Raw genomic sequence first — 55,550 nt, forward strand, 5'->3', positions numbered from 1 at the left:
GTTCGACGAGCAGTCCGGCATCACCGGCAACAGCGACCAGTCGCTCGCCAAGTACACCGCGTACTACTACCAGGCGGGCACCGAGCTGGGCTCGCCCACCTTCGAGGTCCCGCACCTCAAGGGCCTGCAGCACTACGACTTCAAGGAGCTTTACTCGCCGCGCACCTACGTGCCGAAGAACATCCCGATGCGCTTCGACCCGTCCGCGATGCGTGACATCGACCGCTGGGTGAAGCACTCGGCCGAGCGGATCATCTTCGTCTACGGGCAGAACGACCCGTGGGGCGCCGAGCCGTTCCGGCTGGGCTGGGGCAGTGAGGACAGCCACGTCTACACCGTGCCCGGCGGCAACCACGGTTCCAACATCGGCAAGCTGCCGGCGGCCGAGTCGGCCGAGGCCACCGCGAAGGTGCTGGAGTGGGCGGGTCTGGCCGACCCGGCGGCCGCCCGCTCGCTGGCCCAGTCGCACCAGGTCCCGCCGTTCGGTCCGCTGGACGAGGAGGGCCTGAAGCTGGAGCGCCACCGCCTGTAACGGCGACGGGCGACCACCGAGGATCCGCGAGGGGCCACCCGGCCGGCACGCCGCCGACGGGTGGCCCCTTCGCATACGCCCACGCCCACGCCTGTGCCCTGTGCCCTGCGCCCCACGCCCGCGCCCGCCCCTACCGTCCCCGCGCCCGCCCGCGACCACCCCAGCGGGGACGGCCCCGGCGGGGACGCCTCGCCGGGGGAAGCCCCCAGTGGGGAAAGCGGCGCGCGCCCCCTCCCCGAAGCAGTGAATCGGTGCTTCAATGCTTCCATGGCCTACCGACGCACGCCCGCCGTACAAGCCCGTCTGGACGCCCAGCGCGAGGCGGTGCTCCAGGCGGCGGTCGGGCTGCTCGCCGAGCGCGGCTACGGCGGCTGCTCGATGGCCGCCGTGGCGGACCGCGCCGGGATCGCCACCGGCAGTCTCTACCAGCACTTCGCCAACAAGGCCGAGCTGTCCGTCGAACTGTTCCGCCGGGTGGTCACCCGCGAGATCACCGCCGTCAACGAGGCCGTCGCCCGCCGCGAGACCCCGCAGCAGCGGATCGCCGTCGTCGTCGAGACCTTCGCCGCCCGCGCCCTGCGGGCACCGCGGCTCGCCTACGCGCTCCTGGTCGAGCCGGCCGACGCGGTCGTGGACGCCGAACGCCTGGTGTTCCGGAGGGCGTTCCGCGACGTGATCGCCACCGAGATCACCGCCGCCGTGGCGGCAGGCCAACTGCCCGGGCAGGACCCGGAGCTGACGGCGGCCGGCATCGTCGGGGCGGTCGGCGAGGCGCTGGCGGGCCCGCTCGCCGAGGCCCACACACCCGTTTCCGGGGACACCCCGCCCGAGGTGGTCCCCGCCCTGGTCTCCTTCACCCTGCGTGCCCTGGGAGGACGCGATGACAGCGACGCATGAGGTCACCAACCAGGTGCCCCTGCCGTACGGACACGACACCGCCGCCGACCCGGCGCTGATCGCCGCCCTGCACCGGGCCGGCGCCGGCTGGGCCGAGCCCGAACTGCACGAGCTGGGCCGACTGGCCGGCTCCGAACAGGCCGCCGAGTGGGGCCGGTTGGCCAACGAGAATCCGCCGGTGCTGCGTACCCACGACCGCTTCGGCCACCGGATCGACGAGGTGGAGTTCCACCCGGCCTGGCACGAGCTGATGCGCACCGCCGTCGGCCACGGCCTGCACGCCGCGCCCTGGCGCGACGACCGGCCGGGCGCACACGCCGCCCGCGCGGCCAAGTTCTTCGTCTGGGGCCAGGTCGAGGCCGGCCACACCTGCCCCGTCTCCATGACGTACGCGGCGGTCCCGGCCCTGCGCGCGACCCCGGTCCTCGCGGCCGAGTTGGAGCCGCTGCTCGCCGCCTCCGAGTACGACTTCGGGCTGCGCGAGCCGCGCGGCAAGCGCGGGCTGATCGCCGGCATGTCGATGACCGAGAAGCAGGGCGGCTCGGACGTCCGCACCAACACCACCACCGCCACCCCGCACGCGGACGGCACCTACCGCCTGACCGGTCACAAGTGGTTCACCTCGGCGCCGATGTCGGACCTCTTCCTGACACTGGCCCAGGCGCCGGGCGGGCTCAGCTGCTTCATGCTGCCGCGCGTCCTCCCGGACGGCGGTCGCAACCGCCTCCACCTCCAGCGGCTCAAGGACAAGCTCGGCAACAAGTCCAACGCCTCCGCCGAGATCGAGTACGACGGCGCGGTCGGATGGCTGGTCGGCGAGGAGGGGCGGGGAGTCCCGACCATCATCGAGATGGTCAACATGACCCGCCTCGACTGCTCCATCGGAGCCGCCTCCGGCATGCGCCTCGGCGCCACCCGGGCCGTCCACCACGCCGTCCACCGCCACGCGTTCGGCCGGGCGCTGGTCGACCAGCCGTTGATGCGCAACGTGCTCGCCGACCTGGTCGTGGAGTCCGAGGCGGCCACGGTCGTCGCGATGCGGCTCGCCCAGGCCACCGACCGGGCCCTCGCCGGGGACGAGACCGAGACGCTGGTGCGGCGGCTGGGGCTGGCCGTCACCAAGTACTGGGTCTGCAAGCGCGGGCCGGCGCACGCGGCAGAGGCCCTGGAGTGCCTGGGCGGCAACGGCTACGTCGAGGAGTCCGGCATGCCCCGGCTCTACCGGGAGGCGCCGCTGGTCTCGATCTGGGAGGGCTCCGGCAACGTCGCGGCCCTGGACGCGCTGCGCGCCATGGCCAGGCGGCCGGAGAGCGTCGAGGCCTTCCTCGGCGAGCTGGACGCGGCGGCCGGCGCGGACCGCCGGCTCGACGCGGCCGTCGCCGAACTCCGCAAGCAGCTCGCCGACCTGGGCGACGTGGAGTTCCGGACGCGCCGGCTGGTCGAGTCGATGGCGCTGGCCTTCCAGGGCTCGCTGCTGGTCCGCCACGGCGACCCGGCGGTGGCGGACGCCTTCTGCGCCTCCCGGCTCGGCGGCGACCACGGAGCGGCCTTCGGCACCCTGCCGTCCGGGACCGACGCCGGGGCGATCATCGACCGCGCCCGCCCGGTGCCCGCATGAGCGACGACGCCCGCATGAGCGACGCCACCGTCAAGGGCGACGAAGCCCGCATGGACGACGACGCCCGCATGAGCGATGCCACCGTCAAGGGCGACGACGCGGTCAGGGCCGACGACGCCCGCATGAGCGACGCCGTCGGCCCTGCCGACGAGGCGGCCGAGGTCCGCGCCTTCTGGCAGCGCCTCGGGCTGCCCGGTCTGATCGACGTGCACACCCACTTCATGCCGCAGAACGTCCTCGACAAGGTGTGGGCGTACTTCGACGCGGCGGGCCCGCTGGTCGACCGGCCGTGGCCGATCACCTACCGGCTGGCCGAGGACCAACGCGTCCAGTGCCTGCGGGACTTCGGCGTCCGGGCGTTCACCGCGATGCTCTACCCGCACAAGGCCGGCATGGCCGCCTGGCTCAATGCCTGGGCCGCCGGCTTCGCCGCCCGAACCCCGGACTGCCTGCACACCGCGACCTTCTTCCCCGAGCCCGGCGCGCCCGCGTACGTGGCCCGGGCGATCGAGGACGGCGCCCGGGTCTTCAAGGCACACGTCCAGGTCGGCGGGTACGACCCGACGGACCGGCTGCTCGACGAGGTGTGGGGCCTGCTCGCCGAGACCGGCACGCCGGTGGTCACGCACTGCGGCTCCGGGCCCGTCCCCGGCAAGTACACCGGTGCCGGCCCGATCGGCGAGGTGCTGGCCCGGCACCCGCGGTTGGCCGTGGTGGTGGCCCACCTGGGGCTGCCCGAGTACACCGACTTCCTCGACCTCGCCGAGCGGTACCCGAACGTGCGGCTCGACACCACCATCGCGTTCACCGACTTCGTCGAGCGCGACACCCCGTTCCCGCCCGCCGAACTGCCGCGCCTGGTCGGGCTCCAGGACCGGGTCCTGCTCGGCAGCGACTTCCCCAGCATCCCGTACCGCTACGTGCACCAGCTGGAGGCGCTGGACCGGCTGGGCCTGGGTGAGGAGTGGCTGCGCGCGGTCTGCCACGACAACGCGGCCCGGCTGTTCGGCCTCGCCGGCCGCTGAGGCGGGCGCGCCGTCACCCGACCGAACGCAGCACCTTCAGCACGTCCCCGTGCAGCCCGGGCGCGGCGGCGAGGAAGCCGTCGGAGCCGGCCGTCCAGGCCGCGCCGACGGCGTCCGTCACCGTCGCGCCCGCCTCGGACGCGATCAGCGCGCCGGGCAGCAGGTTGCCGGCGTCGGCGCCGTACTCCCAGAACAGCCCCAGGTGCCCGGAGCCGACCTGGGCCACCTGCAAGGAGGTCGGTCCCAGGTTGCGGACGGCCAGCACGGATCCGAGCACCGCCGTCAGCGACTCGCCCGCGCGGCGCAGTGCCACCGTGTCCGCGGCCGCCGACGGCGGCTGGCTGGTCCCGGCCACGGCCACCGCCAGCTCGCGCTCCAGCGGCGCGACCGCCCGCCCGTCCAGCTCGGCGCCGCCGCCCCGCACCGCGCGGTACGTCCGCCCGCCGAGCTGCGGCGCGTGCACCACGGCCAGCACCGCGACGCCGTCCCGGACCAGGGTCGCGGTGACCGCCCAGTGCGGCAGACCGAGCAGGTACTGCACGGCGCCGTCGGTGGCGTCGCAGAGCCACCACTCGCCCTCGGCCGGCACCGACCCCTCCAGTTCGTCCGTCACCCAGCCGGCCTGCGGCCGCAGTTCGCCCAGCCGGGCCCGCAGGCGGGCGGCGGCGGGGCCGTCCAGCTCGGCGAAGTGCGCCATCGCCTCCGCGACCGTCCGCCCGGGGGTGGGCTCGGTCGGGCGCACCTCGGCCAGCCGGGCGCCGACCTCCCGCACCGCCGCCTCCACCCCCGGCAGCAGCTCCTTCAGCTCCTGGACCTCGTCGTTCATCGCCGTCCTCCTGTCGTGTCAGCGTCCTGTCCGCCGCGGCCCGGAAGCCGGATCCGCCGGCCGCACAGGACAAGGAGTACCGTCCGTACTGCTGGACAGGACGTGAATCGATCAAGAAATGACGGAGATCGGACTCGATGGACCTCTCGACTGCTGATCCGGACACGGTGCTGGACACACTGGATCGCCGTCTGGTCTGCGCCCTCCAGGTCGACGGTCGGGCCGGGACCGGCCGGATCGCCGAGGTGCTCGGCGTCTCCGCCCGGACCGTGACCCGCCGCCTGGCCCGGATGCAGCAGGCGGGGCTGCTGTGCGTCGTCCGGATGCCCGACGTCGAGGACGCCGCCGTCGGCGCGCTGCTGCTGCGGGTCCGGGTACTGCGGGGCAAGGTCGACACCATCGCCCAGGCCCTCGCCGACCGTCCCGACGTGCCCTTCGTCGACGTCATGCTCGGCGGCCAGGAGGTCGGTGCGGTGATGCTGAGCGACGCGGGCGCCCGGGACCGGCTGCTGTACGGGCAACTGCCCGCCACCGCGGCGGTCACCGAGACCACCACCCACGCGGTGCTGCACGCCTTCTCGGACGCGGGCCAGTGGCAGGCCGGCTACCTGGACGAGGCCGAAGTGGCAGCCCTGACCCCGGCCGCCCCCGTCCCGCCGCCAGCCCTGACCCCGGCCGCCCCCGTCCCGCCGCCAGCCCTGACCCCGGTCGCCCCCGTCCCGCCGTCAGCCCCCGTCCCGCCGTCAGCCCCCGTCCCGTCGGCCGCCCCTGTCCCGGCGACCCTCACCCACCCGGCCGCGGACCGGCCCCGGGAGAAGCCCCCGCTCGACGAGCTCGACCGCGCCCTGCTCGCCCGCCTGTCCGTCGACGCCCGGCAGTCCCACGCCGCCCTGGCGGTGGCCGTCGGTACGCCCGAGTCGACCGTCCGCCGCCGGCTGCACCGGCTCTCCGCCGCCGGGCTGCTCCGCACCCATGTCACCGTCGACCCGCGGCTGCTGGGCATGGCCGTGGACGCCAACCTCTGGCTGGACGTCCCCCCGGGCCGGCTCGCCGAGGTCGGCACGGCCCTGGCCCGCCACCCCCAGGTGCACGGGGTCTTCGCCACCAGCGGCCCGGCCAACCTGATGGCCACCCTGTTCTGCCCGGACCACGGCGGCCTCTACCGCTTCCTCACCGGGACGCTCGGCCCGCTCGGTGTCGACCGCGCCGAGACCGCGATCGTGGCCCGCGCGGTCAAGCGGGCGGGCGTCGCCTTGCAGCGACCGCGAACCCGCCCCTGAGCCGCCGGCCGGCCGCCGCCGAGCAGCCTCCGACCCGCCTGCGACCCGCCCCCCGCCCCGCCCCCGACCCGCCTGCGATCAGCCCCCGAGCCGCCTCCGACCAGCCCCCGACCTGGGCCATTACCCCGGAGGTAATCGACGCCCCGGAACCGGCCGGGCAGAGTGTGGAGCACCCGGTCGCGCCGACCGCACCGGGGCCCGAACCCACCTCCGGAGGCTGATCCGCCATGTCCGCGAACGCCCTCACCGCCGCCCGCACGTCCGCCTCCGGCCAGAAGGCCCAGCAGAACCTTCGCCGCTTCCTCGCCCTCGACGCGGTGGTCAGCGGCGGAAACGGCCTCGCCTACCTGGCCTTCTCCGGTCCGCTCGGCGACCTGCTCGGCGTCGGCGGCTCCACCCTGGTCGAACTCGGCGCAGTCCTCGCGGTGTTCGGTCTCGCCGTCGGCCTCCTGGCCGCCCGCCGCCGCCCGGCCCGCCTCGCGGTGCAGGCGGTGATCGACGTCAACGTGGTCTGGGCGGTGCTCAGCCTGGTCGCGATGGAGTTCTGGCTGGAGCCGAGCACCGCCGGGCTGGTCTGGATCCCGGCGCAGGCCGGCACCGTGGCGCTGTTCGCCGTCCTCCAGTTCACCGCCCTGCGCGGGCTCGACCGCAGCGACCGCTAACGGTCGGCGGGCACCGCCGCCTGCAGGAACGCGACCGTCTCCGCGTCGGCCGGGAGGAACGTCTCCATGGCCAGCTCGGAGACGGTCACGTCCATGGGCGTGTTGAAGGTCGCGATGGTGGAGAGGAAGGACAGCACCCGTCCCTCGAACGCCACCCGCATGGGCAGGGCGAACGGGAACAGCTCGGTGATGTCCTCCTCCGGCTCGTCGACGGCCGTCGACGGCTCGGGGTAGGCCCGGACCTCGTCGAACAGCTCCCGCAGCGGCTCCGAGCGGACCAGCGAGATCTGGTGCTCCATCCGCTCCAGCAGGTGCCGCCGCCACTGCCGGAAGTTGACGATGCGCGGTGCCAGCCCGTCGGGGTGCAGGGTGATCCGCATCGCGTTGAGCGGCGGCGCCAGCAGGTGCGGGGCGACGCCGGAGAGCAGCAGGCCGAGCGAGCGGTTGGCCGCCAGCACCCGGAAGGTGCCGTCGACCACCAGCGCGGGGTACGGGTCGTGCGAGGCCAGCAGTCGTTCCATGCCCGCCCGCAGCGCGTCCATCGCCGGGTCGTCCAGCGGCGTCTCGGGGTAGTGCGGGGCGTAACCGGCGGCCAGCAGCAGGGAGTTGCGCTCCCGTACGGGGATGTCCAACTGGTCGGCGAGCCGCAGCAGCATCTCCTGGCTGGGGCGGGAGCGCCCGGTCTCGATGAAGCTGACGTGCCGGGCCGAGGAGTCGGCCCGCAGCGCCAGTTGCAGCTGGCTGAGCTGCCGCCGCTCGCGCCAGCCCCGCAGCAGCGCGCCCACACCCGTCCCGGTACTGGTCTCTGTCCCCGCCGTCGTCATGACAGGACCGTACCGGGCGCGCCGGGCCGGCGGCTCAGGCGCCCGTGGTCGAGCCCGGGCGGATGATCATCAGCACCACGACCACGGCCCAGAGCAGGTTGAAGACACCGGCGGTCATCGGCAGCAGCCGCAGGCCCTGGACGGCCTTGCCGTGCTCGGGCGCCCCGCCGTCGAGGTCGAGCGCGTCCACCGCCGCCTGCTGCGCGGGCAGCACGAAGAGCAGCAGGGAGAGGGCGGCGAGCGCGGTGAGCACCATCGAGACGATCAGCCAGGACTGCCCGAGCACGTCCATCACCTGGGCGACGCCGATGCCCATCACCGGGACGGCTATCCCCAGCAGCGCGTAGACCTGGGTGATCCGGTGCAGCAGCCGCAGCATGCCGGCGTCGGCGGCCCGGTCCGGCCCGCCGGCCAGCGCGGCCTTCGCCCGGCGCGGGAACATGCTGACGGCCACCGCCACCGGGCCGATGAACAGCACCGAGGCGAGGACGTGCAGGCTCAGCAGGAACTTGGCCATGGCGGGGGCATCCCTTGATCCAACGGGGGCTGCGCGCCGGGAGTGCGGCGCGGGCAGCCGGGGCGTCCGGTTCCGCGCCCTGAGCAGGCACGCTAACACCGCTTATCCGGGGCCCCGCCGGTCGGGTCGCACCGCCCGCCCGCCGCGCGGCCGGGTCGTCCCGACCGCGCCGTCCCGTCCTTGCCGTCGCACCCTCGCCGCCCGCCGCGGCCCGCCCGTCGCGGCCCGCCCGCCGTGGGGCCCGCCCTCAGGTGCCCGGACGCTCAGGCGGCCGGCGGCGTCAGCAGGACGACCTGCGGCGCGGCGGTGCTCACCGCGGAGACGGCCGCCCCGTGCGCGGCGTCGGTCCAGTCGAGCAGGTGCAGGTCCTGGTAGCGGCTGAGCAGCGGACGGCCCGCCGGGACGTCGAGCGGCAGGGCGGAGAGGTCGACGGCGGCGAGCCCGTCGAGGCTGGTCCGCCCGAGCTTGATCAGCGATTCCTTCCGCACCCACTGCCGCAGGAACGCCGTCCCCGGCTCCGGGTGTGCCTCGACCAGTCGCAGCTCAGCGGCGCCGAGCACCCGCCCGGCGACGTCGAGGAGCGCGCCGCTGCGCGCGGTGAGCTCCACGTCGACGCCGATCGGCCGGTGTCCGGCGGCGGCCGCGACGACGCCGTTGGTGTGGGAGAGGCTGACGTGGACGTCCGGGTGGTCCGGCAGGTACGGGCGGCCGTGGTCGGCCTTTCCGCAGTCGGGGCAGTTCTGGGCCAGCGTCAGCGCGGCGGCCGGGACGCCGAGCAGCCGGCCGGCGCAGAGCCGGACCAGGATGTGCGCGGCGATGTAGTCGGCCCGGCCGGCGTCGTGCCGGAACCGGGCGGCGCGTTCGCGCTCCAGCGGGGTGAGCAGGTGCTCGCCGGCCTCGGGGTGCCGCAGGACGTCCGCGCTGGCCGCGACGGCGGCGAGCGGGGCGTGCGGGTCCTGGTCCTCGGAAGTCATGGTCCCCAACCTAGCCGTGGCGGGCGGACACGCGGCGGCTGGCCCGTCCGGATGATGCTCGGATCGGCTCTGATGATCTCTAGGTATGGATAGTCCGATTTAGTGTTGGATGTCCTGGATTCGGTGGAATCAACACGGGATCAAATGAACCGCGGCAGGTTGTCCGACCTGCCCTTTTCTCTGTGCGGAGGAATGTGTCGATGGGTCAGGACACCGGTACGCCGGATCACAGAACAACCGTCATGGCGAGGACGCCGGAGGTCCGCCGACGCCGGGCCCTCCGGGTGGCGGTGGCCACCGTCGTCGCGGCGCTGCCGTTGGCCGCCGTGCTGACGGTCGGTTCGGCCGCGCCGCTGGCGCCGCCGCTGGGGGCCTGCACCGGGCCCGACTGTCCGGCCACCTGGCCGTCGCCGCCGCACAACGGCGACTTCGCGGGCCGGGACGCCTCGATCAACATCTTCACGGGCGGCGACTACACCGTGAACGGCCGCGCCGCCGAGGCCGAGGGCAAGATCGTCACGCTCGGCAGTCTCACCGTCGACAAGAGCCAGGGCGGCGGCGCCTTCAACATGGGTGTGGTGGGCGTCGGTTCGCGCGTCGTGCCGCCCGACGGGAGCGACTTCGTCACCGTCGGCGGCAACGTGGACGTGAAGACCGACAACCGGATCCTGATCGGCGGCAGCGACTCCAAGGGCCAGGCCTTCGGGAACCTGCGGTACGCGGGCACGCTCTCCGGCACCGTCAACATCGACCCGACCGGCCAGGCGATCAAGGATCCGGACGCCGCCGCGCCCTACCGGTCGGTGCTCACCCAGATCGAGGAGGTCTCCGCCTGCGTCGGCAGGGCGACCGCCACCGGCACGGTCGTGGTGACCGCCAGCGAGGCGACCTTCACCGGTGACGGCACCAGCATGAAGCAGGTCTTCAACCTCAACCGGAACCTGGGCTCGGCCGGCCAGCAGATCGGTCTGGTCTTCGCCGGCATCCCGTCCGGCGCCACCGTGGTCGTCAACGTCCTGCCGGACGACGCGATCATCAACACCTACACCGGTACCGGCCTGCCCGGTGACCAGACCACCGGGATGCGCTCCAAGCTGATGTGGAACTTCCCCACCTCCACCAGCGCGCGGATCCTCGGCAGCGCGCAGTTCCAGGGCTCGGTCATGGCGGGCAACGCGGGCGGTACCACCACCATCGCCCAGGCCGGTTTCAACGGGCGGGTCTACCTGGCGGGCAACCTGATCCAGACCGGCACCGGCGGATACGAGATCCACAGCTACCCGTTCGACGGGGACCTCCCGGACTGCGACGTGACGCCGAGTCCGTCCCCGACGTCCCCGAGCCCCTCTCCGACGTCGCCCTCTCCGACGTCCCCGTCGCCGACCAGCCCGACGTCGCATCCGACGAGCCCGCATCCGACGAGCCCGCATCCGACTTCGCCGACGTCGCATCCGACCAGCCCCCGCCCGACCAGTCCTCACCCGACGAGCCCGCACCCGACGACACCGCCGCCGACTTCGCCGACGTCGCATCCGACCAGCCCCCACCCGACGAGCCCGCATCCGACCAGCCCCCACCCGACCAGCCCCCACCCGACGAGCCCGCACCCGACGAGCCCGACGTCGCACCCGACCGGCCCGACCTCGCCCGCGCCGACGAGCCCGACCACGCACCCGACCGGGCACTGGCCCACCAGTCACCGGCCGACCGGCAGCACGTCGCCCGGCGGCGGCGCTGAGCTGCCGTCGACCGGTGCGGGCAACGGCCCGGTCGTCCTCGGCCTGGCCGGCGTCGGCCTGCTGGGCCTCGGCGGTCTCGCCGTTCTGGCCGCCCGCCGTCGCGGACGCCACAGCTAGCCGCTGATGTCCGGCTGCGCGCCCCGGCCGCGCGCCGCTGCTGGACGCCGTCAGGCCGCCCGGTCACCCGACCGGGCGGCCTGACGCGTCCTCCCGGGGTCCCGCAATGCCGGAATGCCGCAGCGCCCGAGTGCCGGGTGCGGGGCGGGGTCCTCATCGTGCGGGGTAGTCCGCCAGGCCGGTCCGCAGCAGGCCGAAGGCCGCCCCGGCCGCCGCCTCGGCCCGGACCCGGACGCTCTCGGCCGGCTCGCCGGCCACGATTCCGCGCCGGATCTCCGCCAGCACCGCCCGGTGCGCCCCCGCGACGGCGCCCGCGAGCACGCGCGGCAGGGGGTCGTCCGGCGCCGCCCCCGACTCCTCGGCCAGTACCGCCGCGAGTGCCGCCTCGGAGCGTTCGCCCAGTTCCAGCAGCCGGGCCCGCAGCGCCGGGCTCTCCGTGACCACCCGCCAGAACACCGCGGCCTCGGCGCTGAGCCCGTACGTCGGTTCGCCCGCCGCCAGTCCGGCCAGCAGGTCGGCCCGGACGGCGTCGACGGCGGACGTGCCGGCCGGCCGCTGCCGCACCACGGTGGCCAGGTGGGCGGTCACCTCCTCCTGCCGGTCGAAGAAGAGGTCCTCCTTGGTCGGGAAGTAGTTGAAGACGGTGTTGGCGGAGACCCCGGCCGCCCGGGCCACCTCGACCACGGTGACCCGGTCGAACCCGCGCTCGACGAACAGGCCCATCGCCGTGTCGGCCAGCAGGGCCCGGGTCTGCTGCTTCTTGCGTTCGCGAAGTCCCATGCCCGAATCATAGTGTCACGCTAAATTTGCAGCGACACCAAAAATATCGGCTACGGTGGCGGCATGACCTTCACCTTCGGCATCTACCCCGGCGGCCTGATCGGCGACGAAACCGGCCTGATCGAACCCGTCCACCCCGACGATCCCGCCCTGATCACCGCCGCCCTGCGCGAACTCCACGGCGCGGCGCCCTCCTTCCTGGTGCGCGCCTACCGTCAGCACCCCGAGGGGCGGGCCACCCCGGCCGAGCCGGAGCGCTACGCGGTCGAGGGCCGCCGCCTCGACCTCGTCCTCCAGTTCCGGGAGCCGGACGGGCGGCTGGACGGCTGGCTGGACTTCGTCCGGCACACCGTCCGGACCGAGGGCCACCGGATCGCCCTCCTGCAGATCTGCGAGGAGCCCAACGTCGCTCTGCCCGTGCTCGACGGCAGCGTCCCCAACGTCCGCCAGGCGCTGGTGCAGGGCGTGATCGCGGCCAAGGAGGAGGCGCTCGCCTGCGGTCACGACCTCAGGGTCGGCTTCAACGCGGCGCTGAACCTCGATCCGGCGGACACCTTCTGGACGGAGCTCGGCGCCCTCGCCGACGAGCGCTTCCACCGTGCGCTCGACTACGTCGGCCTGGACTTCTTCCCTGACGTCTTCCGGCCGTTGCCGCCGGAGCGGCTGGCGGAGATGGTCACCGCGGTGCTCACGGACTTCCGGCACGGCTCGGTCGCCAAGGCCGGCATCGGCCCGTCGGTGCCGCTGCGGATCTGTGAGCACGGCTGGCCCACCGGTCCGGACCGGACCGAGCGGCGGCAGGCCGAGGTGGTGGCGGAGGTGGTCCGGACGGTTGCCGGCCTCGCCTCCGAACTCGCCATCGAGGGCTATGCGTTCTTCAGCCTGCGGGACGCGGACAGTGCGGGTGCCGGGGCCTTCGACCGGTTCGGCCTGCTCCGGGACGACTACACCCGCAAGCCGGCCTTCGACGTCTACCGGCGGCTGGTCGCGGAGCTGACCTCGTCGTGACGGCGGTGCCGGACGGCCCCGCCCCCGGGCCGAGTCCTCGACCGCCTGACGGGCGGGGCCGTCCGGCGCCCCGGTTCAGCGTTCGTCGAAGAAGCGGTCGACCGTGCCGCGCCCGGCGGCGACGGCGGACACGGACTCGCCGACCACCCGTCCCGCCAGGTCGACGGCCAGCTCGCCGACGTCCCGGCGGAGCATGACAGCCGCAAGCGCCTGGTCGACGGCGATCTGCGCGTTCGCCTCGGCGACCAGCCGGTCGCGCTCCCGGACGCCCTCCTCGCGGGCCGCCGCGATGATCGCCGCACCCTGCTCGGCGGCCTCCTGCCGTATCAGCGCGGCCTGGTGCCGGGCCGTCGCCAGCTCCTGCCGGTACGCCTCGTACGTCCGTTCCGCCTCGGTGCGGATCTCCTCCGCCCGCTCCAGCCTGCCCTCGGTCGCCTCCCGCCGCTCGGCCTGCACCTGCTCGATCCGCGGCAGCACCTTGCGGCCCAGCAGCCAGGTCATCACGAAGAAGCAGGCCAGGCCGACGAGAAGTTGGGTGGGCTCGGGGCTCAGTGGCCCGGATGCCAGGTTCATGCGCCACTCCTATGATCTGACGATCGGTCATAGGAGTACCTGCCCGGCATGGTTGTGGTCGAACCGCCGCCGGTTGCGGGCCCGGCGGCGAAGCGGGCCCGGCGGCGAAGCGGGCCCGGCGGCACAACGGCTCGGCGTCGAGTCCGGGCAGAAGCGGCGCGAGGGCCTGCTCGGTGCGTTCCTGGCGGGCGGCCATGATCGCGTCGAGCAGGCCCTCGCGGGAGCCGAAGTGGTACTGCACGGCGGAGGGGTTGCTCTGCCCGGCGAGCCGGGTGATGTCCCTGGTCAGAGCCGCTTCCACGCCTCGGGTGGCGAAGAGTTCCTCCGCGGCCCGCAGCAGCTTCTCGCGGGTCTCGTGGCCCGCCGACGTCCTTGCCATGCCGACGACTTCAATGCTGGGCATTATCAACGGCAAGGCGGGAGGGGCGGACGCCCGTCAGGTCACCTCGCCGCGCCGGGAGAAGCGTTCCTCCCGCCACTCGCCGCTCTCCAGGACCTCGGCCAGCTGCTGCGCCGCGTCCCAGACCTCGGTGTACGACAGGTAGAGCGGGGTGAAGCCGAACCGCATGAGGTCCGGGGCGCGGAAGTCCCCGATCACTCCGCGTGCGATCAGCGCCTGCACCACGGGGTAGCCGTCGGCGTGCCGCAGCGCGACCTGGCTGCCGCGCCGGGCGTGCTCGCGCGGGGTGGCCACCTCGACCCCGTCCAGGCCCTCCGTCAGGGCGATGAACAGATCGGTCAGCGCCAGGCTCTTCGCCCGCACCGCGGCCAGGTCGGCCCGCTCCCAGACGTCCAGCGAGGACTCCAGCGCCGCCTGGCCGAGCAGCGAGGGCGAGCTGGTCAGGAAGCGGCCGATGCCCGCCTTCGGGTCGTACCCGGGCTCGAAGGCGAACGGGCGGGCGTGCCCGAACCAGCCGCTCAGCGGCTGCTCCGGCCCGGCCGCGAGGTGACGCTCGGCCACGTACAGGAAGGCCGGTGAACCGGGGCCGCCGTTCAGGTACTTGTAGGTGCAGCCGACGGCGAAGTCGGCACCGCTCGCTCCGAGTTCGACCGGGAGCGCGCCCACCGAGTGGCAGACGTCCCAGATCATCAGCGCGCCCGCGGCCTGCACCCGGGCGGTGATCCCGGGCATGTCCAGCAGCTCGCCGGTGCGGTAGTCGACGTGTGAGAGGACGACGACCGCGACGTCCCCGTCGAGGTGCCGGTCCAGCTCCTCCGGTGCGACCAGGACGCTGCGCGCGCCCTCGAACAGCCCGGTCACGCCCTCGGCGATGTAGAGGTCGGTCGGGAACGCCGCGCCGTCGCCGAGCACCGTGCGACGGCCGGGGCGCAGCCGCAGCGCGGCCGTCAGCACCTTGAACAGGTTGACCGAGGTGGTGTCGCAGACGACCACCTCCGCCGGCCCGGCCCCGATCAGCGGGGCGATCCGGCGGCCCAGCCGGTAGGGCTGCTCGAACCAGCCGGCCTCGTTCCAGCTGCGGATCAGCTCCCGGCCCCACTCCTCCTCGACCACCTGCCGCACCCGCCCGGGGGTGCGGGCCGGCAGCGCGCCGAGCGAGTTCCCGTCCAGGTAGACGACCCCCTCCGGCAGCGCGAACTCCTTGCGGAACGCCGCCAGCGGGTCGGCGGCGTCCAGCGCCTCGCACTCCTCGCGCGTGATCATGCCCGTCCTCTCGCCCACGTTCCCGTCCTGTCCCTCGGTGGCGGACCGCTCGTTCACAGCTCGTCCCGGACGGTCCACAGCTCCGGGAAGACGTCCTGCTCGGCGGCCTTGCGCAGCCAGGTCAGACCGCTGGAGCCGCCCGAGCCGGGCTTGGCCCCCATCGCACGCCTGACCGACGCCAGGTGCCGCTGGCGCCAGCGGGTCACCCGCTCGGCGACGTCCAGCAGTGCCTCGGCGAGCGGCTGCAGCGCCGCGTGGCCGGGGTCGGTGTAGACCTGCCGCCAGGCCGCCTCCACCGCCGGGTCGGCGCGGTGCCGCTGCTCGGACGGCTCGTGCGGCACGGCCAGCCCGCGCCGGGCGAGCAGGGCCAGCGCGTCGTCGTACAGGCCGGGGGAGCGCAGGGCCTCCCGCAGTTCGGCCTGGGTCTGCGGCACCTCGTCGTACATCCGCAGCAGGGCGGCGTTCTTGTTGCCGAGCAGGAACTCCAGGTGCAGGAAGGCCGAGGACTGGAAGCCCGAGGCCTCGCCGAACACCGAGCGGAAGGCGTTGAACTCCTGCGGCGTCATGGTCGCCAGCAGGTCCCAGGACTCCACCAGCACGTCCTGGACGTGGGTGCCGCGGCGCAGCGCCGCCAGCGCCGCCGGCAGGTCGTCCTCGCGCAGCGCCTGCTGGGCGAGCGTCCACTCGTGCCGCAGCAGGCCGAAGAGCAGCTCCATCACCTGGGTGGTGACGATGAACGACAGCTCGGCCGGCACCTTGCTGCGCGGGTTCTGCAGGCTGTGCAGCTCGGCCAGCCGCACGTACCGGGCGTACGGGGTGCCGTGACCCGGTTCGCCGTCCCGACCGAACGACAGGTTGGGCTTCTCCACCGCGTCGTGCCCCATCCCGATCCCTCCTGATGACCCGCACCGTTGCGGGGCCCCAATTGTGCGGTCGCCACCACCGGCTCTTGAATGGGCTCCGGGTATCGCAACGGCCTCCTGACCTGTCATTCGAGAGGTCTTTGTGCCGATCTGCTTTACGATCGCGAAACGGCGGAATCCGGCCGTCCGCGGGCCCGCCCTCCCGGGCTCGCCGCCCACCGCCCGATGCCCGCCACACCACCACCTCCCGGGAGCCGCCGTGGACGCCGTCGACCGCCGCCTGTTGGCCGAACTGCAGGAGGACGCCCGGCTCTCGTACAACGAACTCTCCCGCCGGGTGAGCCTCTCCGCACCCGCCGTGGCCGAACGGGTGCGCCGGCTGGAGGCGGACGGGGTGATCAGTGGCTACCACGCCCACGTCGACCCCGTCCGGGCCGGGCTGCCGATCACCGCGCTCGTGCAGCTCCAGTGCTACGGTCCGCGCTGCGTGCTGCGCGACCCCGAGGTGGCCCGCTGGCCCGAGGTGCTCCAGCTGCACCGGGTGACCGGCGGGGCCTGCTGCGTGCTGCTGGTCGCGGTGCCCACGATGGCCGACTTCGAGGCCCTGACCGACCGGCTCGGCGCGTACGGGCAGCCGTCCAGTTCGATGATCCTCTCCAGCCCGGTGCCCTGGCGCCCGGTGGTCGTTCCCTGAGCCGGCCCGCCGGGCGGGCGGAGCCCCGGACCCGGTGGAGCCCCGGGCCCGGCGGAACCCCGGGATCCGACGGAACGTCAGACCCGGCGGAGCGGCAGGCCCGGCGGAGCGGTAGGTTCCTCGCCATGCCGAACGACGAGTGTCACATCCTGCTGCTCTCCGGCAGCCTGCGCGCCGGCTCCACCAACGAGACGGTGCTGCGCACCGCCGCCGCGGTCGCGCAGACCACCGAGGGCGTCACCGCCACCTACTACACCGGCCTGGCCGCGCTGCCGCACTTCAACCCCGACGACGACACCGACCCGCTGCCCGGGCCGGTCATCGAGCTGCGGGCCGCCATCGAGGCCGCCGACGCCCTGCTGATCTGCACCCCGGAGTACGCGGGCACGCTGCCCGGAGCCTTCAAGAACCTGCTGGACTGGACGGTCGGCGGCACCGAGATCTCGGACAAGCCGTCCGCCTGGATCAACGCCGCCGCCCCCGGCCGCGGCCAGGGAGCCGAGGCGACGCTGCGCACCGTGCTCGGCTACACCGGCGCGGCCGTGCTGGAGGAGGCCTGCGTGCGGATCCCGCTGGACCGCGCGGCCGTGGGCCCGGACGGTCTGGCCACCGACCCGCTGGTCCGGGACCGGATCGGCGAGGTGCTGGCCCGGCTGGCGGCCGGCTGACCCGCAGCGCCTCCTGCCGGCCGGGCTCAGTGCCCGTCCGGCAGGTGGACGCCGAGCCCCGCCAGGCCGTTCAGGAACAGCTCGACGCCGACCGCCGCCAGCAGCAGGCCGAGCAGCCGGGAGAGCACCTCCAGCGAGGTCCGGTGGGTGCGCCGCATCAGCGGGGCCAGCGCCGCCACGCAGAAGTAGTTGATCACCACGACCGCGAGGTAGGCCCCGACGATGGTGGTCCGCCAGCCCCAGTCGTCCTTGCTGAGGGAGGCCACCAGCACCGCGGTGACCGCCAGCGGGCTGGCGATGTACGGCAGCAGCAGCTCGCGGATGCCGTCCACCATCGGGTTCGGCAGGTGCTCGTCGGCCTCGTCGGGGCCGACGCCCAGGTGGATGCCGAGGACCAGCGCGACGGCGTAGACGAAGAAGATCGTCCCGCCGGCCAGCTGCAGCGACTGGTCGCTGATGTGGAACAGCGAGGTGACGGCGTCGGCGGTGTAGGCGAGCACCACCGCGATGACGGCGGAGATCAGCGTGGACCAGGCCGCGAGCTGCCGCAGCTCCGCGGTGCTGCGGGTGGCCGCCAGCCGGGCGAACGACAGCAGGACCTTCGGCGGGCCGACGACGGCGAAGAAGGCGATGAAGGCGCCGCTCAGGTTGAAGACGAACATGGGCCAAGCATGACCGGGATGATCATCGCAGTTCGACCGCCACGCCCTCGGCGCGCAGGGTGACGAGGATCGCGTCGAAGTAGCCGACCCGCCGCTCGCCGAGGAGGACCGTGCCGGTCAGGTGCCGGCGGGCGGTGTCGGCGTCCTTCCAGAGCAGGGTGAACGGGGGAGTGGGGCCGAACCCGCCGTGCAGGCAGTCGGCCAGCGCGTCGAGGTTGGAGCCGTAGTAGCCGCCGGGGCCGTTCAGGGCGGCGCCGAGGGCCGTGTAGAAGGCGCCGCGGTCGGTGATCCCGCGGCCGTCCAGCACGTACGTGGGCCGCTCCGGCCGGGTGACGGTCATCTGCCCTCCACTCCTGCTCGCCCCGTATTCCCCTCCTCCTCGATATTCCCCCGGATGGCGGTCCCAGGTCGATCAGGCCCGCCCTTTCGGCTGCTATGGAAGCGGGACCACCCTGCGCTGGAACGAGGATGCGACATGTGTCTGAACCGTAAGGACCTGGGCCTGCTGGCCCTGCGCGGCGCCGTCGGCGGGGTACTGATCGCGCACGGCACCCAGAAGCTGTTCGGCTGGTTCGGTGGCGGCGGCCTGGAGGGCACCGCCCAGGCGATGGAGCACATGGGCTTCCATCCGGGTCGGCAGAGCGCCATCGCGGCGGGCCTCGGCGAGGCCGGCGGCGGTGCCATGCTGGTGGCCGGCCTGGCCACGCCGGTGGCCGGCGCGGTGGTGGCGGGAACCATGGCGGGCGCGGTCGCGGTGCACGCGCCGGCCGGCTTCTTCGTCACCGCGGGGGGCTACGAGTACCCGGCCTTCCTCGGCGCGACCGGCCTGGCGCTGGGCCTGGCCGGGCCTGGCCGGTACTCGCTGGACCACCTGACCGGGCACGCCTTCGACCGCCCGTGGGTGGGGATGCTCGCCTTCATGGCCAGCGCGGCCTCGGCGTACGGCGTGGTGGCCCGCCGCCGGCACGCGGTCCGGCTGAGCGAGGAGCGGGCCGCGGTGGAGGCCGAGGAGCAGGAGGGCTCGGGCCTGTCCTGAAACCGCCCGTCCTGAAACCGCTTGTCCTGCAAGCCGCCTGTTCCGGGGGAACCGGTGCACGGGAAGTCGGGCCGGCCGACTTCCCGTGCACCGTGCCGTCACCCGGGCGCGGCGCCCCACGGCCGCGCTCACCCGGACGCACCAGCCCCGCTGGCGGCCGCGACCACGGCCTCGGAGGGTGGGCGGGAGGTGTGCCGGGTACCCCGGCGCCGGGCAGAATCGAGGACCCCGATGGATCGTCAGCCGGACCACCGGCCCGAGCGCCGGCCCGAGTGCCGGTCTGAGAACCGGCCTGAGAACCGGGCCGAGAACCGGCCCGTGCACCGGTCCGACCGCGGGCCGGAACAGCGGCCCGGGTGTCGGACGGCGGCCCCCTTCCGGCCGACCGCGCAGGACCCGGACGCTCCCGTCGTCCACCGCCCCCGCCGTGCGCTGGCCGGCGCGCTGGCCGCGGTCGTGCTCGGCGCGACGGCGCTGGCCGGCTGCTCCTCGAACGGCAAGGCCAGCAGCGCCGTCTCCTCGGTCGCGGGCGCGGTGGAGTCCGGGCTCTCCGCGGCCGCCTCCGCCGCGGCCTCGGCGGCGGCTTCGGCGGCCGCCTCGGCCGCGGGCGGGATCTCCTCGGCCGTCGCGTCGGCGGCCGCGTCGGCCGAGGCGGCGGCCTCCTCGGCTGTCGCGGGCATCAAGGGCGGGCTGGACGCCAAGGGCGACGTCGCCGCCGGAGCGGTCACGATCGGCTCGGACGGCAAGGCCGAGGTGCCGCTCACCATCACCAACCACGGGCAGCAGTCGGGCCGCTACGTGATCCAGGTCAACTTCACCGACGGCTCCGGCAACGTGCTGGACGCGACGGCGGTGACCGTTCCGGACGTCGCCCCCGGGCAGAGCGCCCAGGCCACCGCGCGCAGCAACCGGGACCTGACCGGCACGGTCAAGGCCGAAGTGGCAAATGCCGTCCGCTACTGACCCGCAGGTCAGCGGGGGTGACGAGGAAATCGGCCAACCTTAAGGGCGGCTCAAGGCTCAACATCACCCCTTGACGGGGGATTTGGTCTAGTCCATTTTATTCCCAGGTGCAGGGAGCCCCTGAACCGGCGTCAGCGGTCTTGGCCGCGGGCGCCGGTTCGGCATATCCCGGTGTCCGTCAAGGCATGTTCCCGCTCGATTCCCTTCCCTCGTTCTGTCATGCCCTGGTCGTGCGGCCCCACCCCGTACGGACCCGCCGGGGCGGCGGAATCCCCCACAACCAGGAGTCACGCACCCATGCTCCGTTCACGTATCGAAAGGGCCGGGACCCCGGCCCAGGAGGGCGGCCGCCGCCGGCGCCCGAAGAGCCTGGCCGCCGTCGCGGCCGGGACGACCGCCTCCCTGCTGCTCGGCGCGGGCCTCGCCCTCTCCGGCGGCGCCCCGGCCAACGCGGCCGTCACCAACTCCACCGGCGCACCGGCCACCAGCGGCGGCATCAAGGTCGCCTACTTCGACCAGTGGTCGATCTACGCGAACGCGTACTACCCCAAGACGATCCAGGACACCGGCGTGGCCGGGAAGCTGGACTACCTGATCTACTCGTTCGCCAACATCAACCCGACCGACCTGGGCTGTTTCGAGGCCACCAAGGCCGCCAACCAGGACGACAACAACCCGAACGCCGGTGACGGCGCGGGCGACGCCTTCGCGGACTACCAGAAGAGCTTCGGGCCGGACATCTCGGTCGACGGCGTCGGTGACGTCTGGGGCCAGCCGATCGCGGGCAACTTCAACCAGCTGAAGAAGCTGAAGGCGAAGAACCCCAACCTCAAGATCCTGATCTCGCTGGGCGGCTGGACCTACTCCAAGTACTTCTCGGCGGCGGCCGCCACGGACGCCTCGCGCAAGCACCTGGTCTCGTCCTGCATCGACATGTTCATCAAGGGCAACCTGCCGGTCGACGCCGGCTACGGCGGCCAGGGTGCGGCGGCCGGCGTCTTCGACGGCATCGACATCGACTGGGAGTACCCGGGCGGCGGCGGCCACACCGGCAACCTCTCCAGCCCGAACGACAAGCAGAACTTCACCCTGCTGCTGAAGGAGCTGCGCGAGCAGCTCGACGCCCAGGGCAAGGCCGACGGCAAGACCTACGCCACCGCGGCGGCGGTCGGCGCCGGCCAGGACAAGATCCGGAACGTCGAGACCGACAAGATCGGCCAGTACCTGACGTTCCTGGACATCATGACCTACGACATGCACGGTGCGTGGGACGCCAAGGGCCCGACCAACCACCAGGCCCCGCTCTACTCCGGCCCGGACGACCCGATGACCCCGGCCGCACCGGGCCACGGCAAGTACTCGGTCGACGCCGCGATCAAGGCGTACACCGCCGGCGACGCCGACTACGGCATCCCGGGCGGCTTCCCCGCGAAGAAGATCAACGTGGGCGTCCCGTTCTACTACCGCGGCTGGACCGGCGTCCAGAACAACGGCAAGAACGGCCTCTTCCAGCCCGCCACCGGCCCGGCCGCCGGTGCCTCGATGTCCGGCAGCGTGCCCGGCATCCAGATGTACAAGGAGCTCGCGGGCTTCGTCGACAACCCGGCCAAGACCTTCTGGGACGACACGGCGAAGACCACGTACTTCTACGACGGCTCCACCTTCTGGTCCGGTGAGGACGCCCGGTCGATCCAGGCCAAGGTCGACTACGCCCACTGCAACGGCCTCGGCGGCTCCTTCGCCTTCTCGCTGTACGACCTGGGCACCAAGACCGCGCTGTTCGACAAGATGGTCGAGGCCACCAACGGCTCCGCCGCCGGCTGCCCGGCCGCGCCGACGCCCACCCCGACCGCGACTCCGACGGTGACCCCCACGCCGACCGCCACCGCGACTGCCACGGCCACCCCGACCGCCACCGCGACCCCGACCACCCCGGCCGGCTGCTCCGCCGCCCCGGGCTGGGACTCGGCCGCCACCTACGCCAACCCGACCAAGGTCTCCTGGAAGGGCCACTACTACACCAACAAGTGGTGGACCAAGGGCGAGGACCCCAGCACCACCGGTCAGTGGGGCGTCTGGACCGACAACGGCCCCTGCTGAACCGCCCGAGCGACTGAGCACATGAGGGCCTGACGGACCCTCGCACGACCAGGAACGGTCCGGCCCGCCGGGGGAGCCCCCCGGCGGGCCGGATTTCGTGCTGTCCGGGCCGGCGCCGACCTGACTCGCCCGGGCTCCGTGCCGGCCTGATCCGTCCGTCGGGGGCGGCGTCCGGGGCGGCGGGCCGGTGCTCAGGCCAGGTCGTCGGTGCGCCCGAGGGCGTCGGGCTGGGTCTCCTCGATCCGCCGCAGCATCCGCGCGAGCATGCCGGAGAGCACGATGCGCTCCTCGCCGACGAGGTCCTGGAGCAGCACCTCCTCGAAGACGGCGGCCATCCGCATCGACTCCAGCCACTTGTCGCGGCCGTTGTCGGTCAGCTCGATGATCACCCGGACCCGGTTGGTCTCGTCGCGCTCCCGGGTGACGAGGTCCTCGGCGACCATCCGGTCGATCCGGTGGGTCATCGCGGCGGGGGTGAGTCCGAGCCGCTTGGCCAGCTCGCCCGGGCCCAGCCGGTAGGGGCTCCCGGCGACCACCAGGGCCTTGAGCACCTCCCACTCGGCGGAGGTGATTCCGAGCACAGTCAGCTGCCGGTCGTAGGCGACGCTCATCCGCCGGGCGACCCGGGAGAGGGTCTGCACGATGGTCTCCACCTGGGGGTCCACATCGGGGAATTCCCGCTGGTAGACGGCCACCTGCTCGGCGATGCCCAGCTCGCGGGCGGTGGCCGGCGCGGGCTTCTCTGCAGTCATGCGCAACAGTGTCGCACGCGGGGTGCACCCCTTAAGCCTTTGACTCCTCACTCTTCTGGTGCTAAGACTTTATGACGTCAGACTTTAGCTCTTAAATCTTACGGACTTAAGAGTATCCAGTGAAAGCCGGCTCCTGGGCCGGCAGGGACCTCATGAAGGGGTGTGCACGGTGACCGGCACGGTGAAGCAGCAGAGGCAGCAGACGCGCGGGGCGGGCGGCCCGCTGCGCCGCGTCCAGATCGGCAACGCGCTCAGTGCGTTCGGCAGCGGGTTCACGATGCCGTACATGTTCGTGTACGTGGACCAGGTGCGGGGGCTGGGCTCGCTGGCCGCCGGGATGGTGTTCACCGTCTTCGCGCTGGCCGCGCTCGCCGTTCTCCCGTTCACCGGCCGCGGCATCGACCGGTACGGCCCGCGCCCGGTGCTGCTGGCCGGCGCCGCGCTCGCCGCCACCGGCGCGTTCGCCTTCGGCCACGCCACCGGCACCCCGGCCCTGCTGGTCTCCTCCTTCCTCTTCGGCGCGGGTGTCACCACCTGCCAGCCGGCGCTGGCCACGATGATCGTCCGCTGCTCGACCGCCGCGACCCGCTCGCACGCCTTCGCGCTGCAGTTCACCCTGGTCAACCTGGGCATGGGCATCGGCGCGCTGGTCGGCGGCCAGATCGTCGATGTCGCCGACCCGGCCAGCCTGACCAGGCTGTTCACCATCGAGGCGGCGACCTTCCTGGGCCTCGCCCTGGTCACCGGCACGGCGCGGATCCCGAACGCCGCACCCGTCCTCGTCCAGGACCAGAAGGGCGGGCCGCAGGGCCTGCGCGCGCTGGTCGCCGACAAGGCGATGCTGCGGCTCTGCGTGCTCGCCGGGCTGATCTTCTTCACCTGCTACGGCCAGTTCGAGTCCGGCGTCGCGGCCTTCGCCACCGACACCGTCGGCACCGCGCCCTCCACCCTGGGCATCGCCATCGGCGCCAACGCGCTGACCATCGTGGTGCTCCAGATGTTCGTGGTGCGGATCACCGCGCGCCGCCGGCGCACCACCGCGATGGCCGCGGCCGGCGTGGTCTGGCTGGGCGCCTGGGCGATGGCCCTGGTCGCCGGCCTGATCCGGACCGAGACCATGGCCGCCACGGTCGCGATCGTCTCGATCTACGCCCTGTTCGGGGTCGGCGAGTCGCTGCTCGCCCCCACCATGGGCCCGATCGTCGCCGATCTCGCCCCGGCCCGGCTGCTCGGCACCTACAACTCCGGGTACGCCCTGGTGAAGCAGATCGCGATCGCGGTCGGCCCGGCCGTCGGCGTGCTGCTGGTCGGCTCCGGCACCTGGCCGCTCTACCTGGCGGCGATGGCCGGCTCCACCCTGCTGATCGTCGTCCTGGCGCTGAAGCTGCGCCCGTACCTCACCGCGGCCCAGGACAACGTGGCCCCGGTCGTGGTCCGCACCACCCTGCCCGTCCGGGAGCTGCAGACCGCGGCGTGACCGCGCTGAGCAGCCGTGCGACTGCGCCGTCCGGGTCACCTGGACGGCGCCCGTCGCGCTTGGATTCGCGACCAACGGCACATAGTGTCAGTTGCTGTTGACCGCCCGGCCCCGGCCGGCACAGGCGAGACAGGCGAATCGGCGAGGCTATGACGCAAGCGGCGCTCACGCACCCACCCGCACCACCAGCCCCCGCGGCCCCGACACCGGCGCCGCGGGGGCTGCTGCGCTGGGCGGCCGACCGGTCCGGCTGGCTCGGGCCGATCGGCGTGGCGCTCTTCGCCGGACTCCTCCGGTTCTGGAACCTCGGCTACCCCAACGCCTTCGTCTTCGACGAGACGTACTACCCCAAGGACGCCTGGTCGCTGCTCAAGCAGGGCTACGAGGGCACCTGGTCGGACAGCGCCAACGCCGACATCCTGGCCGTGCCGCAGAACGTCCCGCTCACCTCCGCGCCCGAGTTCATCGCCCACCCGCCGCTCGGCAAGTGGGTGATCTCGCTGGGCGAGGCGGCCTTCGGGCTGCACCCCTTCGGCTGGCGGTTCATGACCGCCCTGCTGGGCACCGTCACCGTGCTGATGCTGGCCCGGATCGGCCGCCGGCTCTTCGGGTCCACCCTGATCGGCTGCACCGCCGCCCTGCTGATGTCCGTCGACGGCCTCCAGCTGGTGATGAGCCGGGTCGGCCTGCTCGACGGCGTCCAGATGTTCTTCGTCCTCGCCGCCTTCGGCAGTCTGCTGATCGACCGCGACCACACCCGGGCCCGCCTGGCCGCCGTCCGCGACGCCTACGGCGGCGACACCGTCCGCCTCGGCTGGCGCCCCTGGCGGATCGCCGCCGGCGTGTGCCTCGGCGCCGCCTGCGCGGTCAAGTGGAACGGCTCCATGATCCTCGCCGCCTTCGGCCTGCTCACCGTGCTCTGGGACCAGTCCGGCCGGCGCTGGGCCGGCGCCCGGCGCCCGTGGCGCTCGATGCTGCGCCGCGACGCCGTTCCCGCCTTCCTCGCCGTGGTCGGCTCGGCCCTGGTGGTGTACGTGGGCGCCTGGACCGGCTGGCTCGTCGCCGGCGGCAGGACCGGCGGCGGGTACGACCGGCACTGGGCCGACAGCCGGGCCGGCCTCTCCCCGGACAGCTTCCTGGGCGTCCCGCTGCCGCAGATCCCCATGACCTGGGTGCCCGCGCCGCTGCGCAGCCTCTGGCACTACCACTCGCAGATGTACGACTTCAACACCGGGCTGAGCACCCCGCACACGTACCAGTCCAACCCCTTCAGCTGGCTGGTCCAGGGCCGCCCGGTCTCCATGTACTGGGAACAGGTGCCGAACGGGCAGCACGGCTGCACCGCTTCCGGCGGCTGCGCGGCGCAGATCCTCGGCCTCGGCACCCCCGTGCTCTGGTGGGCGGCCTGCTTCGCCCTGGTCTACCTGCTCTGGCGCTGGTTCTTCCGCCGCGACTGGCGCTCCGGCGCCGTGCTCTGCGGCGTCGCCGGGATCTACCTGCCGTGGTTCCAGTACCAGGAGCGGACGGTCTTCTCCTTCTACATGGTCGTGCTGGTGCCGTTCCTCTGCCTGGCCGTCGCCCAGATGCTCGGCGCGATGCTCGGGCCGGAGGGCTGCACGCCCGAACGGCGCCGCTACGGAGCCGTGGGGGCAGGGCTGATCGTGCTGGCCGTCGTCGGCTGCTTCGCCTTCTTCTACCCGCTCTACACGGCGGAGGTGATCCCGATGACGTCCTGGCAGGACCGGATGTGGTTCACCAGCTGGATCTGACGCCGGTGCCGCTCGCGGCCGCGGGCGGCGGCCAGCTGCTGCCGGTCACCCCGGTGCTCGGGGTGGTCACCGCCGTCCTGCTGGCCGCCGCCGTGGCCGTGGCCGGGTGGGGCCTGCTGGGCCACGGGCACGCGGTGCTCCGGGCCGGGCTGCGCGCGGTCGTGCAGTTGGCGGTCGTCGCGCTGGTGATCACCTGGGTGGTCGGCTCGCTCTGGTGGTCGGCGCTCTTCGTGCTGCTGATGTTCACGGTCGCGGTCCGGACGGCCGGCCGGCGGATCACCCCCGGTCCGGAGTGGACCAGGGCGGCCGCGCCGATCGGCGCCGGGGTGCTGCCGGTGCTCGCCCTGCTGCTCGGCGTCGGGCTGCTGCCGCTCAAGGGCCTCTCGGTCATCCCGGTCGCCGGCATCCTGATCGGCGGCGCGCTCACCGCCACCTCGCTGGCCGGCCGCCGGGCCCTGGACGAGCTGCGGCAGCGCCACGGCGAGGTGGAGGCGGCGCTCGCCCTGGGCTTCGAGCCGCGCGCCGCCCGGCTGGAGATCTGCCGTACCGCTGCCGCCACCTCGCTCGTTCCCGCGCTCGACCAGACCCGGACGGTGGGCCTGGTCACGCTGCCCGGGGCCTTCGTCGGCATGCTGCTCGGCGGCGCCACCCCCGTGCAGGCGGGGGCGGTGCAGCTGTTCGTGCTGGTCGCGCTGCTGGCGGTGGAGTCGGTGGCGATCGTGGTGGTGCTGGAGCTGGTCGCCCGCGGCCTGGTGGGCGCGGAGCCCGTGCCCGACGGCGTCCGGTAGGCTGGACGGCGTTGAAGGGGAGTAGCCCTCCACCGGACCGTCGACATACTGGCCCCCCGGGGCCCGGCGCCCGGGGCAGTCCGCGCGGTCGCGTGCGGGTGCCGGCGAGACCTTCGGCCGCAGTGCTGTGACCATGACCAGTGCTGTCGGGCCGAAGCGACCCCTTGCGGAGCTGCCGAGGCCGGACAGCCCGACCGAGGGAATCCAACCTCCGATGAGCGCGCGAAGCGAGCGAACCGTCCGAAGGTGCGTACGGGCGAATGCCCCTGTCGAGCGAAGCGGGGCGGGCGCATGAGCCTGACCGTGCTCGCCATCACCTTCGGCATCATCTTCCTGGCCGAACTGCCGGACAAGACCGCCCTGGCCAGCCTGATGCTCGGCACCAAGTACCGGGCGGGCTACGTCTTCGCCGGTGTCGCCGCCGCCATGGCCGTCCAGGTCGGCCTCGCCCTGGTCGCCGGGCACCTGCTCTCGCTGCTGCCGCACCGCTGGGTGGAGGGCGTCACCGGCCTGCTGTTCCTGGCCGGCGCCGCCATGCTGCTCTTCCACGGCGGGGAGGACGAGGACGGGCACGCCGCCAAGGAGCCGTCCGCCAACAGCTTCTGGAAGGTGGCCGGGGCCAGCTTCGCGGTCGTCGCGATCGCGGAGTTCGGCGACCTCACCCAGATCATGACCGCCAACCTGGCCGCCAAGTACGCCGATCCGCTGGCCGTGGGCCTCGGGGCCTGGCTGGCGCTGTGCGCCGTCGCGGGGATCGCCATCGCGGGCGGCCAGAAGCTGCTGAAGTACGTGCCGATGAAGGTGATCATCCGGGTCGCGGCCGGTGTGATGATCCTGATGGCCGGGGTCAGCATCTTCCAGGCGGTCACCGGCTGACGAAGGGTCAGCAGCCCGGGTCGGCCTCCAGTGCGGCCCGGGTCTTCGGCCCGTAGACGTTGTTCTCGCCCTTGATCCGGTTGTAGCGCTGGAAGTCGTTCAGCACCGTCTGGGTCCAGTAGTCGAACGTGCCGGTGATGATCGACTTGTCGACGATGCCGCACTCGGCGGCCCACAGGCGCTGCTGCATGTCCTTGACGTCCGGGCCGGTCATGTTCAGCTGGAGCACCCGGATCGTCGGGGACGCGGTGGGCGTCGGGGTGGTCGCCGTGGGCGTCGGCGTCGGGCTGGCCGTCGGGCTCGGCGCCGCGGGCGGCGGGGTGGTGGGTGCCGGGGGAGCGGCCGCAGGCGGCGGGGTCGCGGCCGTGGGGGCGGGCGCCGCCGTCCTGGTCGGGCTCGGCCGGGCCGTCCTGGTCGCCGTCGGGCTCGGGGCGTCGCTGGTGGACGGCGGGGCGCTCGGGCTCGGCTCCGGCGGCTTGGTCGGGTCGACCGGCGGGGGCGCCAGGGTCGTCGAGGGCGCCGGCTGCGCCTGGTGGCTCGGCTCGTCGGAGGGCGTCACCGCGTACGCCAGGCCGACGGTGACCGCCAGCAGTCCGGCGCCGGCGGCCACCAGCAGCCCCTTGCGCCGGGCCGACACGCCCCCCTCCGCCTGCTCCGCCGCGCGCCGGGCGGCCCGGCCGCCGGTGCCCGCCGCGGCCCCGGGGGCGGCGGGCGCGGAGTGGGTGAAGGGGAAGAGGCCGATCTCGTCGCCGTCGGTGGGGGGCAGGTGCTGGTCGTCCTGGGGCGCCGCCATGACCGGGGGCAGCACGGTGGTCGCGTAGGCACCGGCGTCCGGCCCGGCCGGCGGGACCTGCGGGAGGACGGTCGTCGCCTGCACCGAGGGCGGCGCCATCGGGCCCGGCGGCGCCATGGGTGCGGTCGGTGGCATCGGCGCCACAGGTGACATCGGCGCCTGGAGCGGCTGCTGCTGGAACGGCTGTTGCTGGACGGGCTGCTGGAACGGTGCTTGCTGGACCTGCTGCTGGAACGGCGGCTGCTGGAGCGGCGGTTGCTGGACGGGTGGCAGCACGGTGGTGGCGAACGGGTCCGCCGCAACGCCGCCGGCCTGAGCGTCACCGGCCTGGACGCCGCCGGCCTGAGCGCCGTTCGGCGGGGCGTCCGCGACCTGTCCGGCGGTCTGCGCCACGTACGGCCGGACCAGAGGCGGGCCTTCGAGGTGGGGCAGGACGGTGGTCTCGGTCAGGCTCGGGTCCGGGAGGCACCGGCACCCGGCGGAGCGTGCGGTGCCGCACGTCGGGCAGTGCTGGTCCGGCATCGGCCGGTCCTCCTCGGTCTCGGATCAGTTCTCGCGTTGCTCCCCCTGCGCGTTCCCGGGCGTCTGCTCCCGGACGCCTGCTCGGACGTTCTCTCGGACGCAGGTGCCCGGACGCGTGTTCCCGGGGGCGAACGCGCCTGATTATGCAGGACGTCCCGGACGGTGGGACAGGGGCGTCCGGCCCGCTCTGGGGGTGTTGTGCCGGTTGGTGGCGGTTGGGACTTGATGAACGGTCGGCGGGGCCGGACTGTCACCCGGATGGCCGCCGCTCTTGCGTTCGGCTCAACTGAACGGCGCAAACCAGGGCATTTCTGACAGCATGGTGAACCGGGAGTGATCGACCGCACGGACCCCGGCCGGCCGGGGCCGGCAACCCCGGGCCGGCGCCCCGCCCCAGGCTCGCGACCCCTACGGAGACCCCATGACGGATCCGATCGCCGCGTCCGACCGGAGCCCCGCGAGCGAGCCGGGCCCGCCGGAGGCCACCGTCCCCAGGCTCTGGGTCCCGATCAGCGCCCTGCTGCTGGCGATGCTGCTCGCCGCGCTCGACCAGACCATCGTCTCCACGGCACTGCCCACCATCGTCAGCGACCTGGGCGGCCTGGAGCACCTCTCCTGGGTGGTCACCGCCTACATGCTCGCCTCGACCGCGGCCACCCCGCTCTGGGGCAAGCTCGGCGACATGTACGGCCGGAAGCGGTTCTTCCAGGCCTCGATCGTGATCTTCCTGCTGGGCTCGGTGCTCTGCGGCATCGCCCAGAACATGGGCGAACTGATCGCCTTCCGCGCCCTGCAGGGCCTCGGCGGCGGCGGGCTGATGGTGCTTTCGCAGGCCATCGTCGGTGACCTGGTCTCACCCCGGGACCGCGGGAAGTACCAGGGCCTCTTCGGCGCCGTCTTCGGCGTCACCAGCGTGCTCGGCCCGCTGCTCGGCGGCCTCTTCGTGGACAACCTCAGCTGGCGCTGGGTCTTCTACATCAACCTGCCGATCGGCGTGGTCGCCCTGGTGGTGATCGCCGCCGTGCTGCACGGGACGGAGGTGAAGCGGCGGCACCGGATCGACTACCTGGGCACCGTGCTGATCGCCTCGGTGGCCACCTGCCTGGTGCTGATGACCTCCCTCGGCGGTACGACGTGGGCGTGGAACTCCTGGCAGATCGTCGGCCTCGGCGTGCTGGGCCTCGTCCTGCTGGTCGCGTTCGTGCTGGTCGAACGGGCCGCCGCCGAGCCGGTGCTGCCGTTGCGGCTGTTCCGCTCGCGGACGTTCAGCCTGGTCGCCGTCATCTCCTTCGTCGTCGGCTTCGCCATGTTCGGCGCGCTCACCTACCTGCCGACCTTCCTCCAGGTGGTCATGCAGGTCTCGCCGACCATGTCCGGCATCCACATGCTGCCGATGGTGCTCGGCATGCTGGTCACCTCGATCGGCTCCGGCCAGATCGTCGCCCGCACCGGCCACTACCGGATCTTCCCGATCGCCGGAACGGCCGTCACCACCGTGGGCCTGCTGCTGCTCTCCCGGCTGGACGAGCACAGCAGCACCTTCGAGATGAGCTGCTACTTCCTCGTCTTCGGCCTCGGCCTGGGCCTGGTGATGCAGGTGCTGGTGCTGATCGTGCAGAACTCCGTCGGCTACCAGGACCTCGGCGTCGCCACCGCCGGCGCCACCTTCTTCCGCTCCATCGGGGCGTCCTTCGGCGTCTCCGTGTTCGGCACCGTCTTCGCGTCCGGGCTGAACGACCGGCTCCGGGACGCCCTCGCCGGGGTGCCGCTGCCGCCCGGCTTCAGCCCCGGGGCGGTCACCTCCGACCCGCGCGTCATCGCCGGGCTCCCGACCGACGTGCAGGACGCGATCTACCACGCGTACGCCGAGTCGATCACCCGGGTCTTCCTGTACGCGGTGCCGGTCGCCGTCGTCGCCTTCGTGCTCTCGCTCTTCCTGCGCGAGCAGAAGCTCCGCTCGACGGTCACCGCCCCCGACCTCAGCGAGTCCATCGGCCTCAACCCGGTCGAGCGGTCCTCGTTGGACGAGATCGCCCGCGCCCTCTCGGTGCTGAGTACCCGGGAGGCCCGCCGCGACCTCTTCCGGCGGATCACCGAGGGTGCCGGACTGGACCTCAAACCGGCCTCCAGCTGGCTGTTGTTGCAGATGTACCACCACGGCTCGGTCGAGCCCGCCGAACTGGCCGAGCGGCGGATCGTCCCGATGGCGGTGATCGAGGAGGCCGTCCGCGAGGTCGAGGGCGGGGGGCTCGCCTCGCGCACCGGCGGTCTCCCGCTGCGGCTCACCGAACCGGGCGAGGAGGTGGCGCTGAGGCTGGTGGCCGCCCGGCGGGAGCAGCTCTCCGAACTCCTCGGCGACTGGGACGAGAAGCAGTACGCGGACCTCGCCGACCTGCTGACCCGGCTCTCCTCCGCCCTCTGCGCCGACGAGCGCGACCGGCCGGACCGGCCGGACCTGGTCGGACCGGAGCACCCGTACCACGCGGAGGGGCGTTCGTTCTGAGTGCGGCCGCCTCATCCCTGAGGGTGAACCGCCCTCAGGGCGAACCGTGTTCAGGGCGAACCGCCCTCAGGGCGAACCGAACCAGCGCGGGGTGTCGAGGCGGAACGGGTCGCCGGGGGCGAGTGCGCGCAGGTCCGACTCCAGGGCGCGCAGCCGCTCCTCGCCGAGCGTCTCGGACCACTGGGTGCGCAGCTCGTCGAAGATCCGGGCGGAGCGGACGAGGCAGTCGGTGCCGCGTGCGGTGAGCCGGACCACCTTGCGGCGGGCGTCGTCCGGGTCGCTGCCGCGCTCGACGTAACCGAGCTGTTCGAGCTGCTCGACGGTCTTGCCGGCGGCCTGCTTGGAGACGCCCAGCCGGCGGCCGAGCTCGACGGCGGTCGTGCCGCCGGGACCGATCGCCTGGAAGACGAACCCGTGCATCGGGCGCAGGTCCGGGTGGCCCTCGCGGGCGATGCGCTCGTGCAGCTCGTCGATGATCAGGCGGAAGGCGAGGAGGAGGCGGAGCGGCAGCTCGAAACCCGGGGGCGCGGAGTCGCTTGACAAGATGGACAACCTCATTGACTATATAGACAACTTGATTGTCCATTGTAGGGGGTTCACGCATGACCGTCATCCGCAGCACCGAAGCCCGTCGCACCGAGACGCCCAACGCCGTGATGACCACCCTCGCCTCGCCCACCCAGGGCGGCGCCACCAACTCCCTGTGGCGGGTCGAGATGAAGGAGGGCGGGCAGGGCCCGCTGCACGTCTTCGACGCCGAGCAGATCTGGACGGTCGTGTCCGGCGGCGCGACCGTCGAACTCGGTGACGACACACTCACCGTGGCAGCCGGTGACACCGTCGTCCTGCCGGCCGGGGTGGCGCGCCGGATCACCGCCGAGGCCGCTTTCAGTGCCGTCGTCACCGCGCCGGGCGGCGCCCGGGTGTTCAAGGTGGGCGACCCGGAGGAGGACCGCTTCACCCCGGGGTGGATCGCCTGACCTTCGCCTGACCTTCGCCGGCCTCCGTCCGACCTCCACGGATCTCCGCCCGGCCTTGGTCCGGCCGGTGGTGTGTGGTGTAGCAGACTGCTGCTGACACACATCAGAACCGGGGCCTGCACGGGCCGCGGTGAACGAGGAGGTGCGGCGTGTCCGTCGTGAAGATCAACGTGCTGACCGTTCCGGCCGAACAGCGTGAGGTGCTGGAGAAGCGCTTCGCCTCCCGGGCCGGGGCCGTCGAGAACTCGGACGGCTTCGAGTGGTTCGAGCTGCTCCGCCCGGTCGAGGGCACCGACAGCTACCTCGTCTACACCCGCTGGCGCAGCGAGGAGGACTTCAAGGCCTGGATGGAGGGCCCCATGCAGGCCGCCCACCGCCAGGGCCCGCCGCCTGCCGAGGGCGAGGCCCCGCAGCGCCCCGCGGCGACCGGCTCCACCCTGTGGTCCTTCGAGGTCGTCCAGTCGGCCGGCCCGAAGGCCTAGTCCGGCCCGAAGGTCTGGTCCGGCCCGAAGGCATGGTCCAGCCCAATGGCTTGGTCGGGCCCGAGCCTTGGTTCGGCCCCAGGGCCTGGTCCGGCCCGTTCTCCGAGGGCCCCGGCCGGACGTACCGGTCGGGGCCGCGGAGGTCACCACACCGCGGCCGCCGCATCCGGCGCCGCGCCTGCTCGTCCTTCGGTCCCCTCCCTGGCGGGGTGGGGGCCGAAGTGTTTTCGATTCCGCTTGGCGTGATGCCTCACAGCCTCCGGACGCGCAGCACGCCGGTCAGCATCGGGAGGGTGAACTCGCCGTGGGCGGTGTCCGGTTGCCCCGCGAGGTAGGCGAGGACCCGGCCGAGCGCGGCCTCCCGCTCCTGCTCCGGCATGACCAGCATTCCCGCCCTCGTCGCGAGGGTCGCCACGAGGGACTCGGCGGTGCGGCGCTGCCCGTGCGGGAACTCGGCCTGCTCCGGTGAGCCGAACCGGGCGGCCGCGTCCGTCTTGGGAAGGTGCATCCCGGCCGTCTCGGCGCGCCAACTGGCGGGCGTGTCGCGGGGACCGATGGCCTCGACCGGGCTGACCCGCGTGAGCCCGGCGACCCACTCGACCCGGTCGTCCAGGAGGTTCCACAGGCCGGCCAGGACGCCGCCGGGTGCCAGGACCCTGGCGATCTCCGGTCCCGCGACCGCCATGTCGAACCAGTGCATGGCGTTGCCGGCCAGCACGACGTCGACGGAGGCGTCCGGCAGCGGGATCGCCTCGGCGCTGCCCTGCAGGGCGCGGACCGTCGGCAGTCCACGGCGCAGTTCGGCCAGCATCGCCGGGTCGGGCTCGACCGCCGTGACCTCGGCACCCGCCGCGACCAGCGTGGCGGTGAGCTTGCCGGTTCCGGCGCCGAGGTCGAGCACCCGGAGGCCGGGCGCGGGTTCGATCGCCCAACGCACCGCGGCCTGCGCGTAGTCCGGGCGGTGTTCGGCGTACGCGCCCGCCGCCGTGCCGAACGACGAACTGAGGAGTAACTGATCGTCCTGTTTCATGCGATCACCGTATCCGTGCCACTCCCGGCCGACCACCCCTCCTCGTCACCTCCTCGCCGCCTCCTCGCCACTTCGACGGCGGCTGTCCGGCGGCGCAACGACGCGCCTCCGGGCCCGGGTTGACGGATGGTTCCGGGGCTCCGGGGGGTCGGACGGGTCACCGGCCGGCGACGTACGGGCGGTCGCGGCGGGCGTCGTGAAGGACTGCGGCCCACCAGTGCAGTTGGTCGAGCAGGACCTTGGCCGAGCCCTCCGGCTCCTCCGGGGCGATGAGGGTGCCGTCCGGCGAGAAGAGCAGGTAGTAGCGGGGGAAGGAGACGTACTCCCGGACGGTGTGGGCGTGCAACTCGTTGAACACCTGGCGCAGTTGCTCGATCGCCAGCAGGCCGCCGCTGGCGCCGCTGTAGCCGACGAAGCCGATCGGCTTGGCCTGCCACTCGGTGTAGTGCCAGTCGATGGCGGCCTTCAGGGCGGCCGGGAAGCTGCGGTTGTAGTCGGGCGTCACCACGACGACCGCGTCGGCGGCCCTGAGTCGCCGGGTCAGCTCGGCCATCCCGGCGGGGCGGGGCAGGTCGGGCTGCATCGCCGGTGGCACGGAGGGCAGTTCGAGCGGGATGTCGAAGTCCGCCAGGTCGATCAGGTCGACGGCGAACTCGCCGTGCCGTCCGGCCTGTTCGGCGAACCAGTTCGCCACGACCGGGCCGAAGCGGCCGTTCCGGACACTGCCGACCAGCACTGCGAGGTTGAGTCGTTCATTGGACATGGGGGTGCTCCGTGGGTTGTCGGGTGGCCCGGGGCGGGCCTGACGACTCCAATCTGCCGGGCGGGACGATGCGGGAGGGAGACCGGCTGGAGAGTGGTAGTGGCAGGGCCACGATCCGCTCCGGGGCCGGGTGTTACGTTCGGCGGGTGAGCGACAACGAGCTGGGCCTCTTCCTCCGCCTCCGCCGTGAGGCCGTCACGCCGGCCGAGGCCGGGCTGCCCGTCGGACCGCGGCGGCGCACGCCCGGACTGCGCCGCGCGGAGCTGGCGACGATCGCCGGGGTCAGTGTCGAGTACGTCACCAGGCTGGAGCAGGGGCGGGACCGGCGGCCGTCACCTCCGGTGCTGTCGGCGCTGGCGGACGCGCTGCGGCTCACCGCCGCCGAGCGGGTCCACCTGCACCGGCTCGTCAAGGGCGCCGATCCGGGCTTCAGTTGTACGGGAGGCGCCGGGCCGAACCGGGCGGTCCGGCCGACCGTGCAGGCCCTGCTGGACCGCCTGGAGCCGGCGCCCGCCCTGCTGTTGAACAGGCTGAGCGAGATCCTGGCCTGCACGGAAGGCTACCGGCGGCTGGCCGGGCCGGTCGGACTGCTGGACGGCAGGCGGCCGAGCCTCCCGCGGTTCGTCTTCACCGATCCGCGGGCGCGCGCGGCCTATCCGGACTGGGACCGGGTCGCCGACGAGCAGGTCGCCGCCATCAAGCAGGGACCGGGGCGGTCGGACGCCCATGTCGGCGCGCTGATGGACGAGTTGACCGTCGCGTGCGGAGCGGAGTTCTCCGGCCGGCTGGAGTCCGTGCCCGGGCTGCCGCAGGCGAACGGGCTCACCCGGGTCGTCCACCCGGAGGCGGGGGAGCTGCGGCTCGCCTACGAGACGCTCGAACTGCCCGCCGACGACGACCAGCGGCTCGTCGTCCACCTCCCGGCCGACGAGGCGACCGCCACCGCGCTCGACCGCCTCACCGGCCGCCGCCCGGGTGCCCTGCGGGCGGTCTGAAGGCTGCGGCGGAGCCGGACGGTTGCCACGGACTGCTGCTGCCACGGACTGTGGTGGCGACGGACTGCGGTGGCTTCCGCCGGTACTGCGGCGGCTCCTGCTGTCTCAGAGCCCTGCACGGCGTGGCGGCCCGGTCGCACCCTCGCCCGGGCCGTCGGTCCGGGAACGCCGCCATTCCGAGCGCAGTTCGCCGAACACCTCGACCTCCGGGACCAGCGAACGCGGCAACGTCGAGCGCCGCGATGGCCTTGGTCCCCGCGCAGAGAAGGGCGGCCACAGCCGACACCACGGTGACGGCGGCCAAGGACAACGGCTCGATGCTCAACACGGACCCGTCGCCTTCGCGGGTCGGATCGGTGACCCGGTGCAATCCTGGCCGGCTCACTGCCGGTCCAGTCCCCTTCCCGTCGGTCCCCGTGCCGGGCCGGTCCCCGTTCCCGGCCGGTCCCCCTATCGGCGGTGCCGCCGCCCCCTGGACCGGCCGCCCCCGGCCGGGCGGTCACGTTCCTACGGTGCCTCCCCGGCCGGGCGGTTACGTCCCTACGGTGCCTTCCCGGGCGGGCGGAACTCCACCGGGGCGGCGAACGCGGCGCGGCGGCTGGCCCGGCGCAGGGCGCGCAGGAGGGGGGTGCCGAGGCTGAGGCAGAGGACGACGGTGAGGGCGGCGCGGGGGAGGTCCCAGCCGAGCGAGGTGGTCAGGCAGTAGGCGGCGAAGCGGACCAGGTTGGCGGAGACCGGGTCGCCGGGGACGAAGGAGATCGAGCTCGCCAGGCCGGCGATGTAGGGCCAGCCCTGGAGGTTCATGACCGTGCCGTAGAGGACGGAGGCCACCGCCCCGTACCCGGCCAGCAGGGCGAGTTCGCGGCGGCCGCGCAGGGTGGCGGGGCCCGGGAGCAGACCGGCGCCGAGGCAGACCCAGCCCATGGCGAGCATCTGGAACGGCAGCCAGGGGCCCACCCCGCCGGTCAGCAGGGCGGAGGCGAACATCGAGAGCGAGCCGAGCACGAAGCCGAAGCCCGGGCCGAGCACCCGTCCGGACAGCACCATGAGGAAGAACATCGGCTCCAGCCCGGCCGTGCCGGCGCCGAGCGGGCGCAGGGCCGCCCCCGCGGCGGCCAGCACGCCGAGCAGGGCGACCGACTTGGCGTCCAGTCCCGGAGCGCCGCCGCCCGCCGTGCGGCCCTCGGAGATCTGGGCGACCACGACGGCGAGCAGCAGCGGCAGGAGCAGGGCGAACAGCCAAGGGGCGTCGGTCGCGTGGCCGACCAGCGCGGAGTCGGTCGCGGCGAGCAGCGGCCAGCCGAAGGCGGCCACGCCGACCAGCGAGGTGAGGAGCAGCGTCGCGACCGAGCGGCGGCCCAGGGGGACGGGGCGACCGAGGGGGAGGGCGCTGGGGGGAGGGGCCGGGCTGCCGGGTGGGGCCGGGTTGCCGGGAGGGACGGGGCCGTCGGGAGGGGTCGGGCGGCTCATCCGGCGCTCCCGTCGAGGGCCCGCTCGACCTGGTGGACGGTGAGCCAGGGAGAGGGGGTGAGGATCTTGGCGACCTGCGGGGCGAACGCGGGCGAGGAGACCACCACTTCGGGCGTCGGACCGTCCGCGACGATCTCGCCCTCGGCCAGGATCACCGTGCGGTGGGCGAGTTCGGCGGCCAGTTCCACGTCATGGGTGGCGAGCAGGACGGCGTGGCCGTCGGCGGCGAGCGCGCGCAGGATCGCGACCAGGCGGGACTTGGCGGCGTAGTCGAGGCCGCGGGTCGGCTCGTCGAGCAGCAGGAGCGGGGGCCGGGCGGTGAGGACGACGGCCAGGGCCAGGGTGAGCCGCTGGCCCTCGGAGAGGTCGCGGGGGTGGGTGGTGTCGGCGATGCCGGGCAGCAGCCGTTCGACCAGGGCGCGGCAGGTGCCGGGGGCGGCGCCCGCGTCGGCGTCGGCGGCGGCGCACTCGGCGGTGACGCTCTCCCCGTAGAGCAGGTCGCGCGGGTCCTGGGGGACGAGCCCGACCTGGCGGATCAGGTCGGCGGGCCGGCTGCGGTGCGGGGTGAGCCCGCCGACCCGGGCACTGCCGGCGGCAGGCGCGTGCAGGCCGACCAGGGCGCCGAGCAGGGTCGACTTCCCGGCGCCGTTGCGGCCCATGAGCGCGGTGATCTCGCCGGGGTGGAGGGCGAGGTCCACGCCACGGAGGGCGGGGACGGGGCCGCGCCTGACGGCGAGGCGCCCCGTCTCGGCGACGGGCGTGCCGGTGGGCGCGGGAGCGGCGTCCGGGTGCAGGCCGTCGAGCCGGGCGCGGAGGCCGGCCGCCTTGCGGCGGGCGTCGCGGACGGAGAGCGGCAGCGGGTCCCAGCCGGCGAGCCGGCCGAGGCCCACCACGGGCGGGTGGACGGGCGAGTGCGCCATCACCGCGGCGGGTTCGCCGAGGACGGGTGGCGCGCCGGGGGTGAGCAACAGGACCTGGTCGGCGTACTGGACGACCCGCTCCAGCCGGTGCTCGGCCATCAGCACGGTGGTGCCGAGGTCGTGGACCAGCCGCTGCAGCACGGCCAGCACCTCCTCGGCGGCGCCCGGGTCGAGCGCGGAGGTGGGCTCGTCCAGGACCAGCACGCGCGGGTGGACGGTGAGCACCGAGCCGATCGCGACGCGCTGCTGCTGGCCGCCGGAGAGGGAGCCGAGGGCGCGGTCACGGAGGTCGGCGAGGCCGAGCAGGTCGAGCGTCTCCTCGACCCGGCGGCGCATCACGTCCGGGGCCAGGCCCAACGACTCCATGCCGTAGGCGAGTTCGTCCTCGACCGTGTCGGTGACGAAGTGTGCCAGCGGGTCCTGGCCCACCGTGCCGACCAGATCGGCGAGTTCACGCGGCCGGTGCTCGCGGGTGTCGCGCCCGCCGACGGTGACCCGGCCGTGCAGCACGCCGCCGGTGAAGTGCGGGACGAGGCCGCTGACCGTGCCCAGGAGGGTGGACTTGCCGGAGCCCGACGGGCCGACCAGCAGGCAGAGTTCGCCCTCGGGGATCGTCAGGTCGACACCGCTCAGCGCGGGGGCCGCGGCGTCGGAGTACTGGACGGAGACCTGGTCGAAGGTGATCACGAGGCCCTCCGGGGCTGGTGCGGGGTGGTGGCCCGGGTGGTGGGCCGGTGCGGGGCGGTGGGCCGGGCGGTGGGCCGGGTGGGGGTGGCCATGAGGTCCTCCGGGGTGGTCACGAAGCCCTCCGGGGTGGTGGCGGCGCGGCGAACGCCGGGACCAGGCCGATCAGGACGGCGACCACGGCGGCCAGTGGCAGGGTGGGGGCGGTCGGCGGGACGACGGTGGGGGCGAAGGCGGCCGGGGCGCGCGCGGACAGCCAGATCGTCAGCCCGGCCACGGCCACGCCCGAACCGGCGGTCAGCCACTCCGGCAGCGCCCACGGGTCGGGCCGGTAGCGCGTCCTGGTGGAACGGCGTCCGCCGAGCAGCAGTCCGGTGAAGGCCGCGGCCAGGCCGAGCAGCAGCACGGGCAGGGCCCAGCCGGTGCCGCCGGCGGTCAGCAGCCCGTACGTGGCGAGGCAGACGCCGAGCAGGCCGGCCAGGGTGAGCGCGGCGGTGGTGCGGGCGAGACGCGGAGGGATGTCGGTGGTGCGGCCGAAGCCGCGGGTGTCCATTGCGGCGGCGAGCGCCACCGAGCGCTCCAACGCGCCCTCCAGGACGGGAATCCCGACGCTCAGTACGGCGGCGATGCCCCGGTCGGTGCGCCCGCGCAGACGGCGGGCGGCCCGCAGCCGCCGGACGTCGGCGACCAGGTTCGGCGCGAAGGTCATCGCCACGACGACGGCCACGCCCGCCTCGTAGAGCGCGCCGGGAAGCGTGCGCAGCAGGCGGGCCGGGCTGGCGAGGGCGTTCGCGGCGCCGACGCAGACCAGCAGGGTGGCCAGGCGCAGGCCGTCGTAGAGCGCGGCGAGCAGACCCTCGACGGTGACCCGGCCACCGATCCGCACGCCCTGTGCCCAGGTGGGCAGCGGCACCTCGGGGAGGGTGAAGAGGACGTGCGTCCCCGGGACCGGCGAACCGAGCAGTACGGCGAACACCAGGCGGATGCCCAGCACCATCAGTCCGAGCCGGAGGAACGCGCCGTACGAGCGCGACCACGGCGCATCGCCGCGGCGGGCGGCCACGACGTAGCCGGCCACGGCGGCGAGGAGCAGGAGGATGAGCGGATTGGTGGTGCGGGTCGCCGCCGCGCCCAGGCTCAGCGCCCACAGCCACCAGGCCCCGGGATGCAGTTGGCGGGGGCCGATGGGCGGGCGGCGGGAGCGGGCGGCGCGGGGCGGGCCGGCGGCGCGGGGTGTGGTCACGGCGGAGGGGGTCCAGGTCGGCGCGGGTGGGCTGGGGGAGGGAGCGGTTGGCGGGTTGAGGGGTGATGGGCGGTGGGCGGTGGGTGGTCGGCGAGCGGGTCGGCGGATGGGGTGGCGGGGCGGCGGCTGGTGGGCTGGGGGCGTTCGCGGGGCGGGCGCCGGGGGCCGGGCGCGCCGGGTTGGTGTGAGCTGGGCCCGGAGTGGGAAGTCGGCTGGGCCGACTTCCCACTCTGGCGCGTTCGCGGTGGGGCCGTTATCTGTAGACCGGTCGGTATATATGGACCGGTCTATATATGTAGACCGATCGGTATATTCGATTCATGCCGGCCGGGTTGGCCGGGTTGGCGGGGTTGGCCGGGTCGACTGAGCCAGCCAGGTTGGCCGCGTCGGCATCTATGGACCGGTCTACATATTCGCTCCGGGTTCACCGTCGTCGGCGCACCTGCCAGACGGCGCCCGCGGCGAGGGCGGTGACGAGGACGGCGCCGCCGATCACTCCGAGGTCCGGGCCGTCGGAACCGGGCGCGGGATCGTCGCGGACGGCGACGAGGGTGGCCTCGGACGAGGGCTGCCCGGCTGCGCCGAGCTGGTCGGCGCAGCCGGACCTCGGGTAGCCGGCGATGGCGCACAGCAGTCCGCTGCTGTCGTACCGCAGCGGCGGGGCGACGGTGGCCAGCACCTCCGCCGAGCTGGCGTTGCCGGGCACGACGGCGCAGGCGGTGCGGCGTCCGGGCGGGGTTTCGCCGGCGGAGTCGGCGGCGGTGCCGAAGTCCAGGACCACGCCCACCCGCTTGCGCCCCTGCTGTTCGGGCGTGGCCCCGCAGATGGTGGCGAAGTCCGCGTCGGTGCCGGGACGGGCGGCGTCCCGGCCGCCGTCCGGACTGACGGCGAAGCGCCACCCGTCCACGCCGCCGTCCTGCGGCACGTAGACCGTGGGCCCCTGCTGCTGGTACGCCCAGGCGCTGCCGGACCACTTCCAGAATGACCAGTACCGGTACCCGGCGGCCTGGGCCGGGGCCGCCCCGAGCACCAGCAGGATCAGCACCCCGGCCACCACCCCGGCGACGAACCGGACGACCGCAGGCGTCACCCGCCGGCCACAGCGGACAGCCGCCCCGGCCGACCCGCTCAGGCCGGCCGAGTCCGACCGGTCCCCCGAGCACCCGCTCGAGCCGGCCGTCCCGTTCGCGCGGGCCGTCCCGCCAGCGCCGGTCGACCCGTCCGGGCCGGCCGGCTCGCCGGGGCTGGTCACAGCTTCGGGCCGCGCTTGCGCTGGAGGCTCAGGACCAGGCCGCCGCCGATGCCGATGAGGAGGCCGACGCCGATCAGCCACCACTGGCTGATGCCGCCGTCCTTCTTCTCCTCCTTCGCCGGAGCAGAGGCCGAACCCGATGCCGCCGGGGCGGCCGCCTTCGGCGCGGGGCCGAGGGCGGTCAGCTGCGCGACCAGGTCGCCGCCGAACGAGGCCGGGTCGCGGTGGGCGGCCTGGGCGACGAGCAGCAGGCTGGCCGTGGCGGCGGCGTCGGTGCCGCCCTTGGTCCAGGTGGTGCCCTCCTTGGCCAGCCAGTCGACCGCGCCGGCGGCCTGCTGCGGGTGGCCGCCCTGGATCAGGCCGAGCGCGGCCCACGCGGTGGCCGTGTGGTCGGGGGTGGGAGCGGCACCGGGGGTGGTGAGGGTGAGGTGCTGCCCGCCCGCCGCGAGCTGCGCGGTGACGTAGGCGCCGGCGGCCTCGCCGGAGTCGGCGCGCGGCACGGCCGTCGACGTGGCGCCGGTGGATCCGGTGGAGCCGTCCGCACAGACGAGCGCCTTGGGAGCGGCGTCGGTCCGGTTGGTGTTGGTGACCGGCAGCTTCCCGCCGGCCGCGGCCAGCGAGGCCTGGCCGGTGGCGAGGGCGTTCGGCTCGAACGTGCCGTCCGGCTTGGGCTGGTAGGCGAAGGCTCCGCGCTGGTCGGCCGGGGCGGCACAGCCGAGTTGGAAGAGCGCCAGCCCGTCGAAGGCGTTCTTTCCGGCCTTGGCGACGCCGGCCGGGTCCACCTTGGCGGCGAACAGGGCGCTGACGGCGAGACCGGTGGAGTCGGCGTCGCCCGGGCTGCCGGGGTTGTAGGCCCAGCTGCCGTCCGCGTTCTGGTTGGTCTTCAGCCACTGGACGCCCTTGTCGACGGCGTCCTGGTGTCCACCGAGCGCGACCAGCGCCTGGATGGCGAGGGTGGTCGCGTTGCTGTCCTCGGTGGTGGCGTCGCAGGCCGCGGTGGTGTCCGCGCGGAACGAGGGCCAGCCGCCGTCCGCGCACTGCTGGCCGGTGAGCCAGGAGACGGCGGAGTCGGCGGGCGTCACCTTGGCGTCGGCCAGCGCGGTGAGGGCGAGCGACTGCCGCCACACCCCGTCGAACGTCGGGTCGCTCTTGCCGTACAGGCCCTCGGGGACGGTGACGGCGCCGGGCGAGGGGCTGTCGGCGAGGGCCGGTGCGGCGGCGGTGCCGGTGAGCAGCGCGGCGGACAGGGCGGCGGCGCCCAGACGGGCGGCGGTGTGCATGGTGGAGATGAGCCTTTCGGTGAGCGGTGGTGGCCCGGGGGCCCTCCGTAGTCCTCGACGGTGCCGGGCACGGGTGTGCCCGGTCCGGCCGCTCGCCCCTCCCCGGGCACTCCGACTCGCCCGGCTGTCCACCGGGCTCACGGTTGCGGGTCAGTGCCGGATTCGCACCGGCTTTCCCCGGAGGAGAAGCGGGATGGAGTTGTCCTGCGGGTCGACTCTAGCCGCCGTTCGGCGCCCGTCCGACCCGCCCTGACGAGAACAGGTTCCACTTGGGCGGGGTGCGTGGCGGCACGGCGGTGGGACGCCGGCGGCGGAGCGGCGCCTCGGTGCTGACACGGCACCGGCACGGCGTCCGCCGGGCACCGGCGGTGCGGCCGCCGGGGCGGTGGCGGGCGGGCGGCGGGCCGGTGTCAGGGCGGCGGCCGGCCGGCGGAGCGGCAGCCGCCGGGGCCGGGCGGTCAGGGCAGCGTGAGCAGTCGGGCGGCGGTGTTCAGGTCGGCGCGGACCTCGGCGATCGAGGACCGGCCGGAGAGCCAGGACACCAGCGCCGAGTGCCAGGTGTGCTCCATCACCCGGACGGCGGCACGCTGGCTCTCGGTGGGCGGTCCGGACTGGCCGATCGCGTCCAGGATCAGCTGCCCGGTGGCCGTGCTCACGAGGTCCACCTCGGTGCTGACCGAGCGGTCGGCGAAGGAGAGCGCCCGGACCATCGCCTCCGCGAGCAGCGGTTCGCGCTGGAGCGCGTGGAACGCCCGGGTGAGCGTCTCGGCGACCCGCGGCGCCGGTTCGCGCTCGGCCGGCGGGTGCCGCCGGACCTGCTCCTGGAGGCCCTGCAACTGCTCCAGCATCACCGCGACCAGCAGATGTACCTTCGACGGGAAGTAGCGGTACAGGGTGCCGAGCGCCACCTGCGCGCCCTCCGCGACCTCCCGCATCTGCACCGCCTCGTACCCGCCGCGGGCCGCCAGCACGGTCGCGGACCGCAGGATCCGGTGGCGCCGCTCGGCCTGTCGGGCGGTCAGCGGCGGGCCGTCGGGGGGCGGTACGGCGGAGGGTGCGGTGGCCGGTGCGGGGTGCGTCGCGGGGGCCGGCGCCGGGTGCGCGTCGGCGGGCGCCGCGGGGTTCGGCACGGGGCCCGGTGCGGTGCGGGGAGCGGATGGTGCGTCGGCGGGCGGTGCGGCATTCGGTGCGGCTGGCGAGTGCAAGGGTGCTCCCGGTGCGCGAGAGTGGCGGGGTGCTCCTGGAGTGCCGGAGCAGGTCCGGAACAGCTCCGGAGCATGCCGGGCCGACCGGTCCCGCGAGGTGGGTCCGGCAGGTCGGTCGGGTGCTCCGGCGTGGCGTGAATCACCAGCCCTGGCTCCTGACGGGAAGCTACGGGCCGGTATCTTCGAGGTCTCTCATTGTTCACATGGTCACTGGTGAACTCCACACCACACTGAAACCTGATCTACTTTAGCGACCGGCAGCACACCTAGTAGCAGAGATGGGGGCCGAGGATGACCGCGCAACCGCTGCGGATTGCCCTGCTGTCGTACCGCGGCGACCCGTTCTGCGGCGGCCAGGGCGTCTACGTACGACACCTCTCCCGTGAACTGGCCCGGCTCGGCCACCACGTGGACGTGATCGGTGCTCAGCCCTACCCCGTACTGGACGAGGTCGAGGGCCCCGGCTCGGTCCGGCTGGTGGAGCTGCCCAGCCTGGACCTCTACCGCGCCGACGACCCGTTCCGCACCCCGGGCCTCGCCGAGTACCGGGGGCCGGTGGACGTGCTGGAGGTCGCCACCATGCGCACCGGCGGCTTCCCCGAGCCGCTGACCTTCTCGCTGCGCGCCCGCCGCCACCTCGCCCTGCACAGGGGCCGCTACGACGTGGTGCACGACAACCAGACCCTCGGCTACGGCCTGCTCGGCCTGGGACGGCACGGCTTCCCGCTGGTCACCACGATCCATCACCCGATCACCGTGGACCGGCAGCTGGAGCTGGACGCGGCCCCCACCCGGCTGCGGCGGCTGTCGCTGCGCCGCTGGTACGCCTTCACCCGGATGCAGCGCCGGGTGGCCGCCCGGCTGGACCACATCATCACCGTCTCCGGCAGTTCGAAGCGGGAGATCGTCGAGCACCTGGGCGCCGCGCCCGGCGCGGTCTCGGTGGTGCCGATCGGCGCCGACACGCGGCTCTGGTCCCCGTCGGAGACGGTGCGCCGGGTGCCCGGCCGGATCGTCACCACCTCCAGCGCGGACGTCCCGCTCAAGGGCCTGGTGTACCTGGTGGAGGCGCTGGCCAAGGTCCGCACCGAGCGGGACGCGCACCTGGTCGTGGTCGGCAAGCCGCAGAAGGAGCGCGGGCCGGTCGCCGACGCGGTGCGCCGGTTCGGCCTGGAGGAGCACATCGAGTTCCGCAGCGGCCTGACCGACCAGGAGCTGGTCGACCTCTACCGTTCGGCCGAGGTGGCCTGCGTCCCGTCCCTGTACGAGGGCTTCTCGTTGCCCGCCGCCGAGGCGATGGCCACCGCGACGCCGCTGGTCGCCACCACCGGCGGGGCGATCCCGGAGGTGGCCGGGCCGGACGGCGAGAGCTGTCTCGCCGTTCCGCCGGGCGACGCGGGCGCGCTGGCGGCCGCACTCGGCCGGCTGCTGGACGATCCGGAGCTGCGCGTCGCGCTCGGCGGGGCCGGGCGCGAGCGGGTGCTCGAACGGTTCACCTGGCAGCGGGCCGCCGAACTGACCGTCGAGGGCTACCGGGCGGCGATCGCCACCGGCGTCGGGCAGCGGGCCCGCTCCGGTCCGGGCTGGCGCTACGTGGCCTGACGGGCCGCCGGGCCGGACCGGCCGCCCGGCCGGGACGGTACCCGGCGCGTCGCCCCGCCGGCCGTCCGGCAGGTCACCCTGTTCTCACGCTGTCCCCCACAGTTCTGACGTGGCGTCAGAAACGCTTGGTACCAAAGGAATGGGAGCCCCGCAGTGCTGACCGTTGATTTCTCGCGCTTCCCGCTCGCCCCCGGCGACCGGGTGCTCGACCTGGGCTGCGGCGGGGGGCGGCACGCGTTCGAGTGCTACCGGCGCGGGGCCAACGTGATCGCCCTCGACCAGAACACCGAGGAGATCGCCGAGGTCAGGAAATGGTTCGCGGCCATGGAGCAGGCGGGCGAGGCCCCCGAGGGCGCGTCGGCGGTCGCCATGGAGGGCAACGCGCTGGCCCTGCCGTTCGAGGACGAGTACTTCGACAAGATCATCATCTCCGAGGTGATGGAGCACATCCCCGACGACAAGGGCGTGCTCAACGAGATGTTCCGCGTCCTCAAGCCCGGCGGCCTGCTGGCCGTCACCGTGCCGCGCTGGCTGCCGGAGAAGATCTGCTGGGCGCTCTCCGACGAGTACCACGAGGTCGAGGGCGGCCACATCCGCATCTACCGCGGTGACGAACTGCTCGGCAAGCTCAAGGACGCCGGCCTGGAGCCGTACGGCACCCACCACGCGCACGCGCTGCACGCGCCGTACTGGTGGATCAAGTGCGCGGTCGGCGTGGACAACGACAAGGCGCTGCCGGTCAAGGCCTACCACCAGCTGCTGGTCTGGGACATCGTCGGCACCCCGGTGATCAGCACCCTCACCAAGGCCGCCGAGAAGGCGCTCAACCCGGTCATCGGCAAGAGCTTCGTCGCCTACGCCTCCAAGCCCAACCGCGCCGAGCCCAACCGCGCCGAGCAGGTCGGTGCCGAGGCGGACCGGGCCGAGGCGGACCGGGCCGAGACCGGGCGGGCCGGCGAGTGACCGCCGCCGTTCCCGAGGTGCTGCTGCTGGACGGGGTGCTCGACGCCGAGCAGGCCGCCCGCACCGTCGGCAGCATCCTCGCCGAGCAGCAGGCCGATGGCGCCATACCGTGGTTCACCGGCCACCACCTCGACCCGTGGGACCACACCGAGGCCGCGATGGCCCTCGACACCGCGGGCGAGCACGCCGCCGCCGAGGCCGCCTACCGCTGGCTGGCGGCCCGCCAGAACCCCGACGGCTCCTGGTACGCGGCCTACGCCTACGGGCAGGGCGGCACCGACGGCGAGGTCTCCAACCCGGCCAAGGAGACCAACTTCTGCGCCTACATCGCGGTCGGGGTCTGGCACCACCACCTCAGCACCGGCGACGACGCCTTCCTGGACTGGATCTGGCCCGTGGTCAGGCGCGCCCTGGACTTCATCGTCGGCCTGCGGCTGCCCGGCGGGCCGATCTCCTGGCGGGTCGACGAGAACGGCGAGGCGCCCGACGAGGCGCTGCTCACCGGCTCGTCCTCGATCCTGCACGCGCTCCGCTGCGGCCTGGCCATCGCCGACTACCTGGAGGAGCCGCAGCCCGACTGGGAGCTGGCGGCCGGCCGGCTGCGGCACGCCATCGCCCACCACCCCGAGCGGTTCCTCGACAAGGACCGCTTCTCGATGGACTGGTACTACCCGGTGCTCGGCACCGCGCTGCGCGGAACGGCCGCACTGGAGCGGATCGAACGGGACTGGGACCGCTTCGTCGTCCCCGGCCTCGGCGTGCGCTGCGTCAGCGACCGGCCCTGGGTGACCGGCGGGGAGAGCGCCGAACTGGCCCTCGCGCTCTGGGCGGTCGGCGAGTCCGACCGCGCGGTGGACATCCTGCGCTGGATCCAGAAGCACCTGCGGCACACCGACGGCTCGTACTGGACCGGGTACGTGTTCGAGGACGACGCCATCTGGCCCGAGGAGCGCACCACCTGGACGGCGGGCGCGCTGCTGCTGGCCGTCGCCGCGCTCGGCGGCGACCCGGCCACGGTCGCGGTCTTCGGCGGTGACCAGCTGCCCGCGGGACTGGTGGTGCAGGACTGCTGCTGAGGCGCGCACCCGCCCGCGCACGCCGCCGCTGAGGCGGGCGTCGGCGGCCGCCACGGGGGAGCCAACGGCCTCGGCGGCCGCCACGGGGAACGAACGCCGAAGGGCGGGACCGGATCGATCCGGTCCCGCCCTTCGGCGTTGCGTGCGACCGCCGTGCGGCGGTGGCGACGGGTCAGCCGCGCTGGATGCCCGTGGTGTCGGTCAGCAGGCCCTGCGAGCCGTCCTGGAGCTGGGCGACCAGCGCGGCGCCGCGCTGCTCGACCGCCAGGTACCAGGTGCCCGGGACCAGCTCGCCGACAGGGGCCCCGGCCGGGTTGTCCTTCGGGGCCAGCTGACGCGGCGCCGGGACGGCGAACCAGAACGGCGCGAAGTCGGCAGCCGGAGCCGCCGGAGCCGCCGGGGCGGGCTGGGCCTGGGCGGCCGGAGCCTGCTGGGCGGCGTGCTGGGCCGCGGCGTCCTGCGGCTGGCCGGCCTGGGGCTGACCGCCCTGCGGGGCCGGGTAGCCGTAACCGCCGGGCTGGCCACCGAACGCCGGCGGCTGCGCCTGGAGCGGGTCCTGGCCGGGGGCCGGGTAACCGTACTGGCCGGGCTGGCCCGGCTGGCCCGGCTGGCCGGCCTGCGGGCCCGGGTAGCCGCCAGGGTAGCCCTGCGGGACGGCCGGCTTGTCGGTGACCAGGGGCGCCTTGAGCGCGGGGATCAGCGGGCTCGCCGCGGCGGCACCGGCCAGCACGATCAGCGAGATGACGGCGAGCCAGGCGCCGAAGCCGTGGTCCAGGCCCTTCGGGCCGCCGCCCAGGGACCAGATCGAGGTCCAGAGCGCGGCGACGGCGAAGGCGATGCCCCACTGGTCCAGCCGCAGGCCGAGCACCTGGCGGTTGGCGGCGGCCTCACCCTGGAAGCGCTGCACCAGGATCAGCACGGCGGCGAGGATGCCGAGCAGGAAGACCGAGGGCAGGACGGGGAACAGGACGCTGTCCCAGGCGTTCTGCGACGTGTCGCCGCAGTACCTGCCACTGCAGTCGACGGTCCAGTACGGCAGGAAGGAGGCGATGAAGAGCAGGACGGCCGCACCTGCGACGGCGGCGTCTCCCCTGGTGAGAGCGCGCAGATTCACTAACGTTCCCCTCGTTGGTGTGTCGTGGACGGCGGTGGTGCTCGGTCGGCTTGACCGGTCCGGAAAACTCCGAACGGACCAGAAGCCTAGGGCCAACCGCCTCGCGGGTGCACAGCGGGCTCGGGAATGGGGCGAAGTCGTTGCAAACTGCGCGGGCCCGACTCCTGCCGTCCACCTGATGGTCGGGCAGGCCCCTCGGCCGCAGGCGCCTACCGCGTGGTCAGAAACGTCGTCAGCGCGTCGGCGATCCCCTGGGCCGCCTGCTGGCGCCACTGAGGGTCCGTCATCCGCCTGGCGTCGACCGAGTTGCGCATGTTACCGCACTCGATGAAGACCTTGGGCACGGTGGAGAGGTTCAACCCGCCGAGGTCGGAGCGGGTGTCGAGCCCCTGACTCGCCGTGTAGTCGGCGTACTGCTCGCCGCTGGCCGCGCGGAAGCCGTCGCGCAGGAGCAGGCCGAGCCGGTGGGAGGGGGCGACGATCGCGGAGTTGTCCGCCTTCCCCGCGACCACCTTGGCGGGCGTGATCACGTGGAACCCGCTGCCGCCGGCCGGGCCGCCGTCCCCGTGCACCGAGACCGCCACGTCGGCGTGCGCCTCCGCGCCCGCCCGGGCGCGCTCGTCGATGCACGGTCCCCAGGGCCGGTCGCCGTCCTGGACCAGCACCACCGTGGCGCCGCGGGCGGTGAGGATCGCGCGGGCCCGGCGGGAGACGTCCAGGGAGAACTCGGCCTCGGTGTAGCCGGCGTTGGTGGAGGTGCCGGTGGTGTCGCACTCCTTGCGGGCGTTGCCGATGTCGACCAGGCGGTTGATCTCGGTGGCGTGGGCGAAGTTGCCGGGGTTGTGGCCGGGGTCGAGCAGCACCGTCCGGCCGGCGAGGCCGGTGGACGCGGGGGCGGAGGCGCCGGGAGTGGTGGCCGGGCCGGAGGCGGGAGTGGTGGCGCCGGCCTCGGGGGTGGCCGGCGCGGCACTCGTCGGCTCCGGTCCGGTCGGGGTGGAGGTGGCGGTGGGGGTGGCGGTGGCGTCCGGGGAGGCCGGGGCCGTCCCGGCGGCCGTCGTGGCCGAGGGCGCGGGCGGGGCGGCCGCCTCCGCCGCGTGGACCGACGGCGCCGCGTCGTCCGCCTTGCCGGGGTCGCCGACGGCCTGCCAGAGCAGCCAGCCGGCCAGGCCGAGCGGCACCAGCGCGCCGGCCACCGTGGTGGTGAGCAACAGGCGGGAGCGGCGCGGTGGTTCGTCGTGCGGGTTGCCCTGGGTGGTGCGGGTCACGGGTGGTTCAGATCCTGTCCTGGGTGCGCGCGGTCAGGCCGTACGTGTCGGCGATGGCCTTCCACTTCGTCACGAAGTCCTTCTTCGCCTGGGTGGCCTGCGGATTGAGCTCGTCCGCGTGCTTCTTGTCCGTGGTGTTCGGCGCGGAACCGGAGCAGCCCTGCGCGGACACCGCACGGGCCCAGCTCGCGTACGCGCGGTCGATGTCGGCGGACAGCTGCCAGGCCGACTTCAGCGACGCCACCGCGTCCGCACCGCCGGGCAGGTCCGTGACGGCCAGGGTGGCGAGCTTGGTGAGCAGCTGGTCGCGCTGCTTGGCGCCGGAGTCGAAGACCTGGGCCGCGCTGTCGATGTCCGCCTTGGACGGGCAGCTGCTCACCTTGGCGACCGCACTGCCGATCGGCGCCTTCGCGCTCTCGCCCTGGGTCAGCAGGTCGTCCAGCGCCTTGGCCTGGGTCGGCGCGTTGGGACCGGCCGCACCGGCGGTCGGGCTCGCGGAGGCGGAGGCGGAGGCGGTGTCGGTGGCGGCCGGGGTCGGCGCACCGGTCGAACCGGTGGGTGCCGGGGCGGGCTGCGCGTTGCCGGAGGCCGGCGCGTCGGTGGGCGCGGCCGTGGCGGACGGACCGGGGGCGGCGGCCTTCTCGGCCGGGTCGCCGTCGCCCTTCACCGCCCAGAGGATGCCACCGCCGAGTGCCAGCACGAAGAGCAGGGCGAAGCCGATCAGCACGGGCGCGCGCTTGCTGCCGGGGCGGTCCTCGTCCTCGGGGTCCTCGTAGCCGGTGGCGTAGTCCGGCTGTCCGTACGGCGGCTGCCCGTACGGCTGCTGGGGGTAGGGCTGCTGCCCGTACGACTGCTGGGGGTAGGGGGGCTGCTGCGGGGCGGCCGGGGGGCCGTAGCCGCCGGGCGGGCCCTGGTGCGCGCCCGGGCCCGGGTTCTGCGGGGTGGCGTGGCCCGGGAAGCCGCCGGAGGGCGGGGCGGCCGGGGGCGGGGTGACCGGCTGCGGGGCGGTCGCCGGGAAGGCGGGCGCGGTCGGGGCGTCGTAGCCGGGGGCGCCCGACAGGTACGGGCGCGCCCCCAGCGGCGGTCCCTGGTCGCCGACGGCGCCCGGCGCGGGCGGCTGCTGCATCGGCGGCCGCTGTCCCGGCGCCGGCTGGGCCGGCGGTTGCGGCGCGGGCGGCTGGAACGCGGGCGGCTGGGGTGACCCGGCGGGTGGCGCCGCCGCGGGCGTGGCGGGCGCGGGTGCGGCGGGGTTCTGTGCGGCGCCCGGGGCAGGCTGCTGCTGCGGCCCGCGGACCCAGCCGCCGGCGCCGCCGCGCGCGGTGGGGTCCCAGACCGCCGGAGCGGTGTTCTGCTGGTCGGTCATTGCGCTCTAGCCCCCACCGTCTGCCCGGATGCTCTGCCTGGTGCCGTGCCGGGGTACCACTGTGCCCCGGTACCGCCGTGTCGCCCGGTTGCCGCCCGGTCGCCGTTCCGTCGCGTGCGGCACCCGTCGGCGCCGCGCGGACACCGTACCGTTCGAACCCCCGCCCGACAGCCCCGGCTCGACGTTAGAGCATCCGTGATCGCCCGTGGGGCGGGTCCGCGGATCTCGCTTCGGCCGGATCAGGCGGCGGTACGGCGCAGCACCCGCAGCGAACCGGTCACCGAGACCTCCTCGAACCCCTCGGCGAGCGCGCGCAGGTAGACCCGGTACGGAGCCTGCCCGCCGTCCGCCGGGTCGGGGAAGACGTCGTGCACCACCAGCAGGCCCTCGGGCGCCAGGTGCGGCGCCCAGCCCTCGTAGTCGCCGGTGGCGTGCTCGTCGGTGTGGCCGCCGTCGATGAAGACCAGGCCGAGGCGGCCGCCCCAGAGCGCGGCGATCTGCGGCGAACGGCCGACCAGCGCCACCACGTGCTCCTCCAGCCCGGCCGCGTGCAGCGTGCGGCGGAAGCGCGGGAGGGTGTCCATCTGGCCGACTTCCTGGTCCACCAGCGTCGGGTCGTGGTACTCCCAGCCGGGCTGCTGCTCCTCCGACCCGCGGTGGTGGTCGACGGTGAGCGCCACCGTCCCGGCCTCCCGGGCCGCCGCCGCCAGCAGGATCGCCGAGCGCCCGCAGTAGGTGCCGATCTCCAGCACCGGAAGTCCGGTCCGCCGGGCGGCGGTCATCGCCGCCGCGTACAGCGCCAGCCCCTCGTCCACCGGCATGAACCCGGTCGCGGCCTCGAACGCCGCCAGCACCTCGGCCCCGGGTCGCGTGTTCTCCAGGAGGTCGGACATGCTGCAGCTCCTTGCCGGGGGTGGTCGGTACTCCGTACTCGCCGTCGGACCCTACTCGACGGTACGTCCCGTCGTCCCGCCCGCCCCGACCGGCGCGGAGCGGCACGGAGCGGCGCGGAGCGGCGGGCCCGGCGCCGTCGGCCTTCCCGCGCCGGGCGGCGTCAGCGGGTCCGCCGGCCGGCGCCGTCAGCCGGCGCCGTCAGCCGGCGAGGAGCGTGCGGGCGATGCGGGTGCGGTGGGGGGCCAGCTCGGCGTTGATGGCGGCGGCCTCGGCGGCAGTCGTGGTGACGGCGGCCGGGAGGTCCGGCCTCCGGTCCAGGAGGGCCAGCCGCAGGTGGGTCGGCGGGTGGGTGGAGTCCACGGCACCCCGGTCCAGGGCGGAGCGGCGCAGCAGGCGCTCGTGCTCCAGCGGCGGGACGGCGGCGAGGTGGTCGCGCAGCTTCTCCCAGAGCTCCTCGGTGGCCGTGGCCTGCGGGGCCGGCCCCGTCGCCGAAGGGTCCGCGCCGCGGCGGGGCGCACGGGGGCGGCCCTGCAGCTCCGCGCGCACGCGGGTCACCACGGTGTCGACGGTCCCGAGCAGCAGCAGCGTCCGCAGCAGGCGGCGGGTCGCCCCGGTGGACGCGACCCGGGTGGCCAGCGTGTCCGCGTGGTACTCGGCCTGCTGTCCGGCCCGCGCGGTGAGCCGGTCGAGCAGCCCGAACACCCGCCGCAGCATCCAGGCGACGACGCCGAGCACGGCGTTGGTGACGAGGTCGGTGAAGTGGAGCAGCAGGTGCATCAGGCCCACCCCGCCGCCGGCGTGGGTGCGCGGCCGGGCGAGCTCGTGCCAGTGCGCGATCGCGTGGATCGCCGAGCCGAGCCAGAGGCCCCGCCGGTGGTCGCCGTTGACCCGGTGGCCGAACTCGTGGCCGAGCAGGGCCACCCGCTCCTGCTCGCCGAGCGCCTCCCAGAGCGGCAGGCCGAGGGTGAGCACGCTCCGCCGGCGCAGCCCGACCGCCTCCACGCTCGCGTTGAACTCTCCGTCGACCCGGATCACCCCGACCGGCCCGGCCCCCACCTCGGCGGCGACCCGGTCCGCCAGCCCGTACAGGGCGGGTGCCTGGGCCCGGTCCAGCACGCCCTCGTCGCGCGGGGGGCGGCCGAGCCGCGGCCGCAGCAGGACCACGACCGCGAGCACGATCGCGCCGAGGCAGCGCAGCGGGGTGTTGCCGGTGACGAGCAGCCAGAGACCCCAGGAGAACAGGGAGGCGGTGGCGAGGTGGACGACGGTGGCGATGGCGGACGCGGCCAGCCAGTCCCGCCGCCCGGCGGTGGCCGTACGGCCGGTTGCGACGTCCTCGTAGAGCCGGTCGGTCCGGGCGGCTGCGGCCGCCTCCTGCCGGGTGGCCGCGGCGCGCTCCGGCCCCGGGGTGAGGTTCCAGTCGCAGTGCGGGCACCAGACGGTGAACCGCGGGTCGGCGTCCAGCGCGGCGGCGCAGCGCGGGCAGGTCTGCGGGGCGGCGGCGGGGGCCGCGGCAGAAGTGGCCGCGGCGGGAGTGGGCACGGGGGGAGTGGGCACGGCGGACGATCATGCCAGCGGGGGCCCTTCGCCGACACCCCGATTCCCGGTGGGCCGCTTCCGTCTTCGTCCGGGCCGGGCCCCAACCGGTGAAACGTGTTCTACTCCGGGCGGGCGGGGCGTGCCAGAATCGGCCCGACCACCGATCCGAGGGGAATCCGGGAGCAGCCCCATGCGCGCAGCCATCCTGCACAAGACCGGCCAGGACACGCTCGACGTCCGCGACGACGTGGTGGCGGTCGGTTTCGGCCCCGGCAAGGTGAGAGTCCGCCTGAGGGCGGCCAGCCTCTGTCACTCCGACCTCTCGGCGATGAGCGGCGTCCTGCCGCAGCCCGCGCCGTTCGTCCCCGGCCACGAGGGAGCCGGTGACGTGGTGGAGGTCGGCGAGGGCGTGACCGGCGTCGGGGCGGGCGACCGGGTGGTGCTCTGCTGGATGGCGCCCTGCGGTCGCTGCGCCCACTGCGAGCGGGGCCGCGGGCACCTCTGCGTCTCCAGCCTGCGCCGGCTCGGCGCCCCGGGCTTCCGGTTCGACGGCGGCGGTGCTCCGGTGGACGCCTCCGGCTTCTACGGCACCGGTGCGTTCGCCGAGGAGGTGGTGGTCGAGCGCGACGCCGTGATCAAGGTCCCGGCCGACCTGCCGTACGAGCTGGCCGCCCTGATCGGCTGCGGGGTGACCACCGGCATCGGTGCCGCCGTCCACACCGCGCAGGTCGAGCCGGGGTCCTCCGTCGCGGTCATCGGCGCGGGCGGGGTGGGCGTCGCGACCGTGCAGGGGGCCCGGGTCTGCGGCGCGGGCCGGATCGCCGTGGTCGACCCGGTCGTGTCGAGGCGGGAGCGGGCGCTGGCCTTCGGGGCCACCGACGCGCTCGCCCCGGAGGAGCTGAAGGCCGTCGCGAAGGGCCTGCCGGGCGGCGGCTTCGACTACGTCTTCGAGGCGGTCGGCCGTGCGGCCACCGTCCGGGCCGGGTACGACGCGGCGAGGCGCGGGGGCGCGGTGGTGGTGATCGGCGCCGGGGCGCAGGACGACCTCGCGCAGTTCACCATGGGCGAGCTGTTCTTCAACGAGAAGCGTCTGCTGCCCTCGCTGTACGGCGGGACGTCGGTGCCCCGCACCATCGCGCTGGTGGTGGACCTCTGGCGGGCCGGGCGGATCGACCTCGCGGGGATGATCACGCACCGGGTCGGGCTGACGGACGTCAACGAGGCCGTCGCGCAGATGCGGGGCGGCGAGGCGCTGCGCACGGTCGTGACGCTGGACTGAGTTCCCGGCGCCGGAACGCGGCAGGGCCCGCCGGTCGACACATCGTGCGACCGGCGGGCCCTGCCGCGTACTGCGGGAGCGGCTCAGCGCTGGTCGGCCCCGGCGCCGAGCCGGTGCCGGCCGTGCGGGTCGGCCTCGGGGCTGTCGTCGGCGGCGGTGCGGCCGCGGTGGCGGCCGTGCGACGCGGTGTCCTCGGCCGTGGTCTCGTCGGCGTCGGTCCCGTTGGCCGCGGGTCCGGTGGTGTCGGTGAGGGTGTCGGACATCAGAATCGTCTTCCGTGCGAGGGTGCAGGTGTGTCGGCGCCCGACGGGCGCCGCGGGCGGCGGGCGGGCGTGTGGCCGGCCTGACCGGGCGCGCGAACAGCGCCGGAGCCGGTGATCACGGCCCGCGCCCCGGCCACCATAACGGCCGGAACGGGCGAGATCCTATCGAGATCACGTCGGGTGGCCTGCGAACGGCGCGGCGCCGCGCTGCCCGGCCGATCCCAACCAGTGGCCCACCAGTTCGCGGTAGAGCGGCGACAGCACCTGGAGATCGCCGTGCCGGGCGAGCACGCCGCGGCCGCCGTCCAGCAGCAGGACGCGGTCGGCCCGGAGCGCCGAACTGATCCGGTGCGCCACCACGACCAGGACTCCGGGGCGGGCGGCGAA

The 55,550-nt window shown here is 74.2% G+C and carries 53 protein-coding genes, 1 pseudogene and 1 riboswitch (2 of these 55 cut by a window edge); of the genes and pseudogenes, 25 read left to right on the forward strand and 29 right to left on the reverse strand.

The window, feature by feature from the left end:
* The 4 genes from J5Y04_RS19925 to J5Y04_RS19940 form a co-directional block, all read left to right on the forward strand.
* On the forward strand, nt 1-532 hold the end of the coding sequence (locus tag J5Y04_RS19925; protein ID WP_209413423.1) for a S28 family serine protease. Its footprint begins 956 nt before the window's first position; the window shows 532 of its 1,488 coding nt (coding positions 957-1,488); its start codon lies off the left edge, out of view; its stop codon occupies nt 530-532.
* 267 nt (nt 533-799) lie between these two features.
* Entirely contained in the window at nt 800-1,429 is a 630-nt protein-coding gene (locus J5Y04_RS19930; RefSeq protein ID WP_209413424.1) for a TetR/AcrR family transcriptional regulator, read from the forward strand.
* Nucleotides 1,413-3,047, forward strand: coding sequence for an acyl-CoA dehydrogenase family protein (locus tag J5Y04_RS19935; protein ID WP_209413425.1), 1,635 nt, complete (start codon nt 1,413-1,415; stop codon nt 3,045-3,047). Before J5Y04_RS19930 ends, J5Y04_RS19935 begins: the two co-directional genes overlap by 17 nt.
* A gap of 122 nt (nt 3,048-3,169) precedes the next feature.
* Nucleotides 3,170-4,072: an amidohydrolase family protein gene (locus tag J5Y04_RS19940; protein WP_209413482.1), complete on the forward strand. Its 903-nt coding sequence runs from the start codon at nt 3,170-3,172 to the stop codon at nt 4,070-4,072.
* A gap of 13 nt (nt 4,073-4,085) precedes the next feature.
* Here the strand turns inward: J5Y04_RS19940 and J5Y04_RS19945 are convergent, their stop codons facing one another.
* Complete coding sequence (locus J5Y04_RS19945) at nt 4,086-4,898, reverse strand: inositol monophosphatase family protein (RefSeq protein WP_209413426.1); 813 nt, start codon at nt 4,896-4,898, stop codon at nt 4,086-4,088.
* Between the two features lie 137 nt (nt 4,899-5,035).
* On the opposite strand from J5Y04_RS19945, the gene J5Y04_RS19950 reads away from it, so the two are divergent.
* Together J5Y04_RS19950 and J5Y04_RS19955 are read left to right on the forward strand one after the other, a co-directional pair.
* Nucleotides 5,036-6,178 (forward strand): Lrp/AsnC family transcriptional regulator, encoded by a 1,143-nt coding sequence (locus tag J5Y04_RS19950; RefSeq protein WP_209413427.1) that lies wholly within the window; start codon nt 5,036-5,038, stop codon nt 6,176-6,178.
* Between the two features lie 227 nt (nt 6,179-6,405).
* Nucleotides 6,406-6,840 carry a hypothetical protein gene (locus J5Y04_RS19955; protein WP_209413428.1) on the forward strand — a complete coding sequence of 145 codons (435 nt, stop codon included), beginning with the start codon at nt 6,406-6,408 and terminating at the stop codon, nt 6,838-6,840.
* Here J5Y04_RS19955 and J5Y04_RS19960 read toward each other — a convergent pair.
* The 3 genes from J5Y04_RS19960 to J5Y04_RS19970 all read right to left on the reverse strand — a co-directional run bounded on the left by J5Y04_RS19960 (nt 6,837) and on the right by J5Y04_RS19970 (nt 9,155).
* The gene (locus J5Y04_RS19960; RefSeq protein WP_209413429.1) at nt 6,837-7,664 is read right to left on the reverse strand and encodes a helix-turn-helix domain-containing protein; all 828 of its coding nucleotides are present in this window, start codon (nt 7,662-7,664) and stop codon (nt 6,837-6,839) included. The two genes, J5Y04_RS19955 and J5Y04_RS19960, sit on opposite strands and share 4 nt — an antisense overlap.
* 34 nt (nt 7,665-7,698) lie before the next feature.
* On the reverse strand, nt 7,699-8,181 hold the full coding sequence (locus tag J5Y04_RS19965; protein ID WP_209413430.1) for a DUF2269 family protein: 483 nt from the start codon (nt 8,179-8,181) through the stop codon (nt 7,699-7,701).
* 263 nt (nt 8,182-8,444) lie between these two features.
* A complete protein-coding gene (locus J5Y04_RS19970) occupies nt 8,445-9,155 on the reverse strand; it encodes a 4'-phosphopantetheinyl transferase superfamily protein (protein ID WP_209413431.1) in 711 nt (236 codons plus the stop codon).
* 242 nt (nt 9,156-9,397) lie between these two features.
* Here J5Y04_RS19970 and J5Y04_RS19975 point away from each other — a divergent pair, with 242 nt between their 5' ends.
* The gene (locus J5Y04_RS19975; RefSeq protein WP_209413432.1) at nt 9,398-11,011 is read left to right on the forward strand and encodes a choice-of-anchor A family protein; all 1,614 of its coding nucleotides are present in this window, start codon (nt 9,398-9,400) and stop codon (nt 11,009-11,011) included.
* A 153-nt stretch (nt 11,012-11,164) separates the two neighbouring features.
* On the opposite strand, the gene J5Y04_RS19980 is transcribed toward J5Y04_RS19975, so the two are convergent.
* The gene (locus J5Y04_RS19980) at nt 11,165-11,791 is read right to left on the reverse strand and encodes a TetR/AcrR family transcriptional regulator (protein ID WP_209413433.1); all 627 of its coding nucleotides are present in this window, start codon (nt 11,789-11,791) and stop codon (nt 11,165-11,167) included.
* A 63-nt stretch (nt 11,792-11,854) separates the two neighbouring features.
* Here J5Y04_RS19980 and J5Y04_RS19985 point away from each other — a divergent pair, with 63 nt between their 5' ends.
* Entirely contained in the window at nt 11,855-12,799 is a 945-nt protein-coding gene (locus J5Y04_RS19985) for a hypothetical protein (protein ID WP_209413434.1), read from the forward strand.
* 75 nt (nt 12,800-12,874) lie between these two features.
* On the opposite strand, the gene atpF is transcribed toward J5Y04_RS19985, so the two are convergent.
* The 4 genes and pseudogenes from atpF to J5Y04_RS20005 all read right to left on the reverse strand — a co-directional run bounded on the left by atpF (nt 12,875) and on the right by J5Y04_RS20005 (nt 15,919).
* Nucleotides 12,875-13,372: a F0F1 ATP synthase subunit B gene (atpF, locus tag J5Y04_RS19990; protein WP_209413435.1), complete on the reverse strand. Its 498-nt coding sequence runs from the start codon at nt 13,370-13,372 to the stop codon at nt 12,875-12,877.
* 208 nt (nt 13,373-13,580) lie between these two features.
* Nucleotides 13,581-13,775, reverse strand: a pseudogene (locus J5Y04_RS19995) (TetR family transcriptional regulator); the annotation flags it as partial.
* 33 nt (nt 13,776-13,808) lie between these two features.
* The gene (gene kynU / locus J5Y04_RS20000) at nt 13,809-15,035 is read right to left on the reverse strand and encodes a kynureninase (RefSeq protein WP_209413483.1); all 1,227 of its coding nucleotides are present in this window, start codon (nt 15,033-15,035) and stop codon (nt 13,809-13,811) included.
* A 53-nt stretch (nt 15,036-15,088) separates the two neighbouring features.
* Nucleotides 15,089-15,919, reverse strand: a complete 831-nt coding sequence (locus J5Y04_RS20005; RefSeq protein WP_209413436.1) for a tryptophan 2,3-dioxygenase — start codon at nt 15,917-15,919, stop codon at nt 15,089-15,091.
* Between the two features lie 238 nt (nt 15,920-16,157).
* Between J5Y04_RS20005 and J5Y04_RS43565 the strand changes: the two genes are divergently transcribed.
* Nucleotides 16,158-16,592, forward strand: coding sequence for an Lrp/AsnC family transcriptional regulator (locus J5Y04_RS43565; RefSeq protein WP_148645343.1), 435 nt, complete (start codon nt 16,158-16,160; stop codon nt 16,590-16,592).
* A 125-nt stretch (nt 16,593-16,717) separates the two neighbouring features.
* Nucleotides 16,718-17,260, forward strand: coding sequence for an NADPH-dependent FMN reductase (locus tag J5Y04_RS20015; protein WP_209413437.1), 543 nt, complete (start codon nt 16,718-16,720; stop codon nt 17,258-17,260).
* Nucleotides 17,261-17,286: 26 nt separating this feature from the next.
* On the opposite strand, the gene J5Y04_RS20020 is transcribed toward J5Y04_RS20015, so the two are convergent.
* Together J5Y04_RS20020 and J5Y04_RS20025 are read right to left on the reverse strand one after the other, a co-directional pair.
* Nucleotides 17,287-17,922, reverse strand: a complete 636-nt coding sequence (locus tag J5Y04_RS20020; RefSeq protein WP_148645345.1) for a MarC family protein — start codon at nt 17,920-17,922, stop codon at nt 17,287-17,289.
* A 22-nt stretch (nt 17,923-17,944) separates the two neighbouring features.
* Nucleotides 17,945-18,262 carry a barstar family protein gene (locus J5Y04_RS20025; protein WP_209413438.1) on the reverse strand — a complete coding sequence of 106 codons (318 nt, stop codon included), beginning with the start codon at nt 18,260-18,262 and terminating at the stop codon, nt 17,945-17,947.
* A gap of 135 nt (nt 18,263-18,397) precedes the next feature.
* On the opposite strand from J5Y04_RS20025, the gene J5Y04_RS20030 reads away from it, so the two are divergent.
* From J5Y04_RS20030 to J5Y04_RS20040, 3 genes are all read left to right on the forward strand, one after another.
* Nucleotides 18,398-18,958, forward strand: coding sequence for a DoxX family protein (locus tag J5Y04_RS20030; RefSeq protein ID WP_209413439.1), 561 nt, complete (start codon nt 18,398-18,400; stop codon nt 18,956-18,958).
* Nucleotides 18,959-19,276: 318 nt separating this feature from the next.
* A complete protein-coding gene (locus J5Y04_RS20035) occupies nt 19,277-19,921 on the forward strand; it encodes an FxLYD domain-containing protein (RefSeq protein ID WP_307853204.1) in 645 nt (214 codons plus the stop codon).
* 297 nt (nt 19,922-20,218) lie between these two features.
* Entirely contained in the window at nt 20,219-22,021 is a 1,803-nt protein-coding gene (locus J5Y04_RS20040) for a glycosyl hydrolase family 18 protein (protein ID WP_209413441.1), read from the forward strand.
* A 191-nt stretch (nt 22,022-22,212) separates the two neighbouring features.
* Here J5Y04_RS20040 and J5Y04_RS20045 read toward each other — a convergent pair whose 3' ends face one another.
* Complete coding sequence (locus J5Y04_RS20045; protein WP_209413442.1) at nt 22,213-22,773, reverse strand: MarR family winged helix-turn-helix transcriptional regulator; 561 nt, start codon at nt 22,771-22,773, stop codon at nt 22,213-22,215.
* A gap of 169 nt (nt 22,774-22,942) precedes the next feature.
* Here J5Y04_RS20045 and J5Y04_RS20050 point away from each other — a divergent pair, with 169 nt between their 5' ends.
* The 4 genes from J5Y04_RS20050 (at nt 22,943) to J5Y04_RS20065 (ending at nt 27,683) form a co-directional block, all read left to right on the forward strand.
* Nucleotides 22,943-24,250 (forward strand): MFS transporter, encoded by a 1,308-nt coding sequence (locus J5Y04_RS20050; protein WP_307853205.1) that lies wholly within the window; start codon nt 22,943-22,945, stop codon nt 24,248-24,250.
* Nucleotides 24,251-24,399: 149 nt separating this feature from the next.
* The gene (locus tag J5Y04_RS20055; protein WP_209413443.1) at nt 24,400-26,019 is read left to right on the forward strand and encodes a dolichyl-phosphate-mannose--protein mannosyltransferase; all 1,620 of its coding nucleotides are present in this window, start codon (nt 24,400-24,402) and stop codon (nt 26,017-26,019) included.
* Nucleotides 25,998-26,807, forward strand: a complete 810-nt coding sequence (locus tag J5Y04_RS20060) for an ABC transporter permease (protein WP_307853206.1) — start codon at nt 25,998-26,000, stop codon at nt 26,805-26,807. Before J5Y04_RS20055 ends, J5Y04_RS20060 begins: the two co-directional genes overlap by 22 nt.
* A gap of 291 nt (nt 26,808-27,098) precedes the next feature.
* Nucleotides 27,099-27,683 (forward strand): TMEM165/GDT1 family protein, encoded by a 585-nt coding sequence (locus J5Y04_RS20065; protein WP_209413444.1) that lies wholly within the window; start codon nt 27,099-27,101, stop codon nt 27,681-27,683.
* Nucleotides 27,684-27,690: 7 nt separating this feature from the next.
* Here the strand turns inward: J5Y04_RS20065 and J5Y04_RS20070 are convergent, their stop codons facing one another.
* Nucleotides 27,691-28,998, reverse strand: coding sequence for a peptidoglycan-binding protein (locus J5Y04_RS20070; RefSeq protein WP_209413445.1), 1,308 nt, complete (start codon nt 28,996-28,998; stop codon nt 27,691-27,693).
* A gap of 421 nt (nt 28,999-29,419) precedes the next feature.
* Here J5Y04_RS20070 and J5Y04_RS20075 point away from each other — a divergent pair, with 421 nt between their 5' ends.
* Nucleotides 29,420-31,501 carry an MFS transporter gene (locus tag J5Y04_RS20075; protein ID WP_209413446.1) on the forward strand — a complete coding sequence of 694 codons (2,082 nt, stop codon included), beginning with the start codon at nt 29,420-29,422 and terminating at the stop codon, nt 31,499-31,501.
* 66 nt (nt 31,502-31,567) lie between these two features.
* Here the strand turns inward: J5Y04_RS20075 and J5Y04_RS20080 are convergent, their stop codons facing one another.
* Nucleotides 31,568-32,044 carry a MarR family winged helix-turn-helix transcriptional regulator gene (locus J5Y04_RS20080; protein ID WP_305852855.1) on the reverse strand — a complete coding sequence of 159 codons (477 nt, stop codon included), beginning with the start codon at nt 32,042-32,044 and terminating at the stop codon, nt 31,568-31,570.
* 59 nt (nt 32,045-32,103) lie between these two features.
* On the opposite strand from J5Y04_RS20080, the gene J5Y04_RS20085 reads away from it, so the two are divergent.
* Complete coding sequence (locus tag J5Y04_RS20085) at nt 32,104-32,481, forward strand: cupin domain-containing protein (protein WP_209413448.1); 378 nt, start codon at nt 32,104-32,106, stop codon at nt 32,479-32,481.
* A 149-nt stretch (nt 32,482-32,630) separates the two neighbouring features.
* Nucleotides 32,631-32,963: an antibiotic biosynthesis monooxygenase gene (locus J5Y04_RS20090; RefSeq protein WP_148645357.1), complete on the forward strand. Its 333-nt coding sequence runs from the start codon at nt 32,631-32,633 to the stop codon at nt 32,961-32,963.
* Between the two features lie 250 nt (nt 32,964-33,213).
* Here J5Y04_RS20090 and J5Y04_RS20095 read toward each other — a convergent pair whose 3' ends face one another.
* Entirely contained in the window at nt 33,214-33,993 is a 780-nt protein-coding gene (locus J5Y04_RS20095) for a class I SAM-dependent methyltransferase (protein ID WP_209413449.1), read from the reverse strand.
* A gap of 157 nt (nt 33,994-34,150) precedes the next feature.
* Entirely contained in the window at nt 34,151-34,756 is a 606-nt protein-coding gene (locus J5Y04_RS20100; RefSeq protein ID WP_209413450.1) for an NADPH-dependent FMN reductase, read from the reverse strand.
* A 146-nt stretch (nt 34,757-34,902) separates the two neighbouring features.
* Between J5Y04_RS20100 and J5Y04_RS20105 the strand changes: the two genes are divergently transcribed.
* Nucleotides 34,903-35,751, forward strand: a complete 849-nt coding sequence (locus J5Y04_RS20105) for a helix-turn-helix domain-containing protein (RefSeq protein WP_209413451.1) — start codon at nt 34,903-34,905, stop codon at nt 35,749-35,751.
* Between the two features lie 540 nt (nt 35,752-36,291).
* Here J5Y04_RS20105 and J5Y04_RS20110 read toward each other — a convergent pair.
* The 6 genes from J5Y04_RS20110 to J5Y04_RS20135 form a co-directional block, all read right to left on the reverse strand.
* Nucleotides 36,292-37,221 carry an ECF transporter S component gene (locus J5Y04_RS20110; protein ID WP_209413452.1) on the reverse strand — a complete coding sequence of 310 codons (930 nt, stop codon included), beginning with the start codon at nt 37,219-37,221 and terminating at the stop codon, nt 36,292-36,294.
* Entirely contained in the window at nt 37,218-38,828 is a 1,611-nt protein-coding gene (locus J5Y04_RS20115) for an ABC transporter ATP-binding protein (RefSeq protein ID WP_209413453.1), read from the reverse strand. The genes J5Y04_RS20110 and J5Y04_RS20115 overlap by 4 nt, the downstream gene beginning before the upstream one ends.
* A gap of 109 nt (nt 38,829-38,937) precedes the next feature.
* Nucleotides 38,938-40,068: a CbiQ family ECF transporter T component gene (locus tag J5Y04_RS20120; RefSeq protein ID WP_209413454.1), complete on the reverse strand. Its 1,131-nt coding sequence runs from the start codon at nt 40,066-40,068 to the stop codon at nt 38,938-38,940.
* Between the two features lie 424 nt (nt 40,069-40,492).
* Nucleotides 40,493-41,158, reverse strand: a complete 666-nt coding sequence (locus J5Y04_RS20125; protein ID WP_209413455.1) for an SCO2322 family protein — start codon at nt 41,156-41,158, stop codon at nt 40,493-40,495.
* 158 nt (nt 41,159-41,316) lie between these two features.
* Nucleotides 41,317-42,600, reverse strand: coding sequence for a prenyltransferase/squalene oxidase repeat-containing protein (locus tag J5Y04_RS20130; protein ID WP_209413456.1), 1,284 nt, complete (start codon nt 42,598-42,600; stop codon nt 41,317-41,319).
* A 104-nt stretch (nt 42,601-42,704) separates the two neighbouring features.
* Nucleotides 42,705-42,778, reverse strand: a riboswitch (cobalamin riboswitch).
* A 280-nt stretch (nt 42,779-43,058) separates the two neighbouring features.
* Nucleotides 43,059-43,730 (reverse strand): TetR family transcriptional regulator, encoded by a 672-nt coding sequence (locus tag J5Y04_RS20135; RefSeq protein ID WP_209413457.1) that lies wholly within the window; start codon nt 43,728-43,730, stop codon nt 43,059-43,061.
* A gap of 366 nt (nt 43,731-44,096) precedes the next feature.
* On the opposite strand from J5Y04_RS20135, the gene J5Y04_RS20140 reads away from it, so the two are divergent.
* The 3 genes from J5Y04_RS20140 to J5Y04_RS20150 all read left to right on the forward strand — a co-directional run bounded on the left by J5Y04_RS20140 (nt 44,097) and on the right by J5Y04_RS20150 (nt 47,446).
* Nucleotides 44,097-45,407 (forward strand): glycosyltransferase family 4 protein, encoded by a 1,311-nt coding sequence (locus tag J5Y04_RS20140; protein WP_209413458.1) that lies wholly within the window; start codon nt 44,097-44,099, stop codon nt 45,405-45,407.
* A 153-nt stretch (nt 45,408-45,560) separates the two neighbouring features.
* A complete protein-coding gene (locus tag J5Y04_RS20145; protein ID WP_209413459.1) occupies nt 45,561-46,370 on the forward strand; it encodes a class I SAM-dependent methyltransferase in 810 nt (269 codons plus the stop codon).
* Nucleotides 46,367-47,446, forward strand: a complete 1,080-nt coding sequence (locus J5Y04_RS20150) for a prenyltransferase (protein WP_209413460.1) — start codon at nt 46,367-46,369, stop codon at nt 47,444-47,446. The genes J5Y04_RS20145 and J5Y04_RS20150 overlap by 4 nt, the downstream gene beginning before the upstream one ends.
* Before the next feature lie 172 nt (nt 47,447-47,618).
* Here the strand turns inward: J5Y04_RS20150 and J5Y04_RS20155 are convergent, their stop codons facing one another.
* The 5 genes from J5Y04_RS20155 to J5Y04_RS43570 form a co-directional block, all read right to left on the reverse strand.
* The gene (locus J5Y04_RS20155; RefSeq protein ID WP_209413461.1) at nt 47,619-48,560 is read right to left on the reverse strand and encodes a hypothetical protein; all 942 of its coding nucleotides are present in this window, start codon (nt 48,558-48,560) and stop codon (nt 47,619-47,621) included.
* Nucleotides 48,561-48,769: 209 nt separating this feature from the next.
* The gene (locus J5Y04_RS20160) at nt 48,770-49,825 is read right to left on the reverse strand and encodes an N-acetylmuramoyl-L-alanine amidase (RefSeq protein WP_209413462.1); all 1,056 of its coding nucleotides are present in this window, start codon (nt 49,823-49,825) and stop codon (nt 48,770-48,772) included.
* Nucleotides 49,826-49,832: 7 nt separating this feature from the next.
* Nucleotides 49,833-51,188, reverse strand: coding sequence for a hypothetical protein (locus J5Y04_RS20165; protein WP_209413463.1), 1,356 nt, complete (start codon nt 51,186-51,188; stop codon nt 49,833-49,835).
* A 239-nt stretch (nt 51,189-51,427) separates the two neighbouring features.
* Entirely contained in the window at nt 51,428-52,081 is a 654-nt protein-coding gene (locus J5Y04_RS20170) for a class I SAM-dependent methyltransferase (protein WP_209413464.1), read from the reverse strand.
* A gap of 199 nt (nt 52,082-52,280) precedes the next feature.
* Entirely contained in the window at nt 52,281-53,639 is a 1,359-nt protein-coding gene (locus tag J5Y04_RS43570; protein ID WP_209413465.1) for a M48 family metallopeptidase, read from the reverse strand.
* Between the two features lie 172 nt (nt 53,640-53,811).
* Between J5Y04_RS43570 and J5Y04_RS20180 the strand changes: the two genes are divergently transcribed.
* Nucleotides 53,812-54,900 (forward strand): alcohol dehydrogenase catalytic domain-containing protein, encoded by a 1,089-nt coding sequence (locus J5Y04_RS20180; RefSeq protein ID WP_209413466.1) that lies wholly within the window; start codon nt 53,812-53,814, stop codon nt 54,898-54,900.
* Nucleotides 54,901-54,983: 83 nt separating this feature from the next.
* Here J5Y04_RS20180 and J5Y04_RS20185 read toward each other — a convergent pair whose 3' ends face one another.
* Both J5Y04_RS20185 and J5Y04_RS20190 read right to left on the reverse strand, forming a co-directional pair.
* Nucleotides 54,984-55,163 carry a hypothetical protein gene (locus J5Y04_RS20185; protein WP_209413467.1) on the reverse strand — a complete coding sequence of 60 codons (180 nt, stop codon included), beginning with the start codon at nt 55,161-55,163 and terminating at the stop codon, nt 54,984-54,986.
* 171 nt (nt 55,164-55,334) lie between these two features.
* A protein-coding gene (locus J5Y04_RS20190) for an ATP-binding cassette domain-containing protein (RefSeq protein WP_245205074.1) crosses the window boundary here: on the reverse strand, nt 55,335-55,550 show its 3' portion. It continues 1,692 nt past the right edge of the window; 216 of the gene's 1,908 nt are visible here — the last part of the coding sequence; its start codon lies beyond the right edge, outside the window — the gene reads right to left on this strand; the stop codon is at nt 55,335-55,337.

This window comes from Kitasatospora sp. RG8, assembly GCF_017813315.1.
Classification (GTDB): domain Bacteria; phylum Actinomycetota; class Actinomycetes; order Streptomycetales; family Streptomycetaceae; genus Kitasatospora.

Coding starts and splice junctions, on each gene's coding strand:
- J5Y04_RS20095 (WP_209413449.1), bottom strand. CDS start 33,993: ATGAAACAGGACGATCAGTTACTCCTCAGTTCGTCGTTCGGCACGGCG.
- J5Y04_RS19960 (WP_209413429.1), bottom strand. CDS start 7,664: ATGACGACGGCGGGGACAGAGACCAGTACCGGGACGGGTGTGGGCGCG.
- J5Y04_RS19945 (WP_209413426.1), bottom strand. CDS start 4,898: ATGAACGACGAGGTCCAGGAGCTGAAGGAGCTGCTGCCGGGGGTGGAG.
- J5Y04_RS20025 (WP_209413438.1), bottom strand. CDS start 18,262: ATGACCGTCACCCGGCCGGAGCGGCCCACGTACGTGCTGGACGGCCGC.
- J5Y04_RS20170 (WP_209413464.1), bottom strand. CDS start 52,081: ATGTCCGACCTCCTGGAGAACACGCGACCCGGGGCCGAGGTGCTGGCG.
- J5Y04_RS19950 (WP_209413427.1), top strand. CDS start 5,036: ATGGACCTCTCGACTGCTGATCCGGACACGGTGCTGGACACACTGGAT.
- J5Y04_RS20070 (WP_209413445.1), bottom strand. CDS start 28,998: ATGCCGGACCAGCACTGCCCGACGTGCGGCACCGCACGCTCCGCCGGG.
- J5Y04_RS19955 (WP_209413428.1), top strand. CDS start 6,406: ATGTCCGCGAACGCCCTCACCGCCGCCCGCACGTCCGCCTCCGGCCAG.
- J5Y04_RS20110 (WP_209413452.1), bottom strand. CDS start 37,221: ATGAGCCGCCCGACCCCTCCCGACGGCCCCGTCCCTCCCGGCAACCCG.
- J5Y04_RS20085 (WP_209413448.1), top strand. CDS start 32,104: ATGACCGTCATCCGCAGCACCGAAGCCCGTCGCACCGAGACGCCCAAC.
- J5Y04_RS20130 (WP_209413456.1), bottom strand. CDS start 42,600: ATGCACACCGCCGCCCGTCTGGGCGCCGCCGCCCTGTCCGCCGCGCTG.
- atpF (WP_209413435.1), bottom strand. CDS start 13,372: ATGAACCTGGCATCCGGGCCACTGAGCCCCGAGCCCACCCAACTTCTC.
- J5Y04_RS20015 (WP_209413437.1), top strand. CDS start 16,718: ATGCCGAACGACGAGTGTCACATCCTGCTGCTCTCCGGCAGCCTGCGC.
- J5Y04_RS20020 (WP_148645345.1), bottom strand. CDS start 17,922: ATGTTCGTCTTCAACCTGAGCGGCGCCTTCATCGCCTTCTTCGCCGTC.
- J5Y04_RS20055 (WP_209413443.1), top strand. CDS start 24,400: ATGACGCAAGCGGCGCTCACGCACCCACCCGCACCACCAGCCCCCGCG.
- J5Y04_RS19965 (WP_209413430.1), bottom strand. CDS start 8,181: ATGGCCAAGTTCCTGCTGAGCCTGCACGTCCTCGCCTCGGTGCTGTTC.
- J5Y04_RS19935 (WP_209413425.1), top strand. CDS start 1,413: ATGACAGCGACGCATGAGGTCACCAACCAGGTGCCCCTGCCGTACGGA.
- J5Y04_RS20100 (WP_209413450.1), bottom strand. CDS start 34,756: ATGTCCAATGAACGACTCAACCTCGCAGTGCTGGTCGGCAGTGTCCGG.
- J5Y04_RS20065 (WP_209413444.1), top strand. CDS start 27,099: ATGAGCCTGACCGTGCTCGCCATCACCTTCGGCATCATCTTCCTGGCC.
- J5Y04_RS20040 (WP_209413441.1), top strand. CDS start 20,219: ATGCTCCGTTCACGTATCGAAAGGGCCGGGACCCCGGCCCAGGAGGGC.
- kynU (WP_209413483.1), bottom strand. CDS start 15,035: ATGATCACGCGCGAGGAGTGCGAGGCGCTGGACGCCGCCGACCCGCTG.
- J5Y04_RS20045 (WP_209413442.1), bottom strand. CDS start 22,773: ATGACTGCAGAGAAGCCCGCGCCGGCCACCGCCCGCGAGCTGGGCATC.
- J5Y04_RS20075 (WP_209413446.1), top strand. CDS start 29,420: ATGACGGATCCGATCGCCGCGTCCGACCGGAGCCCCGCGAGCGAGCCG.
- J5Y04_RS19930 (WP_209413424.1), top strand. CDS start 800: ATGGCCTACCGACGCACGCCCGCCGTACAAGCCCGTCTGGACGCCCAG.
- J5Y04_RS20005 (WP_209413436.1), bottom strand. CDS start 15,919: ATGGGGCACGACGCGGTGGAGAAGCCCAACCTGTCGTTCGGTCGGGAC.
- J5Y04_RS19940 (WP_209413482.1), top strand. CDS start 3,170: ATGAGCGACGCCGTCGGCCCTGCCGACGAGGCGGCCGAGGTCCGCGCC.
- J5Y04_RS19970 (WP_209413431.1), bottom strand. CDS start 9,155: ATGACTTCCGAGGACCAGGACCCGCACGCCCCGCTCGCCGCCGTCGCG.
- J5Y04_RS20180 (WP_209413466.1), top strand. CDS start 53,812: ATGCGCGCAGCCATCCTGCACAAGACCGGCCAGGACACGCTCGACGTC.
- J5Y04_RS19980 (WP_209413433.1), bottom strand. CDS start 11,791: ATGGGACTTCGCGAACGCAAGAAGCAGCAGACCCGGGCCCTGCTGGCC.
- J5Y04_RS20165 (WP_209413463.1), bottom strand. CDS start 51,188: ATGACCGACCAGCAGAACACCGCTCCGGCGGTCTGGGACCCCACCGCG.
- J5Y04_RS19975 (WP_209413432.1), top strand. CDS start 9,398: ATGGCGAGGACGCCGGAGGTCCGCCGACGCCGGGCCCTCCGGGTGGCG.
- J5Y04_RS19985 (WP_209413434.1), top strand. CDS start 11,855: ATGACCTTCACCTTCGGCATCTACCCCGGCGGCCTGATCGGCGACGAA.
- J5Y04_RS20030 (WP_209413439.1), top strand. CDS start 18,398: ATGTGTCTGAACCGTAAGGACCTGGGCCTGCTGGCCCTGCGCGGCGCC.
- J5Y04_RS20140 (WP_209413458.1), top strand. CDS start 44,097: ATGACCGCGCAACCGCTGCGGATTGCCCTGCTGTCGTACCGCGGCGAC.
- J5Y04_RS20185 (WP_209413467.1), bottom strand. CDS start 55,163: ATGTCCGACACCCTCACCGACACCACCGGACCCGCGGCCAACGGGACC.